45 protein-coding genes (2 of these 45 running past the window's edge) are annotated in these 57,671 nt (G+C 25.5%); 35 read left to right on the top strand and 10 right to left on the bottom strand.

Annotation, left to right across the window (positions count from 1 at the left end; all coding sequences use genetic code 11):
- The 3 genes in view from ABLL_RS08865 to ABLL_RS08855 are tightly spaced (at most 30 nt apart) and all read right to left on the bottom strand, a layout consistent with a single transcriptional unit that may run on beyond the window.
- Positions 1–168, bottom strand: the 5' end (the start) of a protein-coding gene (locus ABLL_RS08865; protein WP_014474456.1) for an ABC transporter ATP-binding protein. The gene continues 1,605 nt to the left of window position 1, outside the view; 168 of the gene's 1,773 nt are visible here — the first part of the coding sequence; its start codon is at positions 166–168; its stop codon lies beyond the left edge, outside the window.
- Between the two features lie 12 nt (positions 169–180).
- On the bottom strand, positions 181–828 hold the full coding sequence (locus ABLL_RS08860; protein ID WP_014474455.1) for a winged helix-turn-helix domain-containing protein: 648 nt from the start codon (positions 826–828) through the stop codon (positions 181–183).
- Positions 829–858: 30 nt separating this feature from the next.
- A complete protein-coding gene (locus ABLL_RS08855; RefSeq protein WP_014474454.1) occupies positions 859–1,149 on the bottom strand; it encodes a hypothetical protein in 291 nt (96 codons plus the stop codon).
- A 158-nt stretch (positions 1,150–1,307) separates the two neighbouring features.
- Here ABLL_RS08855 and ABLL_RS08850 point away from each other — a divergent pair, with 158 nt between their 5' ends.
- The 5 genes from ABLL_RS08850 (at position 1,308) to ABLL_RS08830 (ending at position 4,187) form a co-directional block, all read left to right on the top strand.
- Entirely contained in the window at positions 1,308–1,550 is a 243-nt protein-coding gene (locus ABLL_RS08850; protein ID WP_041654812.1) for a DUF1104 domain-containing protein, read from the top strand.
- Positions 1,540–2,208, top strand: a complete 669-nt coding sequence (locus ABLL_RS08845; protein WP_014474452.1) for a response regulator transcription factor — start codon at positions 1,540–1,542, stop codon at positions 2,206–2,208. The genes ABLL_RS08850 and ABLL_RS08845 overlap by 11 nt, the downstream gene beginning before the upstream one ends.
- A complete protein-coding gene (locus ABLL_RS08840; protein WP_041654811.1) occupies positions 2,165–3,352 on the top strand; it encodes a HAMP domain-containing sensor histidine kinase in 1,188 nt (395 codons plus the stop codon). Before ABLL_RS08845 ends, ABLL_RS08840 begins: the two co-directional genes overlap by 44 nt.
- Positions 3,346–3,693, top strand: a complete 348-nt coding sequence (locus ABLL_RS08835) for a hypothetical protein (protein WP_014474450.1) — start codon at positions 3,346–3,348, stop codon at positions 3,691–3,693. The genes ABLL_RS08840 and ABLL_RS08835 overlap by 7 nt, the downstream gene beginning before the upstream one ends.
- Positions 3,694–3,761: 68 nt before the next feature.
- Complete coding sequence (locus ABLL_RS08830) at positions 3,762–4,187, top strand: glycine zipper 2TM domain-containing protein (protein WP_014474449.1); 426 nt, start codon at positions 3,762–3,764, stop codon at positions 4,185–4,187.
- A 27-nt stretch (positions 4,188–4,214) separates the two neighbouring features.
- On the opposite strand, the gene ABLL_RS08825 is transcribed toward ABLL_RS08830, so the two are convergent.
- On the bottom strand, positions 4,215–5,042 hold the full coding sequence (locus tag ABLL_RS08825; RefSeq protein WP_014474448.1) for a flagellin: 828 nt from the start codon (positions 5,040–5,042) through the stop codon (positions 4,215–4,217).
- 127 nt (positions 5,043–5,169) lie between these two features.
- On the opposite strand from ABLL_RS08825, the gene ABLL_RS08820 reads away from it, so the two are divergent.
- The 10 genes from ABLL_RS08820 to hemH all read left to right on the top strand — a co-directional run bounded on the left by ABLL_RS08820 (position 5,170) and on the right by hemH (position 13,683).
- Positions 5,170–5,496, top strand: coding sequence for a DUF309 domain-containing protein (locus tag ABLL_RS08820; RefSeq protein ID WP_014474447.1), 327 nt, complete (start codon positions 5,170–5,172; stop codon positions 5,494–5,496).
- Positions 5,493–6,008: a 3'-5' exonuclease gene (locus ABLL_RS08815; RefSeq protein ID WP_014474446.1), complete on the top strand. Its 516-nt coding sequence runs from the start codon at positions 5,493–5,495 to the stop codon at positions 6,006–6,008. The genes ABLL_RS08820 and ABLL_RS08815 overlap by 4 nt, the downstream gene beginning before the upstream one ends.
- A gap of 66 nt (positions 6,009–6,074) precedes the next feature.
- A complete protein-coding gene (locus tag ABLL_RS08810; protein WP_014474445.1) occupies positions 6,075–7,031 on the top strand; it encodes a DUF523 and DUF1722 domain-containing protein in 957 nt (318 codons plus the stop codon).
- On the top strand, positions 7,031–8,383 hold the full coding sequence (locus ABLL_RS08805) for a deoxyribodipyrimidine photo-lyase (protein ID WP_014474444.1): 1,353 nt from the start codon (positions 7,031–7,033) through the stop codon (positions 8,381–8,383). Before ABLL_RS08810 ends, ABLL_RS08805 begins: the two co-directional genes overlap by 1 nt.
- A complete protein-coding gene (locus ABLL_RS08800; protein ID WP_014474443.1) occupies positions 8,370–9,779 on the top strand; it encodes an NAD(P)/FAD-dependent oxidoreductase in 1,410 nt (469 codons plus the stop codon). Before ABLL_RS08805 ends, ABLL_RS08800 begins: the two co-directional genes overlap by 14 nt.
- A 27-nt stretch (positions 9,780–9,806) precedes the next feature.
- Complete coding sequence (locus tag ABLL_RS08795; RefSeq protein ID WP_014474442.1) at positions 9,807–10,514, top strand: Sir2 family NAD-dependent protein deacetylase; 708 nt, start codon at positions 9,807–9,809, stop codon at positions 10,512–10,514.
- A complete protein-coding gene (locus ABLL_RS08790; protein ID WP_014474441.1) occupies positions 10,515–11,510 on the top strand; it encodes a sensor histidine kinase in 996 nt (331 codons plus the stop codon).
- A gap of 5 nt (positions 11,511–11,515) precedes the next feature.
- On the top strand, positions 11,516–12,217 hold the full coding sequence (locus ABLL_RS08785; RefSeq protein WP_258239372.1) for a LytTR family DNA-binding domain-containing protein: 702 nt from the start codon (positions 11,516–11,518) through the stop codon (positions 12,215–12,217).
- Between the two features lie 79 nt (positions 12,218–12,296).
- Complete coding sequence (locus ABLL_RS08780) at positions 12,297–12,746, top strand: hypothetical protein (RefSeq protein ID WP_014474439.1); 450 nt, start codon at positions 12,297–12,299, stop codon at positions 12,744–12,746.
- Between the two features lies 1 nt (position 12,747).
- The gene (gene hemH / locus ABLL_RS08775) at positions 12,748–13,683 is read left to right on the top strand and encodes a ferrochelatase (RefSeq protein WP_014474438.1); all 936 of its coding nucleotides are present in this window, start codon (positions 12,748–12,750) and stop codon (positions 13,681–13,683) included.
- On the opposite strand, the gene ABLL_RS08770 is transcribed toward hemH, so the two are convergent.
- A complete protein-coding gene (locus ABLL_RS08770) occupies positions 13,684–14,550 on the bottom strand; it encodes a GGDEF domain-containing protein (protein WP_014474437.1) in 867 nt (288 codons plus the stop codon).
- A gap of 216 nt (positions 14,551–14,766) precedes the next feature.
- Here ABLL_RS08770 and ABLL_RS08765 point away from each other — a divergent pair, with 216 nt between their 5' ends.
- Entirely contained in the window at positions 14,767–15,081 is a 315-nt protein-coding gene (locus tag ABLL_RS08765) for a helix-turn-helix domain-containing protein (protein WP_014474436.1), read from the top strand.
- Between the two features lie 6 nt (positions 15,082–15,087).
- Here the strand turns inward: ABLL_RS08765 and ABLL_RS08760 are convergent, their stop codons facing one another.
- Positions 15,088–16,314 carry a DEAD/DEAH box helicase gene (locus ABLL_RS08760; RefSeq protein ID WP_083840927.1) on the bottom strand — a complete coding sequence of 409 codons (1,227 nt, stop codon included), beginning with the start codon at positions 16,312–16,314 and terminating at the stop codon, positions 15,088–15,090.
- 258 nt (positions 16,315–16,572) lie between these two features.
- On the opposite strand from ABLL_RS08760, the gene ABLL_RS08755 reads away from it, so the two are divergent.
- From ABLL_RS08755 to ABLL_RS08665, 17 genes are all read left to right on the top strand, one after another.
- Positions 16,573–17,211 (top strand): hypothetical protein, encoded by a 639-nt coding sequence (locus ABLL_RS08755; RefSeq protein WP_014474434.1) that lies wholly within the window; start codon positions 16,573–16,575, stop codon positions 17,209–17,211.
- A gap of 24 nt (positions 17,212–17,235) precedes the next feature.
- Entirely contained in the window at positions 17,236–20,193 is a 2,958-nt protein-coding gene (locus tag ABLL_RS14735) for an ABC transporter substrate-binding protein (RefSeq protein WP_014474433.1), read from the top strand.
- Positions 20,193–20,879 (top strand): response regulator transcription factor, encoded by a 687-nt coding sequence (locus ABLL_RS08740; RefSeq protein WP_014474432.1) that lies wholly within the window; start codon positions 20,193–20,195, stop codon positions 20,877–20,879. The genes ABLL_RS14735 and ABLL_RS08740 overlap by 1 nt, the downstream gene beginning before the upstream one ends.
- Positions 20,880–21,746: 867 nt before the next feature.
- A complete protein-coding gene (locus tag ABLL_RS08730) occupies positions 21,747–24,311 on the top strand; it encodes a TolC family outer membrane protein (RefSeq protein WP_014474430.1) in 2,565 nt (854 codons plus the stop codon).
- A gap of 24 nt (positions 24,312–24,335) precedes the next feature.
- Positions 24,336–26,495: a type I secretion system permease/ATPase gene (locus ABLL_RS15205; RefSeq protein ID WP_014474429.1), complete on the top strand. Its 2,160-nt coding sequence runs from the start codon at positions 24,336–24,338 to the stop codon at positions 26,493–26,495.
- A complete protein-coding gene (locus ABLL_RS15200; RefSeq protein ID WP_014474428.1) occupies positions 26,488–27,867 on the top strand; it encodes an HlyD family type I secretion periplasmic adaptor subunit in 1,380 nt (459 codons plus the stop codon). The genes ABLL_RS15205 and ABLL_RS15200 overlap by 8 nt, the downstream gene beginning before the upstream one ends.
- On the top strand, positions 27,867–28,466 hold the full coding sequence (locus ABLL_RS08715; protein ID WP_014474427.1) for a response regulator transcription factor: 600 nt from the start codon (positions 27,867–27,869) through the stop codon (positions 28,464–28,466). Before ABLL_RS15200 ends, ABLL_RS08715 begins: the two co-directional genes overlap by 1 nt.
- Positions 28,467–28,570: 104 nt before the next feature.
- Positions 28,571–39,031 (top strand): Ig-like domain-containing protein, encoded by a 10,461-nt coding sequence (locus ABLL_RS08710; protein WP_014474426.1) that lies wholly within the window; start codon positions 28,571–28,573, stop codon positions 39,029–39,031.
- A gap of 60 nt (positions 39,032–39,091) precedes the next feature.
- On the top strand, positions 39,092–39,694 hold the full coding sequence (locus ABLL_RS08705) for a transglutaminase-like cysteine peptidase (RefSeq protein ID WP_014474425.1): 603 nt from the start codon (positions 39,092–39,094) through the stop codon (positions 39,692–39,694).
- A complete protein-coding gene (locus ABLL_RS08700) occupies positions 39,691–41,589 on the top strand; it encodes a LapD/MoxY N-terminal periplasmic domain-containing protein (protein WP_014474424.1) in 1,899 nt (632 codons plus the stop codon). The genes ABLL_RS08705 and ABLL_RS08700 overlap by 4 nt, the downstream gene beginning before the upstream one ends.
- Positions 41,590–41,669: 80 nt before the next feature.
- Positions 41,670–42,704: a 3-dehydroquinate synthase gene (gene aroB, locus ABLL_RS08695; protein ID WP_014474423.1), complete on the top strand. Its 1,035-nt coding sequence runs from the start codon at positions 41,670–41,672 to the stop codon at positions 42,702–42,704.
- A gap of 1 nt (position 42,705) precedes the next feature.
- On the top strand, positions 42,706–44,451 hold the full coding sequence (locus tag ABLL_RS08690) for a mechanosensitive ion channel family protein (RefSeq protein WP_014474422.1): 1,746 nt from the start codon (positions 42,706–42,708) through the stop codon (positions 44,449–44,451).
- 17 nt (positions 44,452–44,468) lie between these two features.
- The gene (gene mtaB / locus ABLL_RS08685; RefSeq protein WP_014474421.1) at positions 44,469–45,737 is read left to right on the top strand and encodes a tRNA (N(6)-L-threonylcarbamoyladenosine(37)-C(2))-methylthiotransferase MtaB; all 1,269 of its coding nucleotides are present in this window, start codon (positions 44,469–44,471) and stop codon (positions 45,735–45,737) included.
- Positions 45,718–47,187 carry an AAA family ATPase gene (locus tag ABLL_RS08680; protein WP_041655211.1) on the top strand — a complete coding sequence of 490 codons (1,470 nt, stop codon included), beginning with the start codon at positions 45,718–45,720 and terminating at the stop codon, positions 47,185–47,187. The genes mtaB and ABLL_RS08680 overlap by 20 nt, the downstream gene beginning before the upstream one ends.
- A complete protein-coding gene (gene bioV / locus ABLL_RS08675; protein ID WP_014474419.1) occupies positions 47,177–47,692 on the top strand; it encodes a pimelyl-ACP methyl ester esterase BioV in 516 nt (171 codons plus the stop codon). Before ABLL_RS08680 ends, bioV begins: the two co-directional genes overlap by 11 nt.
- Positions 47,689–48,225 (top strand): molybdopterin adenylyltransferase, encoded by a 537-nt coding sequence (gene mog, locus ABLL_RS08670; protein WP_014474418.1) that lies wholly within the window; start codon positions 47,689–47,691, stop codon positions 48,223–48,225. Before bioV ends, mog begins: the two co-directional genes overlap by 4 nt.
- A 9-nt stretch (positions 48,226–48,234) precedes the next feature.
- Entirely contained in the window at positions 48,235–49,569 is a 1,335-nt protein-coding gene (locus ABLL_RS08665; RefSeq protein ID WP_014474417.1) for a DASS family sodium-coupled anion symporter, read from the top strand.
- 35 nt (positions 49,570–49,604) lie between these two features.
- On the opposite strand, the gene ABLL_RS14730 is transcribed toward ABLL_RS08665, so the two are convergent.
- On the bottom strand, positions 49,605–50,075 hold the full coding sequence (locus ABLL_RS14730; protein ID WP_014474416.1) for a hypothetical protein: 471 nt from the start codon (positions 50,073–50,075) through the stop codon (positions 49,605–49,607).
- A 120-nt stretch (positions 50,076–50,195) separates the two neighbouring features.
- Here ABLL_RS14730 and ABLL_RS08655 point away from each other — a divergent pair, with 120 nt between their 5' ends.
- Positions 50,196–52,400 (top strand): endonuclease MutS2, encoded by a 2,205-nt coding sequence (locus ABLL_RS08655; protein WP_014474415.1) that lies wholly within the window; start codon positions 50,196–50,198, stop codon positions 52,398–52,400.
- Between the two features lie 12 nt (positions 52,401–52,412).
- Here ABLL_RS08655 and ABLL_RS08650 read toward each other — a convergent pair whose 3' ends face one another.
- The 3 genes from ABLL_RS08650 to ABLL_RS08640 form a co-directional block, all read right to left on the bottom strand.
- Positions 52,413–52,811 (bottom strand): DUF6858 family protein, encoded by a 399-nt coding sequence (locus tag ABLL_RS08650; protein ID WP_014474414.1) that lies wholly within the window; start codon positions 52,809–52,811, stop codon positions 52,413–52,415.
- Positions 52,812–52,831: 20 nt separating this feature from the next.
- Positions 52,832–53,380 (bottom strand): hypothetical protein, encoded by a 549-nt coding sequence (locus ABLL_RS08645; protein ID WP_050989848.1) that lies wholly within the window; start codon positions 53,378–53,380, stop codon positions 52,832–52,834.
- A gap of 89 nt (positions 53,381–53,469) precedes the next feature.
- Complete coding sequence (locus tag ABLL_RS08640; RefSeq protein WP_014474412.1) at positions 53,470–56,469, bottom strand: DUF748 domain-containing protein; 3,000 nt, start codon at positions 56,467–56,469, stop codon at positions 53,470–53,472.
- 113 nt (positions 56,470–56,582) lie between these two features.
- Here ABLL_RS08640 and dapE point away from each other — a divergent pair, with 113 nt between their 5' ends.
- On the top strand, positions 56,583–57,671 hold the 5' portion of the coding sequence (gene dapE / locus ABLL_RS08635) for a succinyl-diaminopimelate desuccinylase (protein WP_014474411.1). 12 nt of this gene lie beyond the right edge of the window; only the first 1,089 of its 1,101 coding nucleotides appear in the window; the start codon lies at positions 56,583–56,585; the stop codon falls past the right edge of the window.

Below are 57,671 nucleotides of genomic sequence, written 5' to 3'. Positions count from 1 at the left end.
AAAATCAGGTTTGTTAAGTAATACTTCATCTACTAAAAGTGGTAAAAGAAGAGGAATAGGGACACTTATTAGTATTGCAATTATAGTTATTACTTGCCCAAAAATAAGTGATTTTTTATTTTCAAGCAAAAGCTTGAAGATATATTTTAAAGATATTTTTTCATTCATTTAACATAAGCTTTATATATCTATCCTATATCCTACACCTGAGACATTTTTTATTAATTCTTTATAAGTTTTTTTTCTTATTTCTTTAATTAAAGATCTTAATGCATCCTGAGTCATAGAACCATTCCAAATTTCATTATTTATATTATCATAACTTAAAGCTATATTGCTATTTTTAAAAATAAAATCAAAAAATAAAATTTCCTTTTTTGTTAGAGGAATTAAAACATTCTTTTTAAATAAAATTTTATTATATGTATCATACACAAAATCATTTTTTAGTGTTTGTATATTTGAAGTTTTTGAATCTAAATTCTTTATACAAATTTTTAATGTATCAATAAAATCATTTATACAATTTAAATTATGGATAAATTTTATTTGAGTTAATTCAAGACTTTGTAATAAATGAGTATCATTTAATTGGTCTAAAATTGCAATTATTTGTATTTGTTTATCTAAAACTCTGACTTGTTTTAATAATTCAAAATTATATTTTGTAATAACTACATGAATATCCTTTGTATTTATTAAATCTATTAATTCTTCATGATTATCATAATTAAAAGAGTTGTTAGAATAAGAAGATAGATATTCACTAAATTTATTATCAAGAATATTTGAATGGTAACAAATGTTAAAATATTTTAATTCTTTCATTACTATCCTTATTATTTAAAATTAAAATTTTTATTCATTTGACATTTTTTCACAAATATCAAGTTTCATACCATCATGATAAATACAATTTAGTCCACAATTAAATGAAGCAATATTTTCTAAATTTTGATTTTTAATTTCTAAAATAGAGACTTTTTTGCACTCTTCAAGAGAAGTAAAAGTTATAGGACTTTTTATTTTATTTTTTGTATCTTCTTTTTTAGGATATATAAAAGCTGTCCATTTTTCTTCTTTTTTTTCACCAAAACAACCATTTAATAAAAAAATTAAACAACTCATAATTAATATATTTTTAAACATAATCTCTCTTTTTATTTGATTTTAGTGAAAAATTATTTAGAGAATCCTAAAATTTATCAATTGATAATTATTTTTCTTTTTTTTTGAATAAATATATTGTATATTCAACAATTATTATACGTTTGTTATGTTACAATGAAAATAAAAAAGTTGAGAAGATGAAAAAAGTTGTATTAATAATTTTTTTATTATTTAGTTCTTTGCTTGCCAAAGAAGATTATTCTGAAATGAGCACACAAGAATTAATTGAAATAATTGGTTATGTAAAAGATGAGAATAAACTATCTTTTTTAAAGGAATTAAATTCTAGAATTCCAAAAATGAGTGAATATGAAAGAACTCAATATGAAAAAAGATTAAATGAAACATTAGAAGAAAAGCAACTTGAAAATGAAAAGTAAAATATTATTATTAGAAGATGATTTAAATCTGAGTGAAACGGTATCAGATTATTTCGAGGAACAAGGTTTTGATGTAGTTTGTGTTTATGATGGAGATGAAGCAATTTCTTCTATTTATGAACATAATTTTGATTTATTATTACTTGATGTAAATGTTCCAAATAAAAGTGGTTTTGATGTCTTAAAAGAAGTTCGAAATCAAAACAAAAATACTCCAGCTATTTTTATTACTTCTTTAAATTCTATGGATTCTTTAGAAGAAGGATTTTCTTGTGGTTGTGATGATTATATTAGAAAACCATTCGAGTTAAAAGAACTTTTAATTCGTGTTCAGACAATATTAAAAAGAGAATTTTCTAATAAAAATGAATTAATAAATATTACAGAAAAAATCACATTTAATTCTATATCTAATGAATTAAGAGACAATGGAGTTGAAGTAAAATTAAATTTAAAAGAGTTAAAACTTTTAAAACTTTTTTTACAGCATCCAAATGAACTTTTAGTTCATGATAGAATTTATGATTATGTTTGGGATTATGATGAAGAGTATAGTGATAACTCTTTACGAACTTATATTAAAAATCTTAGAAAGATTTTAGGAAAAGATAAAATTGTTAGTCTTAAAAAACTCGGGTATAGATTTAACCAAGAGTGAAACTAGAACTATTCTAGGTTTCTCTTTTTTATACTCTTTTCTTGTATTAGTAATTTTAAGTGTTGTTACATTTTTATATTATCAATTCCAAAAAGATTTGATGTTACAAGAAAAGAGACAACTTTTACAAAATTATTCAAATAATCTAATCTTTAGATTAAAAGATTTACATATTAATATTGATAAAAATAATATTTATCCACGAGATGAAAAGTTTGAATCGGCAATTTTTGATAGTGATAAAAAGAAAATTTTTTCTACTTTAAAATCAGAAGAAGTAAGTTTGGATGATGTCATTTATTTAAGCGGTCATCAAATTCATTTTATAAAAGAACCTGAATCTTACTATCTAGGTTCAAAATATGTAATTATAGAAATTCCTGATGATAATATTTGGTTTGAGAATATAAAATATAAGATGATTATAGCCTTTTTAGGGGCTTTTTTATTTATGATACTTATTGGATACTTTATATCAAAACTTTTTTTAAAACCAATGCGAGATGCTTTACATTTGCTTGATAGATTTATAAAAGATACAACTCATGAGTTAAATACTCCTGTTACTGCAATTATTACAAATATTGAAATGATAAATAAAGATTTGTTAGATGAAAAACTTGCAAAAAAAATAAATAGAATAGAAATTGGAGCAAAAACTATTTCAAATATCTATGAAGATTTAACTTTTGTAACTTTAAATAATCAAATAATATCTAATAATGAAGAGATTAATTTATCAAATATTCTAAAACAAAGAATAGACTTTTTCTCAAGTATCGCAACAATGAAGAAAATAAGATTTGATATATACATAAAAGAAGATGTTATGATTTTTTGTGATATTAAAAAAATTTCAAAATTAATAGATAATTTACTTTCTAATGCAATAAAATATAATAAAATCTCAGGTTTTATAAAAGTAGTATTGAGTAAAAATAGCCTAAGTATTGAAGATAGTGGAAAAGGAATAAGTAAAGAAAATCTTGACAAATTATTTGAAAGATATTCTAGATTTGATAAAAGTGTAGGTGGTTTTGGTATTGGTTTGAATATTGTTTCTTTGATTGCAAAAGAGTATGATTTTAAGATTGAAGTTACGTCAGAAATTGATGTTGGTACAAAGGTAAAGATTAGATGGTAAGAATTTTTATATTTATAAGTTTATTTTCATTAACTCTTTTTGCTGCTAAAAATGATAAAAATAATATATATGAAACAGATTGTGTTAAATGTCATAATAGAATACCTGTAACTATAGATAAATATTTTTATAGATATTTACTAAAGTATAGTAGTGAAACAGAAGTAAAAAAAGCAATGTTTGCTTTTTTGAAAAATCCAACTAAAGAAAAAACTATAATGTCTGAATCTTTTATAACAAGATTTGGAATAAAGAAAAAAACAAAATTATCTGATAAAAAATTAAATGAAGCTTTAGATATTTACTGGGAAAAATATAAGATTTTTGGTAAGTTGAAATAATTTTTTACTTCCACAATATATTCACAATAAAGGCTTATACTAATCCAAACAAGATAAAAGGATATTAAATGAAAAAAATTTTATCAATACTTTTAATTTCAAGTTCTTTAGTATTTGCAGATAATAACTCAATTGGTTTAGATACAGTAGTTGGAGCAACATTAGGTGTTGCTATTGGAAATCAAATAGGAAAAGGTAGTGGCAAAGATGTTGCAAGAGTAGCTGGTGGTTTATTAGGTGCAACAATTGCAAATAATTCACGAGATTCAAGAAATTATTCAAATTATAATAATACGCCTTATAATAATGGCTATGAACGAACTACAACATATATAAGAGATGATTATTACGATGACTATTATGATAGAAGACCACCTACAGAAGTAGTTGTAATTTATGATAGTTTCCCAAGACCATATTACTATCCTGGATTTTATCCTCCTAGACACCATCATAGAAATTTCCATGATTTTCATCATGGATATAGAAGATAAAAGCTCAAGTTTTAACTTGAGCTTTTTTTATGAAAGAAGTCTTAAAACAGTTTGCTGATTTATATTATTTGATTGGGCTTGTCCAAAAGCACCAATTTGAGCTAATATATTTTGTTTTGAAAAATTTGAAGATTCTTTTGCATAATTTGTATCAAAAAGTGAAGCAGCACTCAAAGTGCTTGTTTGTTGAGTTAGAAGATTTCTATTTGAACTTTCTAATTGATTTTGAACAGAACCTATATTTCCTCTAATGTCATTTAAATTACTTATTGCATTATCTACAGTTTCTAAAAAACTTTTTGCTGTATTTGAGTCAAAAGTAGTTGGACTTTGATTTACTAAATTTGTAAGTCCTAATCCTTGTGTGTTCGATTGTACTCCACCTGATTCAATAATATCTTGACCAACTAATCCATTTTGATACTGTAAAGTTTGAGAAGAAGAAGTATCTGTTTGACTATTTTGAAGTAATGTTGTTCCATTATAGTTTGTATTACTTGCAATTTTATCAAATTGTTCTAGTTGTTTTTGTATATCTTTTAATATTGCATCTCTACCTTCTTGGCTTGTTGTATCAGTTGAAGCTTGAAGAAGTTTTTCTTTTACATTATTTAAAATATTTGATTGTTCATTTGTTGCACCTGAAGCTATTTGAGTTGCTGCAATTGCTGAATTTGTATTTTCAATAGCCTGCGCATAACCATTTGATTGTGTTAATAAACTGTTTGCAATTGACAAACTAGAAGCATTATCACTTGATTGATTTAGTTCAACACCAGTTGCTATTCTTGTAAGTGCTTGATTTGCATTTAAATAAACATTTTGATTTAAGACAGAGTTTGAATTTATTTGCATGATAAACTCCTTTAAAATTAATTCATCTTACTAATTAATCATAGTATTTATTGCTTTAAAATATTATTAACAAATTAAAATTATTATTAACTTTTGATACAATATAGAAACTAAAATAGGCTAAAAAATGCAATTAAATGAAGAATTAAATGACATTATTTTTCTATTAGAAATAGAAAATTTTATTGAAGCGCATAATAAATTAGAAGAACTTTGGAAAAAATACAAAAATGATGAAAAAACAAGAGAGGAATCATTTATCTTAAAAGCCTTTGTAAATGCAAGTGTAAGTTTTGAACTTTTAAAAATGCAAAGATTTGAACATGCATCAAATGTTTGGAATACCTATAAAAAATATGAAGATTTAATAGAAAAACTATATACTACGAATTCAAAAAATTATAAAAAAATAAAAGAAATAGTTTATAAAAAAAGAGAAAAATATATAAAATGATAATTTTAGATTTTGAAACAAATAGTTCAAATATTGGTGATGTAATAGAAATAGCAGCTGTTAAGATAGATAAAGATTTTAATATTTTAGATAAATTTCATAGATATTATTTATCACGATTTCCAGTTAATTTTTATTCATATGCAGTTCATAGATTAACTCCTGATTTAATTCTTGATTATAGAAAAGATAAAAGTTATAGTTCATATTTTACTGAAGATGAAGATTTTGAAGAGTTTTGTTTTGGAACTCAAACTTTAATCGCTCATAATATAAAGTTTGAATTAAGACATATAAACAATAGAGTTAAATTTGAAAATCATATTTGTACAATGAATGAAAATAAAAAAATAGTAAATGTTTTTGGAAAAAATGGAAGAGTAAAAAATCCAAAACTTGATGAAACTTGTTTATATTATGGAATAGAATTTGATGGAGAAAAATATCATAGTGCAACTTATGATGTGACAAAGACTTATGAAATTTTAAAAAGAATGAAATTGAATCTATAAACTGAATAAATTTACCTACAAATAGACCTTTTTTTGTTATAAAATAAAATAAAAAAAGGATTTCTCATGAAATTAGGAGTTTCTGCTTGTTTGATTGGAACAAAATGTCGATATGATGGTGTAGGAGCAACTGATAAATTTATAGTTGATGTTTTACAAAAATATTTTGAAACATCATCTTATTGTCCAGAAACTATAATTTGGGGAAGTCCACGAGAAGCTATTCGACAAACTTTAGATGAAAATGGGCAACTAAAAATTGTAACTTCAACAAAAAATCCAAAAGATGTAACAACTGAACTTGAAAATATCTCAACAGAATGTGCAAATAGAATTGAAAATGATGATTTATGTGGTTTTATTTTAAAATCAGCATCTCCTACTTGTGGAATGGAAAGGGTAAAAGTTTACAAACCTTTTAATGCACCAAGTGTGAAAAATGGTGTTGGAGTATTTGCAAAAAAAATAAAAGAAAAATATCCATATTTACCAGTTGAAGAAGAGGGAAGATTGATTGACCCTTGGCTTAGGGAAAATTTTTTGATGCAGATTTTTGCATATCAACATCTATTTGAATTTTTAAAATCAAATCCAACTTTAAATGATTTGGTGATTTTTCATACTTCTTATAAATATTTAATCTATTCAAAATCTCAAAAAGCTTATACAACTTTAGGAAGAATTGTTGCAAATAAAGATAAAAAACAATTAAATGAAATTTTAGCAGAGTACAAAGAAGAGTTTTTAAAAGCGATAAGTTTAAAAGGAAGTGTAAATAAAACTTACAATGTACTTCTTCATATTTTTGGATATTTCAAAAAGCTAATCACAAAAGAGGAAAAAGAAGAGATTTTACAAGCTTTAGCTGAGTATAAAGAAAAAATTATTCCTTTGATTGCAGTTATGAAACTTATAAATTTATATGTAAAAAGATTTGATGTACAGTATTTAAAAATTCAAAAATTTTTAAATCCATATCCAAGTGAATTAGCTTTACGAAGTGATATTAAGGCTTATAAATAATGAAACAAATTTTGTGGTTTAGAAGAGATTTAAGAGTAACTGATAGTGCAATATTAGCTAATGCTAAAGATGAAGTGTTGCCTATTTTTATATTTGATAAAAATATCTTAGATAAACTTTGTAAAGATGATAAAAGAGTTACATTTATCTATAAAAATGTTTTAAAACTAAAAGAGGATTTAAAAAGTATTGGACTTGATTTAGCAATATTTTATGGAACTCCTAAAGAAGTCTTTGAAAAACTAAAAAATAAGGGTTTTGATACTGTTTTATGTTCAGTTGATTTTGATAATTATGCAAAAAAAAGAGATGAAGAGATATCTAAAATCATTGCAATGGAAACTTTTACGGATTCATTTATAATTCATCCAAAAGATGCTTTAAAATCTGATAAAACTCCATATAAAGTTTTCACTCCTTTTTATAAATCACTTAATTTTATTTGGGAAAGTGAGAGTTTAGTTTTATTTGAAAGAAATAAAAATCTAAAGAAAATAGAGTTTGATTATGAATTTGTTCCAACTTTAAATGAACTTGGATTTGAAAAACAAAAATTACCAGAGTTTTTAGAAAAAAGTGCAGATGAACTTATAGATGAATTTTCCTTGAAAATTGTAAATTATCAAGAAGATAGAGATTTTTTTTATAAAAATGCAACTTCAAATTTAGCTGTTCATTTACGATTTGGTCTTATAAGTCCTCGAGAACTTTTTAATAAAATAAAAAAAGTAAGAGCAATTCAAAGTCAAAAAGATTTTTACATACGAGAGCTTTTTTGGAGAGAGTTTTATAACTATATTTTGTTTCATTTTCCAAAAAGCGAGTTTGAAAATCTAAATGAAATAAAAGTAAATTGGTCTTCAAATGAAGAGAATTTTCAAAAATGGTGTAAGGGAAATACAGGTGTTCCACTAATTGATGCTGCTATGAGATATTTCAATTTAACTGGAACTATGCACAATCGTTTAAGAATGATTGTTTCTTCATATCTAACAAAAAATTTATTAATAGATTGGAAAAAAGGTGAAGAGTATTTTGCTTCAAAACTAATTGATTATGAAGCAAGCTCAAATATTGGCTCTTGGCAATGGGCTGCTAGTACTGGTGCTGATGCTGTGCCATATTTTAGGATTTTTAATCCATATTTACAAAGTGCAAAATTTGATAAAGATGCAATTTTTATAAAATCAGTAATCTTAGAATTAAAAGAGGTAAATTCTAAACTAATCCATGTTGAAAATGGTGTTCAATCAAATATGTTTTTAGATTATCCAGCTCAAATAGTAAGTATTGAATTTTCAAGAAATAGAGCAATTGAAGAGTTTAAAAGAGCAAACAATGAAAAAAGTTGAAATTGCAGTAATTGGCAGTGGAATTGGTGGAGCAATGATTGCTTCATTAAATCAAAAAAAAGATTTAATACTTTTTGAAAAAGATAAAAACTTAGGTGGTTGTGCTTCTACATTTAAACGATTTGGAGAGTTTTTTAACACAGGAGCCACAACTTTTGTAGGATATGAACAGAATCATATTATAAAAAAAATATTTGATGAAGTTGGATTAAAGCCTGATCTAATTGAGAGTCATGTGGCAATAAGAACTATTCAAAATAAAAAAATAGTTGATAGAGTTGAAAATTTTGAAGAGTTTTTATCAAATTTAAATAGTGTTTATTATCATGAAAACAATAGAATTTTTTGGAAAACTATAAAAGAGATAGATGAAAAATTTTGGAAATTAAAAAATATTTATTTTTCAAAATATAGTTTTAAAGCATATGCTAAAACAGCACTTTTTATAGTTGCACTTTTCAAAGAATTTGGATTTTTATTGTTTAAAACAGCAGATGGATATATAAATGAAGTTTTACCAAATATTTCAAAAGAGTATAAAGCTTTTATTGATTCACAACTTTTGATAACTTTACAAACAACTTCTAAAGATTTATCACTTCTTGCATTGAGTTTAGGATTATCTTATCCTTTTCACAAAGTTTATTACTCAAATGGTGGAATGGGAAAAATAGTTGAAGATTTATTAAAAGAGGTAAATGTATCAAATAAAGAAGAGATAATTTCTATAGAAAGATTTGAAGATAAGTATAAAATAATTTCAACAAAAGATGAGTATTTAGCTTCAAAAGTTATATTAAATTCTACAATATTTGAGAGTTCAAAACTTTTTTTAGATGAAGATATAAAGAAGTATTACGAAAAGTTTTCATTCAATGACCAAAGTGCTTTTGTTGTTTATTTGAAACTAAACTCAAAAGAGAACTTTTTACATCACTATCAAATAATTTTAAAAGAGAATATTCCAAATTGTATATCAAACTCTTTTTTTGTTTCATTTTCAGATATAAATGATGAAAAACTCTCACATAATGGTTATTCTATAACTATATCAACCCACTCGAAAGCTATTTTTTGGGAAGGTTTGACTAAAGAAGAGTATGAGAATAAAAAAGAAGAGACAAAAGATTTTATTATAAATGAGTTTTTAAAAAATTTTGATTTTGTAAAAAAAGAGGAGATTACTGTATCTTTTGCTGCAACTTCAAAAACATTTAATAGATATATAAATAGAACAAATTGTGGTGGTAAAGCAATTACTCTAAAAAATATTTTAGAACTTCCTAGTTGTAATACTCCTTTTAAAAATTTATATAATGTTGGTGATACTATTTTCGCAGGACAAGGTTGGCCAGGGGTTGCTATTGGGGCTGATATTTTGAATAAAATGTTATAATGAAAAATATATATTTTAGGGATAAATATGGCAAAAGTAATCATTTTAAGTGGTGCAGGAATTAGTGCAGAATCTGGAATCTCTACTTTTAGAGATAGTGGTGGATTATGGGAAAATCACAAAATAGAAGATGTTTGTATGTTAGGTTGTTTAGAAAAAAATAGAGTTGAAACTTTGAATTTTTATGATTTAAGAAGAGTTGAATTAAAAGATAAAGAACCAAATCATGCCCATAAAGTAATAGCTAATTTAAAAGAAAAATATAAAGATAAAATAGCAGTTATCACTCAAAATGTTGATGATATGTTTGAAAAAGCTGGATGTGTTGATGTTTTACATTTGCATGGTTTTTTGAAAGAAGTAAAATGTGAAAGTTGTGAAAATATAGTTAATATTTCTTATGAAAAACAATTAGGTAGTTTTGAAGTTTGTCCAAAATGTGATAATTTTTTACGTCCTAATATTGTATTCTTTGGTGAAATGGCACCTAAATATCAAGATATGTTTATGGAGTTTAATGATTGCGAAGTTTTAGTAATAATTGGAACAAGTGGAGCTGTTATAAATACTGATATGTTTTTAAATCCTGATATTAAACTTTCTATTTTAAATAATATAGAGCCAAGTGATTATTTGATGGAAGAGTTATATACAAAAGTATTACATAAAGAGGCTACAAAAGCAATTGATGAAATAGCTTTTGATATTGAAGAATTTTTAATAAATGGAAAATAAATGAATATAGTTGAATTAAAAATATCACCAAAAGATTGGCTTTATATAATCATAATTGGTGCATTTTTTGGATTTTTTATCTCTTTATGTTTCTATTTTTTAAGTTATGATTTACAAAATATTTCAACTATTATTTTTAGTACAAGTACAGCTATTTTTATCTCTTTATTTGCATTTTTTTTGATAACGATTTCAAATAAATTTATTCTTCCAAAAGTGAAAAAAAAGTTTTGGTATTTGATTAGTTTTATATTCTCTTTTTTATCTGGATTTGTTGGATTTAGTTTTTCATTTTTACTTTTTTCTTTTGGTGATTTAAAGATTTTAAATATTATTTCACCTTTTTGGATTTATATATCAATCACTATTGGATTTTTGACTTTTTTAGTTGGATTGATTTTGCATCAGTTTATTTCAATGAAATACAAAAATGAAGAGATAAAAAATCAAATTTTAGAGACAAAATTAAAAGCTTTAGAAAATGAATTAAATCCTCATTTTTTATTTAATGCTTTAAATTCTGTATCGGAATTAATTTATCAAGACCCAAAAAAAGCTGAAAATGCAGTTATTCAAATCTCGAAATTTTTAAGAAATGCCATAAATAAAGAGAGTTTAATAACTTTAGAAACAGAACTTTCTATGGTAAAAACTTATGTAAATATTGAAAATGTAAGATTTGATGAAAAAATTGTTTTAAAAATTGATGATTTTGAAGAGTTTAAAGATATAAAAGTTCCAAAATTTTCAATTCAACTTTTAGTAGAAAATGCAATAAAACATGGATTTACAGGTGCTATTCTAAATATAAATATAAAGTTTGATAAAAATAGTATTATTGTAATAAATGATGGAAAAATAACTACAAATCCAAAATTTGGTACAGGATTATCAAATCTTCAAAAAAGATTAGAACTTCAAAAAGTAGGAAGTTTGAATTTTGAGATTGCAGATGAAAAAATGAAGTTTATAATAAAAATAAAGGATAAATTTTGAAAGTAATGATTGTTGATGATGAAAAATTAGCTCTTGATAGATTAAAAAGATTATTAAATGAAAATGGAATTGAAGATATTATAGAGTTTAATAATCCAGTTGTTGCACTAAAAGAGATAACTAAAACAAAATTTGATGTCGTTTTTTTAGATATTTCTATGCCAAATATTAGTGGTTTTGAACTTGCTGATTCGATTATGAGTATAGAGCCAAAAACATTTATTGTTTTTCAAACAGCTTATGAAGAGTTTGCTTTAAAAGCTTTTCAAAGTGGAGGAATGGGTTATTTAGTTAAACCAATTGAATCAAATGATATAAAAAATATTTTAGAAAAAATAAGATTATTTAAAAGTTCAAATGTAAATGAATCAAAAAAGATATTAGGAAAAAGAGGAGATAAACTCTATTTGATAGATATCAATGAGATTTATTATATAAAAGCTGACCTTGATGAAGTAATAATAAGAATAAAAGAAGCAGATGCTTATGTAAGAAGAAGAATAGGGGATTTAGAGACACTTTTAAATGAAAAAAATTTCTTTAGGATTCATAGGTCTTACATCGTAAATGTTGATAAAATAAAATCTATGAGAAGTGTAGAACAATCAAAACTTGAAATATCTTTTGATGGAATTGGTGAAATAATAACAAGTTCAAAAGAGGGTGCTAAAGAATTTAGAGAGTATATAGAAAGAAGAAGCTTATAAACCTACAAAAATGACCTACTAAACAAGCTTTTATTTTTGTAAATTATCCTTGTATAAAAGATTTATACAAGGAGTAAAAATGCAAACATTTATAAAAAGTTCATATATTAACTGTGATATTAAATCTTTATTTGATTTTCATATTGATACAAATAATATTAAAAAAATAACTCCAACTGACACAAAAGTAGAATTACTAACAAAAGATTTTAAACCACAAATTTCAAAAATATTAAAAATAAAAAGTACAAAGTATTTTATTCCTATGCTTTGGGAAGTTAAAATAGAAAAAATTGATGAACCAAGTTTGTTGGTTGATGTGGCTTTAAAATCACCTTTTGCTTTTTGGGAACACAAACATATATTTATAAAACATGGAAATATAAGTGAATTAAAAGATGTAATTACATTTAATATGCCATTTGGAATTTTTGGAAAATTATTTGAATGGTTTGTTAGAAATGATTTGCAAAAAATGTTTGATTATAGACACAAAATTACAAAAGAAATTTTAGAAAATAGGAAATAACTTGAAAAAAGCAATAATATTGATGAATATGGGTGGACCAAATAATTTAGATGAAGTAAAAGTTTTTCTAAAAAATATGTTTAATGATAAATATATTATAGGTGCTCCTCAACCAATAAGAGCATTAATTGGTGCGATTATTGTTTCAAAAAGATTAGAAATAGCAAAAGAAAATTATCGAAAACTAGGTGGAATTTCACCAATAGTTGGTCATACAAAAAGATTAGTAAGACGTTTATCAAAAATAGTTGATGCTGATGTTTTTTATGAGATGAGATATACATATCCTTTTGCAAAAGATATTTTAGAAAAAGTAAAAGATTATGAAGAAATTTATGCAATTCCTATGTATCCACACTATTCAAGTACAACAACAAAATCATCTTGGGAAGATTTAATCAAAGTTGCTAAAAATCTAAAAATAGAAAATAAAATAAAAACAATAGATAGTTATTATGACAATGATTTTTATAACAAAGCTATAGTTGAGAGAATAAAAGAGGCTTTAAAAGATGATGATTCAAACGATTTTGAGCTTATTTTTTCAGCTCATGGATTAACACAAAGAACTATAAATAAAGGTGATTTATATCAAAAACATATTTTAGCAAATGTTGAATATGCAAAAAAAGAGCTTGAAAAACAAAATATAAGATTTAAAGAAATTCATATGGCTTATCAATCAAGACTTGGTCCAATGGAGTGGTTACGTCCATATATGGAAGATAAACTTAAAGAAATTAGCTCAAAAGTGATTGTTTATCCTATATCTTTTACTGTTGATAATTCAGAAACTTTAGGAGAATTGGTTCTTGAGTATGGCGAATTAGCACATGAATTAGGAATAAAAGATTATAGGGTAGCAAAGGCACCAAATCATCATCTCTATTTTTTAGAAGCTTTAAAAGAAATTTATGAGGAAATGAAAAAATATTAATTAACACTCAATTTTATCTCTACCTAATCGTTTTGAAGTATATAATAATTCATCAGCTTTATGTATTACTTCATTGATTGATTTTTCTAAAGTTGCTTCTACAATACCAAAAGAACAAGTTATTTTTATTTCAAAAGAGTTTGTTGAAAAAATCTTTTGATTTATTATTTCTTTTATCCTGTTTATAATAAATAGAGCTTCATTTATAGAAGTATTTGGTAATAAGATTAAAAACTCATCACCTCCCCATCGAGAAATAGAATCATATTCTCTCAAATTATCTTTTATTAGTTTTATTAATTCTTTTAATATGAAATCCCCTGAACTATGAGAATAAGTATCATTTATAAATTTAAAAAAATCAATATCAAAATAAACAAGAGAAAAAGCTTTTTCTCCTCTTTTCATTTCAGAATGTTCTTTTTCTAAAAATTCAAGAAATATTTCTCTATTCCATGCTCCAGTTAATTTATCCAATTGATTTCTAGTAAAATCAAATCTTAATATAATTTCATTAAGTGAAGTTGTTAATTTCTGATAGTTAAAATGTAAATTATCAAATAATTCTTCTGTTATTATTTTATTTTCTAAATGATTTAATAATATATTATTGATCAAAAAATGAAATTTTTTATGAGTTCTTAATAGTTCATAATAGTTTTTTTGAGAATCTATTTTTGAGATAAATTGAATAAATTCTTTAAAAGAATGATTAGTATATTTTTTTATAATTTCTTTTTTTATTGTTTTTTTACAAATTATTTCTCTTATTGTATTATTATAAATAAAAGAACATTTACAGATAAATTTATTACTTTTTAAAATGACATTTTCAATTTCTTTTTTTGTATAAATATGTATTGCCAACTATTAGACCTTTTTTATCTTTTACAATAATTATAAAAATTTTGATTGTATGGATACCTTATTTTACTTAAAATAAAAATTTTGGTAGAATAGCCGGTTAATTGGCTATTTAAGTATTAAAATAATTCCCTTAATAATTTTATTACTACTGAAATAGTAGCAAATTATTACACCATTGTCAATAAGAATGGAAAAATTTTACTATAAAGAAATAAAATGTTACATTTGAGATTGAGAGAAGCTAGAGAAAAAGCTGGTCTAACATTAGATGAATTGTCAAAGAAAATCAATATTTCAAAAAGAACTCTTCAGAATTATGAATCTAATAAAAATGAACCAACAGTAAGTATTGTTAATAAAATAGCAGAATTTTGCTATGAAGATGAAATTTATTTACTTACTGGAAATAGTGAAATAAAGATAAACTATGAAAAAGAAATTTTGAAAATGCTAAATAATTCGACTAAAGAAGAAAAGGAATATATATATCATCTAATTAAAGTTGAATATATCAAAAATAAAATATCTTAAGATATTTTATTTTCGGAAACTTCTATTTACATCTCTTTTTGTAGTTTTTTTCTTTTTTGCTACTTTTTTTGGAGTATTTGTTTTTGTATATCCTGTTTTTTGAGCAGTTTTTTTAGCTTCTGCTTTTTTAACGCTAAGTTGTTTAGGTCTTGCTTTAAAAAGTCTTGGTTTTTTTTCTGTTGTTTCAAAACCTTCAATCTCAATTCTTGGAATATTTATGATTAATTCTTTTTCAATTTCAATCATAAACTTATAATCTTTTACACTTAAAAGAGTGATTGCAGTTCCAGCATTTCCAGCTCGTCCAGTTCTTCCAATCCTATGTGTGTAATCAGCTATTGTTTCTGGTAATGCAAAGTTTACAACAACAGGTAAAAGTTCTATATCAATTCCACGTGCTGCAATATCAGTTGCTACTAAAACTCTAATATCACCAGATTTGAATTTTCTTAGAGCTTTTGCTCTTGCTGATTGTCTAACATCTCCATGAATACACTCAGCAGGAAGTCCATCAAGTTCTAAATGTGCTACTAAATCATCTGCTTCTTTTTTCATATTTACAAAAACTAAAACTTGAGAATAGTTTCTTGATCCAATTAAGTATGATAATAGTTCAGCTTTTTTATCTGCATCAACTAAAACTATTTGTTGTTCTATTATTTTTACACTTGAACGTTGACTTGCAACTTCTATTACAACAGGGTCTGTTAAAAATTCTTTTGCAAGTTTTTTTACATTTTGATTCATTGTTGCACTAAACATCATAATTTGTCTATGTGGTCCAACATTTGGAAGAATTTTTTCAATATCTTCTAAAAATCCCATGTCAAGCATAGTATCAACTTCATCAATTACAACTGTTGTAACACTTGATAAATCTACTGTTTTATTTTTTAAGTGTTCCATCAATCTTCCTGATGTTGCAACTAAGATATCAACACCTTTAGCAAGTTTTCTTTCTTGTTCTTTTGAAGAAACTCCACCAAAAACAGCAAGTTTTTCTATTTGTAAATATTTTGCATAATCATCAACAGCTTTTGCTATTTGAGTTGCAAGTTCCCTTGTTGGAACTAATATTAAAGCTCTTAAAATAGGTAAACTATTTGTTTGCTTTTTTTCAATTAATTCTTCTAAAATAGGTAATAAAAAAGCTGCTGTTTTTCCTGTACCACTTTGAGCTGCAGCTAAAATATCTCTTCTTTTTAAAGCTACTGGAATTGCTTTTTTTTGTATTTCAGTTGCTTCTTCATATTCTAAATCTTTTAATGCATTAATAATTTTTTCATCTAAGTTTAGTGATGTAAAAGTTTTAATAATTTTTCCTTTTAATCTTAATTTTTTAGTGATTATATCTAAAAAGATATTAGTTTTAAATTTTACTTAAAATTTTGAATATTAAATGTATAATTTTTTTGTTTATTAAAAATTTATTAAATCTTTTGTATTAATTGAATAAAATAATATTTCAATATTATTATTTAGGAATAATTTTTGTTAGATATAAAAATATTAATTTTAATTTCTTTTTTTAGTTTGATTTTTTTAATGATAACAAGTTTAATTTTTTACTTTAAATTACCTCAAAGAAAATATCCTAAATATTTTGCACTTTTTTCAGTGCTTTTTTTTATAGGTCAAGTATTAACTACTTTAAGAAATGTTATTCCTGATTTATTATCTATAATAATTGGAAATATAGTATTGATTTTAGGATACATATTTTTATATATTGGAATTCGTGATTTATTGAATTTAAATGCAAAATGGCATGATCGTTATTTTATTCCTATTGGAGTTATTTTATTTGGTTTAATTTTGTTTACATATGTTTATTATGATGTTGCGATGAGAATAGTTATATTTTCAATTTTTTGTATTATTTATGGTTTTATTATAACTTTATTATTTTGGAAAAATAGAAGAAAAGAATTTGAAATTTTTGATTTAATATCTTCATTATTATTTTTTATTGGAGTTATTATGTTTACTGTTCGAACTTTTAAAGCTTCAAATATTAAATTTCCCATAAATTATCTTGCTACGACAGATTTAATGATTACTTTAGTATATTTATATCTGTTTTTTATAACAATATGGTTGAGTATTTTGTTGATAAAATCTTCAAAATAGATAATTTTATATAAAGAGGAAGAATTGAGATATATATTACTGTTTTTTTATTTGTTACTTTCTAATCTTTATGCAAATAATAGTGAATTTTCAAATCTAGAAAAAATAAAATTGCAATTACAATGGGAACATCAGTTTGAATTTGCAGGATTCTATGCGGCAAAAGAAAAAGGTTTTTATAAAGATGAGGGACTTGATGTTGAGTTTATAGAGTTTGATCCTAAAAAAAATATAGTTGATGAAGTAATAAATAAAAATGCTGATTATGGATTAACTTATTCAGCATTAATTGCAGATTATATGAATGGAAAACCTCTTATCTTTGTAGCTAACTTTTTTAAACAATCCCCTTTAGTATTGGTAACTCAAAAAGATATATTTACTCCTCTTGATTTAAAAAATAAAAAAATTATGGGATTATTAGATAGTAGCCACAAACAAATTTTTTTAACAATGTTAGATAAGTTTAATGTTACAAAAAATGATTTTAGGAATGTTCCTAGAGAATTTGGAATAGAGAGTTTTATTACTAAAAAAGTTGATGCCTTAAGTGTTTTTACTACAAACGAAATTTATACTTTAGATAAATTAGGTGTAAAATATAATATTTTAGATCCAGCTGCTTTTGGAACGAAGTTTTATGATTTAAATCTTTTTACAACTAAAAGTGAACTAATAAATAACCCAACACGAGTTGAAAAATTTAAAAAAGCTTCTATAAAAGGTTGGGAATATGCTTTAAAACATAAAGAAGAGTTAGCGGATATAATAATAAAAAAATATAATACTCAAAATAAATCTAAAGAAGCTTTACTTTTTGAAGCAAATCAAATTGAATATCTAATGTTAACTAACATTTATCCTATAGGAAGTATTGATTTTGAAAGAGTTCAGTTAATTTCAGATAGTTTTGCTAACTCATTACTTTTGCCTAAAGAATCAAAAGAAAAATTAGAGGAATTTATATATAAAAATGATTTAAATACTCTTGATTTAACACCTAAACAAAAAGAATATTTAGCAAATAAAAAAGAATTGAAAATGTGTGTTGATCCAAACTGGTTACCTTTGGAAAAAATTGAAAATGGAGAACATATAGGTATTGCTGCTGAATTTATACAAGCAATATCCCAAAAAATTGCATTACCAATTCATCTTATTGAAACTCATAGTTGGTCTCAATCTTTAGAAAAAATAAAAAGAAGAGATTGTGATATTTTATCTCTTGCAGAACAAACATTATCAAGAAAAAAATATCTTGATTTTACATCTCCTTATATTAAAGCACCTTTAGTGGTTGCAACAAAAGGAGGTTTGCCATTTATTAGTAATTTAGAAAGTATAAAAGATAAGACATTAGGTGTTGTAAAAAATTATTCAATTGTAGAATTATTAAAAAATAAGTATCCTAATATAAATTTAATAGAAGTTGATTCAATTCAAGAGGGATTAGCCTTTGTTGAACAAGAAAAGATTTTTGGTTTTTTAGATAATTCTATGGTTATAAATCATGAAATACAAAAAAATAATATGTCAAATATAAATATAACGGGACAATTTTCTGAAATATTTTATTTAAGTATAGCTTCAAGGAATGATGAGCATATATTAAATGAGATATTAGAAAAAGCTCTTTTATCTATTGATAGTAATGATAGAACTTATTTTATGCAAAAATGGAATAATATCAAGTATCAAGTAAAAAGTGATTATCAATTATTATCTCAAACACTATTTTTTGGAATAGTGTTAATTTGTATTTTTATATATTGGAATTTAAAATTAACAGAAGAGATAAAAAATAAAGAACTAATTCAAAAGCAGTTAAAACTAAGTGAAGAGAAGTTTAGAACACTTTTTGATATAGCTCCTGTTCTTTTAGATGCTTTTGATAAAGATGGAAAAGTTGTTTTATGGAATAAAGAGTGTGAAAAAGTTTTTGGTTGGAGTTTTAAAGAAATAAAAGAAGAAAAAAATCCTTTAGATTTATTTTATCCTGATCCTTTGATTCAAAAAAGAATTTTTGATGCTTTTAATGATAATAGTGAAAATATTTATCAAGAGTGGATGCCAATGACTAAAAATGGAAGACAAATTATTACAAAATGGGCAAATATTAGACTTCCAAATAATGAATTACTTCATATAGGTTATGATATAACTCAACAAAGAAATAATGAATTATCACTTCAAGAAGCAAAACAACAATTAGAAGAATTAAATAGTTCTTTAGAAAAAAGAATTGAAAATGAAATTCAAAAAAATACAAAACAACAAATAATGCTAATGCATCAAAGTAAATTAGCACAAATGGGAGAAATGATTGAAAATATTGCACATCAATGGAGACAACCTTTGGCTCAAATTAACTCTTCTGTTCTTTTAATAGATGTAGTATTGAATAAAAATAAATTTAAAAATCAAATTGTTGAAAATAAGTTAACAGAAATTGAATCTTTAACTGCATATATGTCTAAAACTATTGATGATTTTAAAAATTTTTTTAGTCCAAATAAACAAACAAGTATTTTTAAGATTGAAACAGCTGTTCAAAAAGCAATTGATATTGTAAAAGGATTAATACATTTACATCATATTCAAGTAATTGTAGATATAGAAGAAGATTTAGAAATTAATAGTCATTTAGAAGAATTACAACAAGTTATTCTTACAATCTTAAATAATTCTATAGATGCTTTACTTATAATGAAAATATCTTCACCTAAAATTAATATAAATGCCTTTAATCAAGATGACAATATAGTAATAGATATAGAAGATAATGCTTTAGGAGTTGATGTTGATCTTTTAGATAAGATTTTTGAACCTTATTTTACTACAAAGCGTAAATTACAAGGAACAGGATTAGGTCTTTATATGGCTAAAATGATTATCGAAAATGGTTTATTGGGGACTTTAAGTGTTGAAAATAAATTAAATGGTGCGTGTTTTACAATAAAAATACCAAAAGGAAAAAAATAATGGAAAATATTTATCCATATAAAATATTATTTGTTGAAGATGAAAAAGCAATTAGAGAAAATTATGTTACATATTTAAAAATGTTTTTTAGTGAAGTTTTTGAAGCAGAAGATGGAGAAAAAGCTTATGAACTTTATAAATCAAAAAAACCAGATATTATGATAGTTGATATAAATATTCCAAAAATGAATGGCTTAGAATTACTTGAAAAAATAAGAGAAAATGATTATTCTACTAAAGCAATTATGTTAACAGCACATTCTGATAAATCATTTTTGTTAAAGGCTGTAACATTAAAACTTACAAAATATTTAGTTAAGCCAATTAGTAGAAAAGAGATAAATGAAGCTTTAGAATTGACAATAAGTGAATTATTAAAATATGATGTTTCTCCTATACAAAAAATTAATTTGTCTTTAGAATATAGTTGGAATGTTCAGTTAAAAGAGTTGAAGCATCATAATAATGTAATTGAGCTTACAAATAAAGAAAGAAATTTTTTAGGATTACTTTTTTCACATAAAAATAGAGTATTCACTTATGAAGAAATTTTTGAACATGTTTGGGGATATGATGAATCAATTACAATAAATGGACTTAAAAATATGGTTAAAAGATTAAGAAAAAAATTACCTGAAAATACAATTCTAAATATTTTTAATGAAGGATATAAAATCAATTTTTGATTCTATATGCTATTAAACTAATAATCCATAAATTTAATGCAAGTATGTATAAATTAGGTAAGATAAGAAAAAAATCTGTATTACTAAAATAGTATGCTGATATATTGATTGAATAAGAGTATAAAGATAAAATAAAAAATATAATAGAACCAATTAAAAATATTATTGATGATATTTTGTCAAAAATTCTGTATTTTATTGAAGAATTTTTCCAAAAGAACAAAAATGAGAAAAAAGTATAAACCATAGCAAAAAGATTAAAAATTATTACTCTCATATGTATATTAAAATCAATATATGTGAAAATATAATGTCCCATAAAGATAATAAAGACAGGTAAGCAATATCTAAACTCCCATTTAGATTTTAAATTGACTATGGCTCTAGTTGCTAAATATAAATTTAATGATCCAGTTGCAAATAATGTATTTGCAATAACTATTGAAAAAAAATCAGAAATTTGATTTCTAAAAATAAATAAGACAAATCCCAAGAAATATGATGAAACAAAATATGTAATAAATTTAATAATTTTATTATGCGGATTTTTCAAAAAATAAATAATAAAAAAAACAGAAAAAATGAATAATAAAAAAGTATTAATTAGAAAAATTATTTTAATATTTAGCAATAAAATATCCTATTTTTATAATGTAAAATCAACTCATTTTCCCCTAGAAAAGCCAATTTGATGAAGGATTTTATCAAAAGAAAATTAATTTTAATTAAATAAGTAAAAAACTGTCTTAAATTATTGTCACTGATACTTTTGTGATACTTCTCATATATATAATTCAACGTAAGTCATCATTTTATAAATTATTTTTTAGTAATTTATAAAATTATATTTTAATCAAAGGGATTTAAATGGAATTAAAAGTTAAGAAGAGACTAATAAGTGTAGTCGCAAGTGTTTGTTTATTTAGTATAAATTTACAAGCTTTAACATTAAAAGAGAGTGTTTTAGAAGCATTGGATACAAATCCAATAGTACAAGAAAGACTTAAAAACTTTAATGAAACACAACAAGATTTAGAAATTACAAAATCAGAATGGCTTCCATCTCTTGATTATAGAGCAACTTTTGGGAGAAATGAAGCTGGTAATTTAAAAGATGAAACAAATGAAAGTAGTTATAATCATAATGTTATAGATGAAGGATACAATCACTACACACAGTCATTAAAACTTACACAAAATATTTTTAATGGATTTAGTACTACTCATAAAATTGATTATCAAAAAGCAAGAATTTTAGGAGCTGCTCATCATTATTTAGAAAATGCAAATGATATTGCATTTCAAATGGTAGGAGCATATTTAGATGTTGTTAGAAGTTATCAATTATTACAAAATGCAAAAGATAATGTAGTTATAAATGAAAAAATTTATAAAGATGTTCAATCTTTATATGATCAAGGATTAACAACTAAATCTGAAATGACAAAAATTTATGCTTCTTTATCACTTGCAAAATCAAATTTAGTTGTTCAAAAAAACAATAGTGTAGATAAAGAATTTAGATTTAAAAGATTGTTAGGTAGAGATGCAGATATTTCTTCTTTTACTCTTCCTGCATTAAACTATGCAATGCCTGAAAGTAAAGAAAGAGCAACAATGTATGCGATTCAAAATAATCCTTCAATATTAGTAAGTAATTTTAATATCAAAGGTGCACAGGCTTTATATAAAGAGAAAAAAAGTAAATTTTATCCAACAGTAGATTTAGAAGTAGAACAAGTATTTAATGATGTTAATAGAAGAAATAATTTTGATATGCCAGATGATAGATTAAAAGCATATGTTGTTCTTAGTTGGAATTTATACAAAGGTGGAGCTCATACAGCTGACGTTCAAAAAAGTAAAAGTACGATAAATAAAGAAGTTGAATTACAAAGAGATTTAAAAAGACAAACAATTGAAGGATTAGAGTTATCTTGGTCAGCTTATGAAATGTTAGGACAACAACTTGAAGAGTTATACAAATATTATGAATATTCACAAGAAACATTAGATAGTTATCAAAGTGAGTATGAAATGGGACGAAGAACTTTACTTGATTTATTATCTGCACAAAATGATTTAGTAAATTCAAAAAGTCAAATTATAAATGCTCAAATGGATAAACTTTTTGCTCAATATAGAATATTAGATGCAATGGGATTATTAGTAAATGCAGTTGTTGAAGATGAACAAGCTTATGACAAAATTGTTTCTCCAACTCTTAAACCTTTTGAAGTAGTAAAAGATGAGTTACCAGTAAAACTTGATGTAGATAATGATGGAATAGTTGATTCTTTAGATATTTGTGATAATTCTAAAAATAATGATGATATTACTCCTTATGGATGTTCTCAAAAAGAAGAAGATTCTGATTTAGACGGTGTTCCAAACTCTAAAGATAAATGTCCAGAAACTGTATTTGGTGCAACAGTAGATGCAAATGGTTGTGAAGTTGAGAATTCAGTAAATAGATTTACTGTAAATAAAGAAGATTATTTAAATAGTGTAATTGCTTATTCTGAACAAAGTCCAAAAAAATCTAATAAATTAGGTTTATATGATTATGAATTTAATGTGGCAGCAAACAAAAATATAAAATCGACACCTTTAGATAATCATTTAATGTATGATAATTTTGCACTAATAAAAAGATTTGATTTTGTAAATATGGATAATTTTGATTCAAATGATAACAATATATCTGAAGTTGCAAAAGTAATTAATAAATACAAAGATGAAGATATTAAAGTTACAGTTATTGGACATACACAAGCTATGGAAGATAAAGAAGAAAGTTACAACAAAGCTGCAAGTTATGCAAAAAATATAAAAGATGAATTAGTAAAAAATGGTGTAAATAAAGATGTACTTATTGAAGAATCAAGAGTTGATTATGACAAAGCATTCTTAGAAACAAATAGAGGAGATAAAACTCTTAATAATGTAGTTGCAATTGCCCTTTATGTACCTAAAAAAGCTGAAAAAGTTATTTTAGATGATGATAAAGATGGTGTAATTAATGAATTAGATAAATGTCCTAATACACCAGCTGGTTATACAGTTGATGAAAATGGTTGTACAAATAAAATAAATTTAGAAGTTTTATTTGAAAATAATTCAGCTGTTGTAAAAGAAGATACTAAAGAGAAAGTATTAGCTTTTGCAAAATATTTAAATGATAATAAAGAGTTTAATACAGTAATTACAGGACATGCAAGTAAAGATAAAAGTTCAGCTTCTTACAATCAAAAATTATCTGAAAAAAGAGCAAATGCAATAAAAGATTTATTAGTTGCAAATGGAGTTGAGTCTTCAAGAATTCAAGCAATTGGAAAAGGATTTGATGAACCAATAGCAAGTAATGATACTGCTGAAGGTCAAGCCTTAAATAGAAGAATTGAAGCTGAACTTATAAAAGTTAAAAAATAATGCAGAATATAAAAAAGGTGAAGAGTGAGTAATAAAATTTTAAAAACTAAAGATACCTTATTGGAATCTTTAGTTTTATATACAAGATTATTTCATAAACCTTTTTCTAGTGAATCTTTACTGTCAGGTTTGCCAATTGGCTCTAACCTGACAGATCAAATGCTTTTTTCTAAAACTAATTCAAAATCCTTATTTTCAAGAGCTGCTTCAAGAGCAGGATTAAAAACTACAATAATTGAAAAACCAATAAAAGATTTTTTAAATTTACAGTTACCTGTAATTTTGCTTTTATCAAATGAAAATAGCTGTATTTTAGATAGTTTTAATGCAGAAAGAACAAAAGCAAAGATAATTTTTGCAGGTATTGATGAACCTTTAGAAGAGTGGATAGAAATAGATAAGTTAGAGAATGAATATTTAGGTTTTGCTTTTATGTTAAAAAAAGCATATGAATACGAACATGAAAATGGTAAGAAAACACTTGATTTATCAAATCAAAAACATTGGTTTTGGAGTACTTTAGGATTTTCTAAAAAAATTTATTTAGATTGTATATTTGCATCAATCTTAATAAATTTATTTGTTCTTGCAACTCCACTTTTTACTATGAATGTTTATGATAGAGTTATTCCAAATAATGCCCAAGAAACACTTCTTGTTTTTACAATAGGAATAGTTATAGTTTTTTTATTGGATGCAATTTTAAAGTTTCTAAGAACATATTTTTTAGAAATTGCTGGTAAAAAAAGTGACATTATTATGTCTTCTATAATTTTTGAAAAAGTTTTAGATTTACAAATGCAGGCTCATCCTAAATCTGTTGGGTCATTTGCAAATAATTTAAAAAGCTTCGATAGTATCAGAAGTTTTTTGACAAATGCAACTTTAAGTGTGTTAATTGATTTTCCTTTTGCCATACTTTTTTTATGTGTAATATTTTATATTTCAGGAATTTTAGTTTTAGTTCCTATATTTATTATTTTAATTATTATTATTTATGCTTTTTTGATTAAAAAACCTTTACAAAGTAGTATTGAAAGTACTTATGAAGCAAGTGCAAAAAAGAATGGAATATTAATTGAAGCTTTACAAAATATTGAGACAATAAAAGCTCAAGGAATGTCAGGAAATATTCAATTTAATTGGGAAGAATCAACAGGTGAAATTGCAAATAAGAGTTTAAAATCAAGAATAATATCTTCTTCAATACCTACAATTACAGGATTATTAGTTGGAATAAATACAGTTTTGATTATTGTTTTTGGTGTTTATCAAATTCAAAATTTTGAACTTACAATGGGTGGTTTAATTGCAACTATGATTTTATCAGGTCGAGCTATTGCTCCTATGGGACAAATAGTTGGATTAATTACAAATTATGAAGATGCAAAAACTTCATTTAAAATGCTTGATGAAATAGTTAATAAACCTCTTGAAAGACCAATTGCAAGAGAATTTGTAAAAAGACCATCTTTAAGAGGAAATATTGAATTTAAAAATGTTTCTTTTAAATATCCAGATAGTGAAGCTTATGCTTTAAAAGATGTTAGTTTTTCTATAAAAGAGGGTGAAAAAGTTGCTTTTATTGGAAGAATTGGTTCTGGAAAATCAACTATTGCAAAATTGATATTGAAACTTTATGAGCCAGAAAGCGGTTCAATTTTAATTGATGGAATTGATATTTCTCAAATAGATCCTGCTGATTTAAGAAAAAAAATAAGTTATGTTCCTCAAGATATACATCTTTTTAGAAATAGTATAAAAAACAATATTCTAGGAAACTATAAATTTGTTGATGATGAATGGATGCTTGAATGTTCAAAAATAAGTGGAACAGATGAGTTTGTTAAACTTCATCCAATGGGGTATGATATGCCAATAGGTGAAAGAGGAGCTGGACTTTCAGGAGGTCAAAGACAAAGTGTTGGAATCGCAAGAGCTTTAATAAATGATTCTAATATTTGGTTATTTGATGAACCTACAAATGCTATGGATCAAACAAGTGAAAATCATATATTAACTAATTTAAAAGAAAACATAGAAAATAGAACACTACTTTTAGTTACTCAAAAAATGAATATGCTAGATTTAGTTACAAGAATAATAGTTATGAATAATGGTGAAAAAATTTTAGATGATGAAAAAATAGAAGTAATAAGAAAATTAGGAGCAAATAATGGCTAATTATAAAGAGATATTTTCTGCTTTTTTTCAAAAAACTCCTAAATTACCTAAAAAAGCATTAAATTTGAATGATTATGAATATATGAATAGTTTAAGTGCAGCTGTAATTCATACAAGACCTAAAAAATTACATTGGATTCTTATATCTTTTTTAATAACTATTACTATATTTTTGATATGGGCATCAGTAGCAAAAATAGATGAGATAGCAAGAGGAACAGGGAAAGTAGTTCCCAATGGTCAAAATCAAATAGTTCAAAATTTAGAAGGTGGAATAGTTTCTGAGATTTTAGTAAAAGAGGGTGATTTTGTAGAAAAAGATCAGATTTTAATAAAAATTAGTAATGAAAAATCAAACTCTACTGCAGCTTCAAATGAACTAAAATCATTGTATTTACAAGCTCAGATAAAAAGATTAGAAGCTGAATTAAAAAGAGAAACTTTTACTTATGAATTAACAGATAATCAACAACTAAATGATTTTTTAAATAATGAAAATGAGTTATATCAAACAAATGTAAAACAACTAGAATCAAAAATATTGATTTTAAAAGAGCAAATTAAACAAAAAGAGAATGAATTAAAAGATGCAAGACAGACTATTGCTCATATGAGATTTTCTGTTGATGCTATTTCAAAAGAAGTTGAAATGACAAAACCTATGGTTGATAGAGGAATTCGTTCTCAAGTTGATTTTCTAAAACTTCAAAGAGAACAAAGTGATGCTCGACAAAAACTTCAAAGTGTGATTTTATCTGTAACAAAAATTGAATCAGAGATTTTAGAAATAAACAAAAAAATTGATGAAACATATCAAATAAATGATTCAGAAACAAGAAAAAAATTAAATGAAACAATTACTTCATTAAAAGATGTAGAAGCAAATTCTGTTGCATCAACGGATCAAGTTTTAAGAACAATTGTAAAATCTCCTTCAAATGGAATCGTACAAAAACTTCATATAAATACTATTGGAGGAGCAATAAAACCTGCACAAGATTTGATAGAAATTGTTCCCACTGATTATAAATTGATTGTTGAAGTAAAAATTTTACCTAAAGATATTGCTTTTATTTATCATGGACAAAAAGCAATAGTTAAATTTTCTGCATATGATTTCTCTATTTATGGTGGTTTAGATGGTCATGTTATAAATATAAGTCCAGATACTATAACAGAAAAAGATGATAAAACTTATTATTTAGTAAGAATTGAAACAGAAAAAAATTATATTGGTGAAAAAAATAAATCTATGAAAATTATCCCTGGAATGGTTGCTGATGTAGATATTATTACTGGTAAAAAAACAATATTGGATTATATTTTAAAACCAATATTAAAAACAAAACAATATACATTTACGGAAAGATAATGAAAATAGCACTTTATAGCAATGATATTGCACTTATTTCTAGATGGGAAAATATTTTGAATAAATATGAAACAAATATTATAGAAGATTATGAAGACTTATCTAATTTAAAAAATTCAATATTGATTTTAAGTGATTGTGTAAATTTAGAAAATAGTGATTTTATCATTTCTCTTTTATTAAGAAACTCTAATAAGATTTTAGTTTTAAAAAGAGTTCCTGAATTTGAAAATGCAAGAAAATGGCTTGAAAAAGGTGTGCAAGGTTATGGAAATTGTTTAATGACTTCTTCATATTTAAATTCAGCCGTTGAAGCTATTTCTAATAATTATATTTGGTTAATGCCACAAATTACAACACAGTTGTTAAAAAGTATGGTCGAAAACAAAGATAATAAAAATGATGATGAAAAACTTTTTGAAATTCTAACAAAAACTGAGAAAAAAATAGCAAAGTTACTAAAAAATGGATATACAAATCTTAATATTAGTCAAGAACTAGATATATCAATAAATACTGTAAAAACACATATAAAACATATTTATGAAAAATTAAATGTAAAAGATAGATTATCTTTTGCAGGATTATTTTCTAAATAAAAATCCAAAAATCTTCTTAAAATCACCCTTTTGGGTGATATACAAATAAAAAAATATAGACTAAAATCCAAATATAATAGAAAAAAATCAAAAAAGGAAAAACTATGGCAACAATTGCAGGAAGTGTAAAAAGCTTATCAAGTGGAATTTTTCATGCAAAAGATGAAAATGGTAATATTAGAGTTTTACAAGAAGGTGATACAATCTATGAGAATGACACGGTTTATGGTGACAATGGAAATTCTTCATCATCAAAAATAGAAATTCTTCTTTCTGGAAATGATGTTATTGTTTTAAGTGAAGGTCAAAAACAATTAATAGATTCTTCTTTAATTGAAACAGCTTTTGGAACAGAAGAGTTGTTTTTTACAAGAGAAGGTTTAGATTTAAAAGCTGATGAACATAATTCAAATGCTGATGTTGTAAGTGATTTACGAGATGCTGAATTTACAAATGAACAAAAAGATGCCAATGATGAAGGTTCTTTTACTGATGCAAATAACAGTGATGTTACAAAAGAAGAAACAGCAGAAGGTCAAGAAGAAGCAGAAGATGAAACAGCTCCAACTGGTGAATTTCAAGCAAGAGATGGAAATGCAACTGATATAGTAAGTGATTTAAGAAATGCTCAATTTAAAGCAAGAACACAAGTATTTGAAGATAAATCTTTTTTTGAAAATGAATCAAAAGATAGATTAACATCTCCTGGAAATATTGATAGACCTGAATATACAAATCCTCCTGTACCGACTCCAACTCCTCCTACTCCGACTCCACAACCAGTTGTGACACCTCCTGTGATAGAAACACCAACAGTAATTATTGGGAATTTAAGTGTGAATGATGTTAGTTCTTATGAAAGTGAAGGATTTTTAGTATTTACAGTTTCTTTAGATAGAAGTGTTGCTTCTCCTGTAACTTTTGATTATGTAACTTCACCAATTACAGCTACAAATAATGGTATTGATTATACTGATGTTAGAGGAACAATAACAATACCAGCAGGAAGTAAAACTGTTACTATAAAAGTTCCAATTACTGATGATTACATATCAGATAATGGTGAAACAATGAAAATTAATATTTCTAATGTTGTTGGAAATGCAAATATTACTAAACCACAAGGTATTGGAACAATTTTAGATAATCCTGTAAATAATCCATCAAACGGAACACCAGGAACGCCATCAGAGCCAGGTGGATATGGTGAAGAAGATAGTGTATATGCAATTATAACAGGTGCAACAACAGTAAATGAAGGTAATACAACAACATATACAGTAGAACTTGTAGATAAAGATGGAAATCCAGTAATAGTTACTAAAGAGACAGAAGTAACAATAAAATATACAAATGTAACAACACAAGATGGTGATACAGAACTTAATAACAATAATACAATAAGTGTAACAATCCCAGCGAATGGATCAACAAATACATTTACAGTAGAAAGTATTGATGATTATTTTGCAGATAATGGTGAAAAATATAATGTTGCTATTACAAAAGTAGATACAAATGAGTTTGAGAATGTAGTAATAGGTGACAAAAATGGAAATAATAAAGATGTTACTACTACTATTTTAGATAATCCATCAACAACAGATAACCCAACAGTACCAACAGACCCAACAAATCCAAATAACCCAGATGATGGAATAAATTATGGTGAAGAAGATAGTGTATATGCAATTATAACAGGAGCAGTAAGTGTAAATGAGGGTAATACAACAACATATACAGTAGAACTTGTAGATAAAGATGGAAATCCAGTAATAGTTACTAAAGAGACAGAAGTAACAATAAAATATACAAATGTAACAACACAAGATGGTGATACAGAATTTAATAACAATAATACATTAATTGTAAAAATACCAGCGAATGGATCAACAAATACATTTACAGTAGAAAGTATTGATGATTATTTTGCAGATAATGGTGAAAAATATAATGTTGCTATTACAAAAGTAGATACAAATGAGTTTGAGAATGTAGTAATAGGGGATATTAATGGAAATAATAAAGATGTTACTACTACTATTTTAGATGATACAGATAATACTCCAAACAATCCAAATGATGGTGTTGAAGCAAATCATGAATCTGTTATAATCAAACTTGTAGCTTGCGATGCTTCAGGAAACCCAATATTTGAAGCAGATGGAAAAACATATAAAATTATTAACGAAGTAAATGAGGGTAATAATGCAAAATATATGGCATTAGCATTTGAACCTAATAGTACAACTTTTACAACAGAAACAAAATTATCATTACAAGGTGGAACAGTAACTGTTGATACAGCAAATGGAACAGCTGTGGGTGTAACAACACAAACAAAAGAAGATGGTACAGAAGATTTTATTTTAGTTAAAGATAAAGTTGTAAATATTGGAGTTGCCTTTGAAGTAGTAACTGTAGATGACTATATTTCTGATAATAATGAAACATATACTGTATCTATAAATAGTGGTTCATATACTCATCCAACAACTCCAATCTATGAAAATGTAAACATAAATACTCAAGCAGTTACCACAACAATAAAAGATAATAGTAATCCAATTAATGATACTACTCCTCATAATCCAAATGATCCTACAAATCATAATCAAGAAAGTGATAAAGAAATAGTACTTATTAAACTTTTTGCAGCAGATGAAAATGGAAATGTTATAAAAGATGGAAATGGAAATTATCTTTTGGCAAATGAAGCAGAAGAAGGAACAAATGCAAATTATATAGCTTATGCATTTGAAAATGGAACTATAACTTTTAATGATACTACAAAACTTTCTGTACAAACAGGTATTGTAGATATTAGTTTTCAAAATGATACTGCAACAGGTTCTCCAACTAAAACTTTAACTGATGGAACACAAGATTTTAATAATACACCAAAAACATCAGTATCTATAGGAGAAAGTTTTAGTACAGAAGTTTTTAAAGATTTAGTATCTGAATCAACAGAAAAATATACAGTTACAATAGATAATAACTCTTATAGTGGTAATTATGAAAGTGTAAATATTGATACAAATCCTGTAACTACTACAATACATGAAGAAAAATTATTTGTGAAAATTGAAGCAATTACGGATACTACAAATGAAGGTGGAAATTTAAAATATAAAGTTTCTATTGTAAATAGAGATGGAGAAGAGATAAAAGTACCAGCTGGTAAAAGTATCACTGTTGATTTAAATTATGAAGGAAATACTTCAAAAGAAGCAGCAGAAAATACAGATTATACACCTGTATTAAGTGTTACTATTACTGGTGGAAATAGTTCTTATGAATTTGAAGTTCCAACTATTGATGATTATTATGCTGAAGGTGATGAAGGATTAAAAATTACTATAAATAATATAGATAATTCTGATAGTGCATTTGAAAATATAGTATCTCATACAACAGCTAATGGTGCATCAAGTGATAAAATAACAACAACTGGAACAATCAAAGATAATCCAGCAAAAATTGATGAACCAAATACATCAACTGGAACAGATGAACCAACAAATGGGAATTATGGAGAAGAAGATACTGTTTATGCAATTATAACTGGACCTGAAAATGTAAATGAAGGTGATACAACTACAAGTTATACTATAAAATTAGTAGATAAAGATGGAAATGAAGTAAAGGTTACAAAAGATACAAAAATAACAGTAACATACAATAATACTACTACACAAGATGGTGATACAGAATATAATAATGGTAATACAATAGAAGTTACAATTCCAGCTAATAATTCTTCAAATACTTTTACTGTTGATACGATTGATGATCCATATAAAGATGATGGAGAAAAATTCAAACTTACAATAACTGATATAGAAAATACAGGTGAGTTTGAAAATGTAAAAATTGGTGATAAAAATGATGATTATAAAGATGTAACTACAACTATTCATGATAATTCAACTAATCAAACTACAGAAACAGATGTGGACTCTGTAAAAATTGTACTTGTAGCAGTAACATCTGCAACAACTACAATAGCAGATATTACAAAAGCTGATGGAACTTTAAATATAGAGAATACAAATCAAACTCCTGAAGGTGGAGATCTTTATTATATTGCTGTTGCAGTAGATAATGATGGAAAACCTCTTGCAACTCAAGATGGAACAGTAACTATAAATTATGGAACAACTACTGATAATACAGATAAAGATGCAACAGCAGGAACAGATTATGATAATACGACAGTTGTATCAACAACATTAGGAACAGCATTTAGTGTGAATGCAAAAGACGATTATTATGCAGAAGGTGATGAAAACTTTACTGTTAAAATTACAAATTTAACAAATTCACCATACGAATCACCATCTATTGATACTTCAAATGATACAGTGATTTCAACAATTACAGACAATCCAGCAAAAGTAGAACAACCAGATACAGGTACAGAAAATGACAATCCAACAGATGGAAATTATGGGAAAGATGATACTGTTTATGTAAAAATTACTCAAGCATCTTCAACAGTAGAGGGTGGAAATTTAGTACATACTATAACTTTAGTAGATAAAGATGGAAATCTAGTAACTGTACCAGCAGGGCAAACTGTAACTGTAAATTTAACTTATTCAGTAAATAGTGGAGATTTTACTGAAAGTGATTTATCTACAATAGTAAAACAAGTAACAATTACAGGTGGAAATAGTTCTGTAAACTTTACAAATGTAACAAAAGATGATTTTACAAGTGAAGGTGATGAAATTTATAATGTAACTATTTCAAGTGTTACTCAATCAGGAGCTTTTGAAAATGTTGCAATTCACACAGATAAAACTACAACAGGAACTATCAAAGATGGTGTAACTATATATAAAGATGGTGAATATATAGATCCTCAAAATGCAATAGTTGATGAAGATAATTTTGATGTAACGGATTCAAGTTCTACAATTAGTAATAAAGATGGAAATGCAAGTGATGGGGTAAATAGTTATCAAGGTGAATATTTAAATATTTTAAAACCAAATATTGATGATAATTACTCTTTAGTATTTGATAATACAATAAATGTTTATAGTGGAGATAAAGATAGTACTACAGATTATGGTTTACCAAATTTAAAATCAGCTGGAGAAGATATACATTATCAAATTATTGGAAATAAAATCATTGGATATATTGGTGCTGATGTTGGAAATGGTACAGTAGATCAAAGTAATAAAGTATTTGAAATTACATTAAATAAAGATAGTTCTATTCTAACTGGTACTACAACTAAAGATAATTATACATATACTCAATACAAAAATATTGACCATCCAATAGGTGGTACAGTAGGAACTACTCCAGGAATAGATGATAATATCACATTAGAATTTGGATTTAAAATAACAGACCAAGGTTCAACAAGTGATGTTGTAAATTTTAAAGTAACAGTAAATGACTCTTTACCAAAAGCTACAGATTGGACAGAAAATGTAAATGAAGATGGAAATGTAAAAATAGTAATTAGTCCTGAAAACTTCCTAGAAGGGAAAATTGATATTAGAGTAAAAGATGGTGATTCTTTTACAACTTTATCTAAAAATGATACTATAAGAGTAGTTGATCCAAATGATTCTACTAAAGAAATAGGGACTCTTACAAATAATGGTGATGGTACAGTAACTTTTGTACCAGATGCTGATTATAGTAATTATGCTGATACACCTTGGTTTGAATATAAAGTAAGTGACTTTGATGGTGATAATTCAGGTGCAAGAGTAAATATAAATGTTAAACCAGTTGCAGATGCTCCAACAATTACAGTAAATGATGTAACTTCTTATGAAGATGCTTCAACTTATAATGATACAAATACTGGTAATCAAGCAGAAGGAGAAAATAAAATACCTTTAGGATTAATTACTCCTACTTTATCAAAAGATCAAACTGATAAAAATAGTGGTACAGGAGATAATCCAGAAAGAAATGGAGAAATAACTCTAACATTTACAAATGCAGACAAGGTTGATGGTGCAAAAATCTTTAGTGGTACAGATGAAATTGCAACAATAGATTCTGCAAATCAAACCTTAAAAATTGTGATTTTAACAGATGATAAATCAGGCGTAGATTATAGTTACCATCATAAAGATGTACAATTAGGAGCATCTAATACTTTATATCTTACAAAAGCAGAGTATGAAGCATTACAAATTCAACATGCTGAAGACAATGATACAGATATAAAAATCAAAATTGATGTAACTTCTTATGAAGTAGATGATAGTGGTATACCACTTGACACAACTACTTATGGAAGTCAAGTAGAAAATGAAACAACAGCGAATATGACTGTAAAAATAAATCCAGTAACAGATGCTTTTACTTTAAATTGGGATGGTACTATAAATTCTCAAGTTCAATCAGTAGATACAGGAACAAAAACTATTATATTCAATAATATTCAAGAGTACAATCCAAATCCACAAAGTGGTTCTATAATTGATACTTCAATAGATTTAAAAGCACTTCTAACTAATACAAGTGGAAGTTCATCTGTAGGTGGTACTGATACAAGTTTAGATTTAGATGGTTCAGAAAAACGAAGTTATACTATAAAACTTACAGCAGGTCTAAATACTGAATTACCTGAATATATCTATATTACAATAGGTGATAAAACAGATGTTAAAGTTTATAAAGATGGAAATGATGAATATACAATAGACTTTGATGATAATGCAAATAAAACAGCAGATCCAGATTTTAGTATGAAGTTCCCTGATTATTGGAGTGGGAAAGTAACTGGAACTATTACTTTAACATCACAAGATAAAGGTGTTGATAGTACTGATACAGCAGGAACAAAAGAGAGTGATAGCGTTAATTTCGAAGTTACTGTTGAACCTGTAGCTCAATTAGCAACTATTCAAGTAGCACAATCAGTTGGATATGAAGATGCAGGAAGAACTGATGGTAATAGTTCAAATCCTAATGATATTATTGACAATCCATCAGCTGGAATACCTTTAAATATTAAAATAAGTTCAGATGATAAAGATGGTTCAGAAACATTTAATGTAAAAATAGAAGATCTTCCAAATGGTTCAGCATTATATGTATTTGATAAAAGTTTGAACAGTGGAACAGGTGATTGGGTATTAGTAGATAAAGATTTTGTATCTTCAGGAAATATAACAGTAACTCAAAATAGTGGGAAATATACAATTGAAATAAATGATTATCAAAATGATAAATTATCAAAATTTATTCCAGTACATAATGATGATACAGATTATACTTTAAAAGTATCTTCACAAACAGTTGATACTAATGGAACAACAACAAATACAAGTGCTTGGACAGCTCCAAAAAATATAGATGTTATTGTAAAAAATGTTGCTGATGCACCAGTTGGAATGGATTTAGATACAAATATAAATGTTGATGAAGACAATCAATTAAATTTAAAAGATATTTATGCAAATTCAAATTTACTTGCTTCTTCTGATAGTAGTGAAGAATTAACAATTAAAATAGCTTTACCAACAGGATTTACAGTAGATTTAGGTAGTCCATATTATATTGAAGATGGAATGTATGTAGTAAAAGCAAGTGATATAAAAGCTGGAAATATTTTAATAAATGTTCCAGAAAATTTCAGTGGAAGTGCAAGTTTTGATTTAACTTATGTAACTACTGAAAAAGCAGGAGAAAATGATAGTAAAACTTGGGATATTCAAACTATAAATATTTTTGTTAATCCAATATCAGATGATGTGTCAGTTACAACTTCTTCTACTATTTATGAAGATAATCAGGGTGGAAATGGAAATAAAATAAACTTAGTTCCAACTTTAACTGATACAGATGGAAATGGAATAGAAACAATAGAAGGAGTTAAATTCTTAGCATCAGAAGTACCAACTGGATTTAAATTATACACAGATGCAAATATGATAACTGAACTTACACCAACAAACGTTAGTGGTACAAATTATTATGTATTGAGTCAAACACAATGGGAAAATGGTATTTATGCATTAAATACAACTTCAAATGATGCTGATAAAAATGATAATTTTACTTTAAATATTATCTATACAATAAAAGATACAAATGGAAGTGAATCTGATACAAAAGATTTTACACATGTACATACAGTTAATGTTCAAGCAGTTACTGATGCTCCAAGTTTAAGTGTTGGAACAATTACACAAGAATCAGGAAATGTAACAGTAAATGGTACAACTGTAACTGTAAATCAAGAAGATTCACAGTTTAAAGTTCCAGTTACAACTACAAGTTCTGATACAGATGGAAGTGAAACTGTACAACAAATAGTAATAAGTGGTGTTCCTATGGGAGTTGAAGTTATTGGAGCAACATATTATGGATATTCAGGAAATGAGCATAATGGTATTTGGGTTATAACTGCTCCTGCTGATAGTGCTTTAGATGTAAATGGTGCATTACAAGATATTACATTTAAAGTAAATCAAGGTGCAAATTTTGAAAGTAGGGATATAACAATCACAACTTATACAAAAGATATTGATGCAGAGGTTAAAAGTGCTTCTCAAACTATTCATATTGAAAGAACATATCCAGATGGAGTAAACCCTGGAATACCTGCTGATTTAGATTTAACAGTTCAAGCAGCTAGTATTACAGAAGATACTGAGTTTAATTTAGCAGAGGCATTAGTAGTTGGTGGTACTGATGGAGTTGGTGGAGCAGTTATTACTATCTCAGATATTCCAGATGGTTCAACAATCACGGGCTATGATTATTCTTATGAAGAGGATGGAAAAACTTACTATGTAGTAGTTGGAAGTGGAAATGCTGCTGATATGAACACTAAATTGTCAAATGTACTTATAACAACTCCAAAAGATATGAATTCTGATCAAGTAGGAGCTTTAAAAGGTGACTTTACATTTACAGCTAATATCGCAACATATTACAATGGAGCATTTGATAAAGGAAATACAGTATCATCAACACAAACTATATTACCTTTAACAGATGCAATGACTGTTGCAATAGATGCAAATAATATAAATGAAGATGGTACAAGTAATCTTTCTATAACTTTATCAAATCCAAATGATGGAGTTAAAACAGAACTTGTTGGTAGTTCTTTAACTATTACTGTAACTGAAACTTGGGCAGATACACTATCTGGTGCAACTGATGAAAAAGGAGAATTATGGTACAACGGTTCAAAATTAACTCCAAATGGTGATGGTACATATACTATTCCTTTAGATGCTGGATATGTAATGGGTAGTCAAATAACTGGATTTGAATATAAACCTGCTGAAAATAGAAATGGAAATGTAAGTTTTGAAGTGAGTGTTCAAAATAAAGAAACAGGAAGTAGTGTAACATTAGATTCAAAAGGTAATACAACAATATCTGTAACACCTGTAATTGATGTAGAATTGAATGCTTCTGTTGTAACTGCAACAGGTACAGAAGATGTAGCAGTTACAGTTGGAAGTACAACTTTAGCGAATCCTGTTAAACTTGAAATAACTTCAGGTACATTTACAGATGGTTCTGAAAAACTTGGGAATATTATATTGGATGAAGTACCAAATGGATTTACAGTTTGGTATAAAGATAGTAATGGTGATTTAATAATGGCAACAAATATTGGGCAATCAGGTACTGGAACTTTTGATTTAACGCCAAATATTAGTGGTGATGCAGATGTTCATAGAAACAAGTGGTTAATTCCAGCTTCAGCAGATGGAAGTATGCCAGAAGTTTATATTAATGCCCCAGAAAATTGGTCAGGTGATTTTGATTTTAAAGCTAAATTTACAGTTAGTGAACAAAATTTATCGATATCAACTCCTATTGAAGTTGATGTAACAGGGCATATTGATGCTGTTGCTGATGGTGTAACTATTGATCCAACTATGACATTTGGTGATGCTTATTCATGGGTGAGTTTAAACTTAAATGCAAATATGAAAGATACAGATGGAAGTGAAACTATGACTTTAGAATTGGGCGGATTAGATGAATCTGCTCAATTTAGATATAGTGATGGTACAGTTTTAAGTGGTGCAAGTTGGGATGGAAGTAAATGGACTATAGAAGGAATAGCTTTTGATCAAATAAATAATATAGAGTTATTACATGATAAATCTGTATCAAATGTATCTGTAACTGCTAAAACAGTTGATACAGATGGAACAACGACTGAAGAAAGTTCAACAGTTAATAGTTCATTTGATTTAAAACTTTCAGATGTTTCGGGTAATTTCACTCTTGATTCAGGAGTTAGCTTAGATTTTAACAAAATTGCTGATTTATCATCAAATAGTACTTTAAAAAATATTAATACTATTGATTTAAGTCAAAGTGGAGAAAATAAACTTGAAAATATAACTTTACAAGATGTACTTAATATGACTGATAGCAGTAATACTTTAAAAATTACAGGTACAAATGAAGATAAAGTTACATTCTCTGATTCAGGATGGTCAAAAACTGCTGGTTCTGGAAGTGATAGTGGATTTGATGTTTATACAAATAGTGCAGATAATACTGTTCAGGTTAAAGTTGAACAAGATATTCAACATATTTAAGAATTTAAAAGAAGAGATAAATTTCTTTTATCTCTTTATATATTTTGATACAATATTTTTATGAAAATTTTTATAATCGTTTTATTTTTAATCTTTACAAGTTATTCAGCAGATTTTGCAAATGATTCTCTTATTCAAAAAGTGGAAAAGAAATATAATAAATTTGCAAAAAATAGATTTGTAGCATTAAATAAGTTATTGAAAAAATTAGAAAATAGTGATACAAAAACAAAACTTGAAAAAGTAAATGATTTTTTTAATGCTGTAAAATATGGTGATGATAAAGATATTTATGGAATTAGTGATTATTGGGCTTCTCCTTATGAATTTTTAGCAAAAGATAAAGGAGATTGTGAAGATTATGTTATTGCAAAATATTTTGCATTAAAACACTTAGGAATTCCTACATCTAAAATGTTTTTAAGTTATGTTAGACTTGAAGGAGCAAAAGATGCTCATATGGTTCTTACATATTTTGAAACACCAACATCAGAACCCTTAATCTTAGATAGTATAAGAAAAATAATTTTTCCTGCATCAAAAAGAAGTGATTTAAAACCAATTTATAATTTTAATCCAAATATTTTGGATAAAGGTGGTAAAACAGCAGCTCATAAAAAATGGGATGTTGTATTAAAAAATTTTAGGGAGAACAAAATATGAGTTTATTTAAACAAGTTTCACTTGTATTGTCATTTATTTTTGCAATATTATTTATACTAATAACAGTAGTTTCATTTAAAATAATAAAAGATTCAACAGAAAAATCTCTATATGAAAATGTTCAAAATAGTGTATCAAGTATAAGTTTATCAATTACAAATGCTGGAACTGATATAAGTTCTATCAAAACAGTTATAAATGCAACTTTTGATAATGGAAATTATGAAAAAATTGTTTTCAAAGATGTAGATGAAAATATCATTTATGAAGTAAAAAAAGAGATAGTTCTAGATGAAAAAGATATTCCATTTTGGTTTATCAAATTGATAAATATTGGAGAAATATCTGCTAAATCTACAATTTCAAATGGTTGGAATGTATTAGGAAATATAGAAATATATAATGATAGAACTATTTTTTATCATCAAATATATTCTATTTTTAATAATCTTATTTTCTCTTTATTATTAAGTTTTACTCTTTTATTAATTATTTTGTTTTATCTATTTAGATATATGTTAGAACCTCTTTCTACTATAAAAAAACAAGCAGATGCTGTAATAAGGAATGAGTTTATCATTCAGAATAATTTACCTTTTACTTTAGAATTTAAATCAGTAACTTTAAGTATAAATAGTATGATAGATAAAATTGAAAAAATGTTTGAAAATACAAATAGTGTTTTAAAATTAAACAAAGAACTTTTATATTTTGATGAAGTGACAAAACTAAATAATAGAAAATATTTTATTTTGAAAGCAAATGAATATTTAGATAAATATAATCCAAATAATAAAGGTTTTGTTGCAATAGTATCACTAAAAGTTGATATTTTAAACAAAATGTTTGGATATGAAAAAACAAATGATATTTTACTAAAACTTTCAAATCTAATGAAAGAAGAGTTTCAAAAAGATTCAAATTTAGTAGTAAGAATAAATGGTTCTGAATTTGTTTTATTACTTCCAAATATAAATGAAGAAAAAGTAAAAGCAGATATTTTAGAGTTCACAAAAAAAGCTTATGCTATTTTAGAAATAATAAAAGAAAAAATGTTTATAGGATTATTTAAATACGAAGCTGAACAAAGTGTTAGTACTCTTTTAACCAAAATGGATTATGTAATTTCACAAGCAAAAGTATATACAGAAAAAGAGTTTTATTTTATAAAAGACATTGATAGATGTATGACAAAAGAAGAATGGATAAAAATAATAAATATTTCACTTGAAGAGGATTATTTTAAATTACTTTATAGAAATGTTGTAGATATTAATTTAAAAGATATTTTACATAAAACTATAAGTTTTGAGTTAAATTATGATGAAGATAGTTTTTCTTATAGAGGATTTATTGCACCTATTTTAGAATTAGGTAGATTAAACGATGTTTATTTGCATATTATAGAAAAGGTTTTAAAAAATAATCATAATAAAAATGAAAATATTTCTATCCAACTACCAACAGTATTTATAGAAGATCTAAATAATTATTCGAAACTTAAAGAGTTGTTTATTTTATATAAAACATTAAATAATCAAAATATTATATTTGAAATAGAAGAAGAAGCATTTAATAAAAATATTAGTAACTCAATTCTTTATATAAATTTATTTAAAGAGTTTGAATTTAAATTTGCAATATTTAATTTTATAGCAAATAGTGATGATTACTCATATTTAAAAGAGTTGAAACCTTCATATATTAAAGCTTCTAAATATTTTTTATTAGAATCAACACAGAGTTTAAATGTATTAAAAATATTGACACAATCTTTAGATATAAAACTAATTGCAACTTCTGTAAATGATATTTCAGAAATAGATATTTTGTCTAAAATAGGAATAAATGCTATTTGTGGTCCTATCATGCAAAATTTAATCGAAGAAAAATAAAAAGAGACTTTTAACCTCTTTTTAGTTTTTTTTTAGCTATTATAAAATCCTTATTAAATAAATAATTTGGATAAATAAAAATGACTGTTAAAATAACTTTACCCCATGATAATTCATATGATATTTTTATAGATGAACTGAAAGATTTATATTTTGATAGAAAAGTTGTGATTGTTACAAATCCAACAGTTAGTGGTTTTCATTTAGAATATTTAAAATCAAAATTAAAGGCTCGAGAGTTAAGTATTTGTACTATTCCAGATGGTGAAGAGTATAAAAATATGGAAACAATAGAGTCTATATTGGCTCACTGTTTTACAAATAGACTTGATAGAAAATCTTTACTTATTGCATTTGGTGGTGGTGTAATTGGAGATATGACTGGATTTGCATCTTCAATTTATCAAAGAGGAATTGATTTTGTTCAAATTCCAACAACATTACTTTCTCAAGTTGATGCAAGTGTTGGTGGAAAAACAGGAATAAACAATAAATTTGGAAAAAATTTAGTTGGAACTTTTCATCAACCAATTGCCGTTTATATTGATCCCTCTATGCTTAAAACTTTACCAAAAAGAGAGTTTGGAGCAGGTGTTGCTGAAATAGTTAAAATGGCAGTAACTTTTAATAAAGATTTTTTTGAGTGGCTTGAATCTCATGATTTAAATGATGAAAAAAATATTCAAATAGCAATTGCAAAATCAGTTGAAACAAAAGCAAATGTAGTTTCACAAGATGAAAAAGAACTTGGAATAAGAGCTGCTTTAAATTATGGACATACTTTTGGTCATGTAATAGAAAATGAAACAAATTATAATACATATTTACATGGTGAAGCAGTTGGTATTGGTATGTGTATGGCAAATGCACTTGCAGTAAAACTTGGATTTATGAGCAAAGATGAAGAATTAAGAGTAAAAAAATTACTTGAAAAATATGATATCCCTACAACTTATAAAATTAAAAATGTTGAAGATTTTTATGAACATTTCTTTTTAGATAAAAAATCTTTAGATAATAAAATCAAGTTTATTTTACCTATTGGTATTGGTGATTGTAAAATTACTAATGAAGTTACAAAAGATGATGTTATTGAGATTTTAAAAGGTTTTTAAATTGATTAAAAAATTAGGAATTTTATTATTATTTATTTGTTTTGCATTTGCAGTTGAAGATACAAACAATACTGTTGGTAAAAAAGACAAAGCAGAAGTTAAAAAAATTGAACAAAATATAATGCAAGAGAAACAGCAAGAAGCTCAAAAATTGGAAGAAGAAAAAAAACTTCAAGAAATAGAAGAGCAAAAAACTAAAGAGCAAAATATGCAAAATATCGCTCAAATAAATATTTTGCTTGAAAAAATTGCAAGAATAGATTTTGAATTAAAAGATAATATTTTATTAAAAAGATATTCTAACTATTTATCTTATAGTAAAATTTCAGCTGAACTTGAAAGTTTAAAAGATAGTTTAAAAAGAAAATCAAATACAACAGATGAACAAGTATATCAATTACATAATAAAATTCGTGTAAAAGAGAATGAATTGGAGTTGATTGATGAATATAAAGGTTCACCAATTGGGGCTTTGATAAATCCTCCTGAAATTGAGAAATATGAAAATATCACAAATCCTTTTGGAATAATAAATGCTTTATCTCATATTAAGAAACTTGAAAATAATAAAAAAATGTTTAAAAACTTAGATTATGAAATAGATAATTTAGTGACAAAATTAGAAGAAGAGTTAGTTATTTATTTAGAATTATTTAATCTTGATTCTAAACCAGAATATAAAGATAAAATTACTTTTTTAGATAAACAAAAAAAAGACTTTTCAATGGTTTTGGATATTGTATCTACTACAGAAGAAGTATATACAAGAAAAATTGAGCAAGTTATTTTAGAAATAAAAAATCAAGTTTCTCAACAAGGACAAAAGTTATTAATCATTTTTATAATAATAGTTGTTTTATCAATATTTGCTTTTTTAGTAAAACTTGCACTTAAAAAATATTTTTCTCAAAATGAAAACTATTATATGATAAACAAGATAATCAATTTTACTTTGGTATTTTTGATTGTGATGGTAATTTTATTTTCATATATAGATAATGTTTCATATCTTGTAACTATCCTTGGATTTGCATCTGCCGGGATTGCTATTGCTTTAAAAGATTGGTTTATGTCTATTTTTGGTTGGATGGTTATTGTAACATCTGGGTCTATTCAAGTTGGAGATAGAATCAAAGTTAGTAAAGGAAATGTTGAAACTGTTGGAGATGTTTTAGATATTTCTTTATTTAAAATCACAATTAGAGAAGATATTACTTTAACTTCATATACAACAAATAGAAGAACAGGAAGAATTTTCTTTATTCCAAATAACTATATTTTCTCTGAATTAATAGCAAACTATACCCATTCAGGTTTAAGAACAGTTTGGGATGGAATTGATATAGCAATTACTTTTGATTCAAATCATAAAAAAGCACAAAAAATAGCAAGAGAGATTTTAAAACATTATTCAAAAGGTTATACAGATATAACAAGAAAACAACTTTCAAAAATGAGAAATAAATATCAATTGCGTGCAACTGGAGTTGAACCAAGAGTATTTACATTTGTTGAACCTCATGGAATAGTAATATCTTCTTGGTATTTAACAAATTCTTATGCAGCACTTGTATTAAGAAGTACGATAAGTCCAGAAATACTTGATGCATTTATGAAAGAAGATGATATTCATATTGCATATCCAACTCAACAAATTAATATTAATAGAACAGATAATGCGTATGGTCCAGCAATGAAAAGTAAAAGAGTTCCAAAAGATTTGGAAGACGAAATAATAAGAAGATAATTAGGAAATAAAGATTTATGAATTTTTCACAAACTAAACCAAAAGTATATTTTAAAACTTTTGGTTGTAGAACAAATGTATTTGATACTCAAGTTATGATGAGTAATTTAAAAGATTTTGAAGTAACACAAGAAGAAAAAGATGCTGATGTAGTTGTAATAAACTCTTGTACAGTTACAAATAGTGCAGATAGCACAGCACGTGGTTATATAAACTCTTTAAAAAAACTTCCAAAAACTCCAAGAGTTGTTTTTACTGGATGTGGAGTTTGGACAAAGGGAGAGACACTTTTTAAAGAAGATAAAGTTGATTCTTTATTTGGTCATTCTGAAAAAGAAAAAATCAATGAATTATTACTTCAAGAAGAGAGATTTTTTCAAGCTGGTGATTTAACTCATATTGATGAAACAATCGTTGAAGAGTTTGTTGGTAAGAGTAGGGCATTTATTAAAATCCAAGAAGGTTGTGATTTTAGATGTTCATATTGTATTATTCCTTATGTAAGGGGAGATGCAAGAAGTTATAGTGAAGATAAAATTTTAGAGCAAGTTACAACACTAGCTTCAAATGGTTTTGGAGAGTTTATTTTAACTGGAACAAATGTTGGAAGTTATGGAAAAAAACAACATACAAGTCTTGCAAAACTTCTTAAAAAAATGGCACTAATTAAAGGTGTTAGACGTATAAGAATGGGAAGCATTGAACCTATTCAAATTGATGATGAATTTAAAGAGTTGATAAATGAGCCATTTATGGCAAAACATCTTCACATTGCACTTCAACATACTTCAAAAGAGATGTTACAAATTATGAATAGAAGAAATAAGGTTTTATCTGATTTAGAACTTTTTGAGTTTTTAAGAGACAATGGTTATGCTTTAGGAACTGATTTTATCGTTGGACATCCAGGAGAGACTGAAAAAATTTGGAAAGAAGCTATGGAAAATTTACATAAATTTCCTTTAACTCATGTTCATGCTTTTACTTATTCAAAAAGAGATGGAACACCAAGCGCAACAATGAAACCAGAGATAAAAGGTGATATTGCAAAAATCAGATATAATGAACTAACTAGCATAATAGAACAAAAAAATTACGATTTCAGAAAAGCCAATACAAAAACTTTAGAAGTTTTAGTTGAGCAAGAAAAAAATGGAAAATATATAGGTTTAGATCAATTCTTTAATCAAATTGAAATCGATTCTCCTGTTGATTTAGTTGGAGATTGGGTCTTTTTAGACGATTATGAAGTGAGGCTTGAAAAAAATGTTGCAAGATTCAAATAACAAAAATATAGATAAAAATTTTAAATTGATGGCTATGTCAGCAGTTGTACTGTTGATTTTATTTTTGTATACAATATATAAAAGTAGTTCTCATATTGAAGGAACATCTTATTATATAGGAATTATTTTTTTATTTTTACTTCTTTTTTTTGCTTTATTCTTAAAATTAAAACAAGATAAAGTAAGAGCTTTTTTAAATAGAAATAAAAAAGAATCAACAACTTTTGAAAATGAGCTTACAAAAAGTAAAGCAAAAATTTCAACTGATGATTTAAATTCAAATATTCAAGCAGTAACTTCAAATATAACTTTTAAAGATATAGCTGGAATTAAAGAGATAAAAGAAGAACTTGAAGAGATAGTTGATTTTTTAAATAACCCAAAAAAATATCTTGAATTTGGTGTTAAACTTCCAAAAGGTGTCCTTTTAGTTGGACCTCCAGGTGTTGGAAAAACTTTGATTGCAAGGGCAGTTGCTGGTGAAGCTGATGTTCCATTTTTTTATCAAAGTGGAGCTAGTTTTGTACATATTTATGTGGGAATGGGTGCTAAAAAAGTGCGTGAACTTTTTGCAAAAGCAAAACAAAGTGCTCCAGCAATTATTTTTATAGATGAGATTGATGCTGTTGGAAAAGCAAGAAGTGGTAAATCAAATGATGAAAGAGAATCAACACTAAATGAACTGTTAACTCAAATGGATGGATTTGATGGAGATAGCGGTGTTATCGTAATTGCAGCAACAAATAAAATAGAAGTTTTAGATGATGCATTATTACGTGCAGGAAGATTTGATAGACGTGTTCATGTAGGCTTACCAAATATTGAAGATAGAAAAAAAATCTTAGAGTTATATTTAAATGGTAAAAATTACGAAATAAATATAGATAAATTAGTAAACGAAACAGCAGGTTTTAGTTCAGCAAGTTTAGCAACACTTATAAATGAAGCTTTATTAAATATGATTAAATCTAATAAAAAAATATTAGATAATGATGATATTGAAGTTGCAAAAAACAAGCTTGAATTTGGTAAAAAACAGTTAAAAATACTTGATGATAAGCAAAAAGAAATTCTTTCAATTTATCAAGCAAGTAAAGCATTTATTTCAAAAACAAAAGTTGCTTTATTTGATGAAAGTGTACAAAAGTTAGCTCCAACTTATCCATCTTATCATGAATTATGTGAAAATATCAGAAGAGATTTATCTGGATTTATAGGTGTTGAAGTTATTAAAAAAGAGAAATATGCAATAAATCATGAGGATTTAGAATCTGCTGAAAAAACAGCAAATGAAATAGTAAAAAAATATAAAATGGCAAATTCAATAGATGAACTTTTAATAAATGTAAAAAACGATTTAAGAACTGAATTATCGCAAAATAGCGATGAGATAATTAGATTAAAAGATATTATGTTGAAAAATGAGGTAATTACTCTTGATGATTTCTAAAAGTTTTTTTTCTGGTTTTTGTTTTTCTAATGAATCAGAACTTTTTAATGAATATATTATAAGAAATGATTTTACAATTTCTGGTTTTTCTTATGGAGCTATAAAGGCTTTTGAAGAAGCTTTAAACACACAAGATAGAGTTGATAAACTTCAACTCTTTTCACCTGCCTTTTTTCAAAACTTTGATGAAAAATTTAAAAGAACACAACTTATGTATTTCAAAAAAGATGAAAATACTTATGTCCAAACTTTTTTAAATAATGTAATTTATCCTTCAAATAAAGATATTTCAAAATATTTTAAATTGGGAACAGCTCAAGAACTAGAAGAACTTTTAACATATGTTTGGAATGAAGAAAAACTTCAAAAATTAGTAGATAAAGGTGTAAAAATTGAAGTTTATTTAGGAGAGGATGATAAAATAATTGATTCTTTAAAAGTAAAAGAGTTTTTTCAAAAATTTGCAACAATATATTATATAAAAGAGAAAGGACATTTATTATGAATAAAGAAATAGCAAAAATTGGAATAATAACTGCAAGTGATAGAGCAAGTGCTGGTATTTATGAAGATTTATCAGGAAAAGCTATAATTGATACATTAAATAGTTATTTAATATCTTCTTGGGAAAGTGTTTATAGATGTATTGCAGATGATCAAAAAACTGTTGAAGATACAATGAAAGATTTAGTAGATAACGAAAAATGTTGCTTAGTTGTAACAACTGGTGGAACAGGACCTGCTAAAAGAGATGTTACACCAGAAGCGACAGAAGCTGTTTGTGATAGAATGATGCCAGGATTTGGAGAATTAATGAGAGCTGAATCTTTAAAATTTGTACCAACTGCAATACTTTCACGTCAAACAGCAGGTTTAAGAGGAAGTTCTTTAATAGTAAATCTTCCAGGAAAACCAAAATCAATAAAAGAGTGTTTAGATGCTGTTTTTCCTGCAATTCCTTATTGTATTGATTTGATGGAAGGTCCATATTTAGAGTGTAATGAAGAAGTTATAAAAGCTTTTAGACCTAAGAAATAAAGGAAAAATTTGAAAAATATATTTATATCAATTCTTGTATCTATAGGATTTTTTCTAGTTGCAAGTTCATTTTTTACAACTCAACACGCTACATTAATTGCTTTAATTGCATTACTTGTAATTTTATGGACAAATGAAGCTTTACCAATAGGTGTAGTATCTTTACTTCCAATTATTTTATTTCCAGCTTTTGGTTTGATTGATGTAAAAACAGCCACAACAAACTATTCTAATCCAACTATATTTTTGTTTATGGGTGGATTTATGATAGCAATTGCAACACAAAAAATAGATTTACATAAATATATTTCAAATAAACTTTTGACAATTTTTCCTAAAACTCCAAGAGGAATGATATTCTCTTTGGCTTTTACATCAGCACTTTTAAGTTCAGTTTTATCAAATTCTACAACAGCACTTTTACTTATACCAATTGCAATATTTTTAACTGAAAATATCAAGTTTAAAGCTAGACTTGCTTTATCAATCGCTTATGGATGTAGTATAGGTGGAATTATTACTCCTATTGGGACACCGCCAAATTTGATTCTTTTAGGATTTATGCAACAACACTCACTTGAACCAATTGCATTTATCCAATGGATTTTATTAACAGCGCCTTTAGCTTTAATTATGTTAATAATAATACCATTTTTACTATCTTTAGGTTTAAATGATGTAAAACTTGATAATACAGTTGAACATACAGAAATTTTACAAAAAGATCAAAAAAGATTGTTATATATCTTATTGGGTTTAATTGTATTATTACTTGTAAATTCAAAAATTGAACCTTATTATTCAGGTTTAGGACTTAATGAAACAGCAATTTTATTAGGTTTTGGTTTATTGATGTTTGTACCAAAAATTGGATTTATTGAGTGGGAAGATGCAAAAAAAATTCCTTATGAAATTATCTTTTTATTTGGTGCAGGATTTACTATTGCTACAGCTTTTTCAAAAACAGGATTAGCAAATGAAGTTGCAAATTATATGTTATCATTGACAAATTTACCTGTGATTATACTTATTTTAATGGTTGCAGCATTAATAACATTTACAACTGAAATTACTTCAAATACTGCACTTATTTCAATAGCTCTTCCTATTATTTATTCTTTAGGAGAAGTTACAAATATAGATATGACTCTTATTTTAATGGTTGCAACAATTTGTGCAAGTTATGCTTTTATGCTTCCAATTGCAACTCCACCAAATGCTATTGCTATGAGTAGTGGAGCTGTAAAAGTAAAAGAGATGGCAAAATTTGGATTTTTTATTAATATTTTAGCTATTTTAATGGTTACTTTTATAGCATTAATTTATTGGCAGTATTTCATCTAGTAGATTTTAAAATCCTAGCTTTATAAAAGCTAGGATTATTTGAAAATTTCCATAATCATATTTGTACCTTGGGCAACTCTGAAAACTTTATCTTCAACTCTATAAATATCACTATTTTTTACAAATGGATAATTTTTAGAATTTATCATTGTTCCACTTCTTAAGATTCTATCATCAGCAATTTGACCTTTTGCAAGTTTTTTTTGCCAACCAGAAGGTAATGTTCCATCTTTTTGAACTTTCTTTTCTAAACCTTTTGGTAAAAATTTTTCTTTTTCAGTAAGTCCTTTATGATATTTTTCTTCTTCATAATCTTTATAATTTTTATATTCTTTTTTACTTTTTTCTTTGATATTATTTTTGTGTTCTTTTACATTTGGTTCTATATAGTCTTTATATTTTCCTTTTAAAGGTTCTTGTAAAATATTTTCATCTTTTTTTGCATATAATGAAGATGATAACAGACTTAGTGTAACAAGTGAAATAACAATTTTTCTACCCGACATATCTACTCCTTTTTTAATATGCTATTATTTTAACATTAAATTGTGAACTAATGTGAAAGGATATTTTTCTTGTAGATATATTCATAAAAATATTATAGCCTTTTAGATATAATTCCCGCCATGGAAAAAATACTAAAAAAACTAGACTTAATCGATTATATTGATAGTTTTTCAAAGCTATTAGCAAGAGAAAAATCTATTATTTTAGAAGGTGATATTAACCTTCATTTTAAACTTATAAATGAATTATCAAAATTTGATTTTAAAGCACCTAATAAAGTAGAAAATCTTGATAGTGCACTGATGCATATACAAAAACAAGGTATTTTAAAAATTTATGAGATTTTTGAATTTATAAAAATAATAAACTATTTTAGATATTTAAAAAGATTTAATTTTGATGGGAAGATGCTTGAATGGCTAGATAAAATTATCATTCCAACAGATGTTATAAAAATATCTGATTATTTTGATGATAAGGCAAATCTAAAAGATGGAATAGATGAAGATTTTGACAATATCAAATATGCAATTTCAAAAAATAAAGAAGCAATAAAACAAAGCCTTTATAAGATTATAAATTCTTCAAAAGTTAGAACTTATTTAGTTGATTCTCAAGTTCATTATATAAATGGTGAAGAGGCTTTACTTGTTCGTGGTGGATTTAATCATGTTCTTAGTGGAAGTGTAATTGATAGATCAAATTCTGGATTTTTTTATGTTGTTCCTCATAGTATTTCTGAGTTAAAACAAAAACAAAGTGATTTAAAAAATAAACAAGAAGAGATTTTATATAAAATTTGTAAAGAGATTTCATCTTTATTTGAAAAAAATCTTCTATTTTTAAAGTTTTTAAATAAAGAGTTTGATAGGTTTGATCATTATCAAGCAAGACTGTTTTTTGCAAAAATGGGAGATAAAAATTTTATTCTTCCTTCAAAAAATGATGTTAATAGACTTGTTGATTTTTGTCATCCAGCCTTACATAATCCAAAACCAATTACAATTGATTTTACAAAATCCGTTGTAATGATTACAGGAGTAAATGCGGGAGGAAAAACAATGATGTTAAAATCAATTTTATCAGCTGTTTTTCTTTCAAAATATTTACTTCCATATAAAGCTCATCATGATACAGTTGTTAGTAATTTTAAATTTATTAATGCAGTTTTAGATGACCCTCAAAGTGTAAAAAATGATATTTCAACATTTGCAGGTCGTATGGTTGAGTTTTCAAAACTTTTTAGTGCAAAAAATGCAATTGTTGGAGTAGATGAGATTGAACTTGGAACTGATTCAGATGAAGCTGCAAGTCTGTTTAAAGTAATAATAGAAGATTTAATTCAAAGAGATATTAAAGTTATTATTACAACTCACCATAAAAGATTAGCAGCACTTATGGCTTCAAATGATAATGTAGAATTAGTTGCTGCACTTTATGATGAAGAGAATCAAAGACCAACTTATGAGTTCTTACAAGGAACAATTGGAAGGTCTTATGCTTTTGAAACTGCTTCTAGATATGGTATTCCACTTAGTGTTGTAAAAAGAGCAAAAGAAGTTTATGGTGAAGATAAAGATAAGTTAAATGAACTAATAGAAAGAAGTAGTTCATTGGAGAGAGAATATAAACAAAAAATTACAAAACTTGATGAAGAAATTGCAAATATGCAAAGAATTACTTCTAATTTAAAAGAGCAAAAAGAAAAACTTGATGAACATATTTATAGTGAAAAATCAAAACTTCACAAAGAATATAGTGATGCAAGAGATGAAGCGAAAAAAGCTATAAAAGCCAAACTTGTAAGTGAATCTCATCAACATCTAAATATTGCTCATCAAAAAGCAAAAGAGATTAAAGTTGAAAAAGTTCAAGAAGTTGTTGAGTTAGCTGTTGGAGATAGAGTTAAATATAGAAATACAAAAGGAACAATTGTTTCAATAAAAGGAAATAAAGCTTACATTGAAAATGACATGGGAATGAAAGTTCAAGTAATGTTAAGTGACTTAAGTAGAAGTGGAAATCCACCACCTCCAAAAATTCCTTCTAAAAAAGCAACTGTAACTATTCAACGACCAGAAACTGGAAGTATAAAACTTGACCTTCATGGACAAAGAGCAGATGAAGCAATTGAAAATTTAGATAAGTTTTTAAGTGATGCTTTACTTGCTGGATTTGAAGAAGTTTTAGTTTATCACGGAATTGGAACTGGAAAATTGGCATTTGCAGTAAAAGAGTTTTTGAAAAAACATCCAAAAGTAAAAGGTTTTGAAGATGCTCATCCAAGCAGTGGAGGATTTGGAGCTAAAGTTATAAAACTTTAGTTTCCAAATTTTTTAATAAATATAAGTTTTTAGAGATTTAACAAACTCTTCCATTGTTTTATTTGCATTTTCATTTGGTGCTTCTAAAAAGTTTAATATAAATGAATCTTCTGTTTCACAAACACCGATGCTTCTAGGTCTAACTGCCATTACTTCAGGAGTTGGTAACTCTTTTCCAAAACAAAAAATTATATTTTTTGCAGCTTTTATTTTTGGATTAATTTCTCCATCTTTCAATGAACTTGTATGTTTGTATTGATCAAAAATTGCTATAAAAGCAATAACAGGGTGAGCATCAATTCTTATTTGTAAAGCAGAGATAATCTCATCTACACTTTTATAAGTTAGTTCACTTTTTTTATATTCTATTTCAAAAATATGATATTTATCTTTAAAAATTTTTTGTTTCATTTTTTTCCTTTAATTAAATTTTAGTCAATCAATAAAAATGAATTTATAGCACAATTCATTCTATCTTCCAAATCTTTTGCATCTAAATCCATATAATCTATTTGGATTTTATAAACTAATTTTTTGTCATATTTAAAATCAAACATCAAATAACCTGCATATTTTTTTGCTTCACTATTTTTTTTCCCACTATCTGCTTTATCATTTTCATAAATATAGTAGTTTATAGAAAGTTTTTTATCCTGTATTTGTTGTTCATTTTGAATTAAATATTTATTTATAATATTTTGTAAAATTTTGTCACTTTGTTCTTTAGTTAGAATATCAATTAAATGGCTTTTCATATATTTTGAGTATTCAATTGAAGAATTTATTTCATAATTTCCTGCTTTGAAGGCTTGAATTGCTTCTTTTATAGGTTCTTCTACAAATATTTTTTCAAAAGTTGTAGTTTTTATTTGACATTCTACTCTTTTACTTTTTGCACTATGAGAAGCTTTTGTGAAAACAGCATAAAAAATCAAACTAAATAAACATATCACAATTATGGGTATTATTTTATTAAACATTTTATCCCTTTTATTAATTTGGAGGATAATAACAAATAAAGAATAATAAGTCAATATTATTCTTTATTTATAAGTAAATTTAATAATTCTTATTTAAGTTGTTCGATTTTTAAATCTATTGAAGAATTTGAAGTTAATATTTCATCTATTAAAATAATTTGTTTTTTATTGATAGATTTCTCTTTTACTAAATACTCTTTGATATTTAAAATTCTATCTTTTGCAACTTTTTCAAGTTCAGAAATTTTGATAGTTTCTTTTGAGATTAAAGCATCAATTTGTTCTTTTTTTAGATTTCTATCATCATCTTTTCTTGCAAGATATTTTTTCTCTTTTAAGGCTTGTGTTTCTTTATCTTTATCATAAGAAGCTTGAAGTTTTATAGCAATATCTTGTTTTGCAGTTAAAATTTGAGCTATTTTGTCTAAAGTTTCTTTTTGAATAGGAGTAATTTCACTCTCTAAAGAGTCGAATTTTACACTTTTTATTTCATCTTCATTAAAATTAAATATAGCTCCAAGTAATGAAAAAGGAGCTGTAACAGCTTTTGTAATTAGATTTACAAAAGCTTTCCATAAAATTGCTCCAATAGAAAATTGTGGATCATCTACATTACCAGAAATAGGAAGATTTATATCTATAACACCATCTGAATCTTCAAGTAAAGATATTGCAATTCCTAATGGTAAAGATACTGCATCAGGACTTTGTACTTCATTTCCTAACTCTAATTTTGTAATAACAATATTATTTTTTGCATCAAGATTAGATTTATCAATATTATATTTTAAATCTAAATCAAGTTTCCCACTTTTTAGTTCACGACCAATAAATTTCCCCGTATAAGGTGTGAAGTTTTCCATGGCTATATTTTGGAATTTCATATTTATATCTGTTAAAAACTTTATATTATTTGGATTTACGATTCCTGTGATTTTTGCAACTCCATATTTATCAACAACACCATTTAACTCAAGGTTTGTTTTACTTGATTTTGTATTTTTTATTTCAGAAATTTTTCCATTTAGTTTAGAAACAGTTGTTTTAAATGAAATTGGTAAATTTTTATCTTCAAAATCAAAGATTGCATTATTGATATTAACAGGTCCAATGTTTAGTTTAGTTTTACTTGTTGATGCTTTATTATTATCTACTTTTGTATTTTTTGTTGTTTGTATAACACTTTCTTCTGTAGTAGTTGATATGTTTTTTGGCAGAATTATTGAAATATGTGGATTATTTAAATCAGTTTTTTCTATTTTAAATAGATTTTTTTGATTTGATAATTTTTTAATTCTTAAGTCCAGATTTTTTGCTGCAATTTTAGTATTATTTTCTAAATTTATAAAATCAAGATTTGGATTTAATAATCTTATATAATCTATTGATATGTCACTACCTTTATTTGATAGTTTATTTATGCTTAACTCTAGGTTTTTTGCTTTAACATCTAATTTGTTTATCGAATCTTTGAAATTTATATTTGGTTTAGAAAGTTTGATCTCATTAACTGTAATTTTTTCATTATTAAATAAAAAATCATTTAAATTTAGATTGATATTTGTACTTTCTACTTTCATTTTTGAGTTTTTATCTTCAAAATTTAAGTTAGGTGTTTTTAAAGAAGAGTTTTTTAAAGATATTTTATTTCCATCTATTTTTAGATTAGTTACAGCTAAATTAAGATTTTTTGAGTTTATATTTAGATTTGATTTTTTTTCATCAAAATTTAAATTCTCTTTTGAAAGATTAATAGAATCAATATCTATAATCGAGTTATTCAAAGATAAAGTATTTAGGTTGATTTTCGTATTTTTTGATTTTATATTTAATTTATTTGTATTATCAATAAAACTTAGATTTGAATTATTTATGTCAAGAAAATTTAAATCAATTTTTGAATCAACTATTTTTAAATTTTTAAGATTTAAAGTTGTAGCTTTTGCATTTATTAAACTATTATTTGTTTTATCATCAAAATCAAAATTTGTTGTAGCTTGAATATTTGAAAGATTTAAAATCCAAGGTTTAGATATATTATTTTGTGTATTTTCATCTTTTTGTTCAGTTTTAATTTCTTCTTTTGAAGGTTCACTTTTTATTAAATTAGCAAAATTTATTCCATTTTTATCTGAAATCATATTTGCATTTAAAGTATCTATATTTATTCCATCAAGTTTAATATTTTGATTGATTAAATCAAAATCAAATCTTTTTATATCAAGTTTTTTTAATGAGGCTATTGATTTATTATTTTGTTTTAAATCAATATTATTAATTTCTAGTTTTTCACTATTTAATTTTAAATCAAAATCTTTTGTAGTATCTATATTATAGTTTAAAACAAGATTTATATTTGCATCTTCATTTAAATTAAAATTAAAAAAATCTTTTTTAAAGTCTAATAACTCTTTTATTTTTAGATTTGATATATCAATTTTTCCATACATTTTAAATGGTTCAAGTTTAAATGCTCCTCCAATTGCTACATTTGTATCTTCATTTATTCTAAATGTTAAATTATTTGAAGATAAAGCATCTTTATATGTACCTAAATCATATATAGTATAATCAATATCTTTTAAAGTAAGAGTAAAAGGTTTTTCATCTATATTGCTTGTAAAATTAATATCTGCATTATTTAAATCAATTTTTGAAATAAGAAATTTAATATCAAATGAACTAGAACTCTCTTCTGTTTTTTCAGGTGTAGGTTTTACAAGTTTTGTAAGATTTAGTGTTCCATCTTTATTTTCTAATATATTTAAATAAAGTTCATCTAAAAAAATATTTTGAAAACTGATATGTCTTTTTTCAATAGAACGCATTAGCGCAAAATCAACATCTAATTCTTTAAAAGAAATATCTGAATTATTGTTTTCATCTGAAAGTTTAAAATTATGAATTTTTAAAGCAATTGTAAATGGATTAAATTCTATTTTCTCAATAGAAGTTTTTGTAGTTAGATTTTCATCTAAATTTTTGATTAATTGGTCTTTTAAAATAATTGGAATAAGTTTAAATCCTATAGTTATATATACTAAAAGTATAAAGCATAACCAATAAAATGATTTTTCTAATTTTCCCACCTGAAGTTCCTTTTTTGTAATTAAATAACAAAATTAAAAATTTTTTTAACTTTTTTATTATAACAAAATAAAGTTAAGTTAGCTAAAATTCCCCGTAATTAAAAGGATATTAAATGACTATTATAGAATTATTTCAAAAATTATTAAGATTTAAATCATTAACTCCAAATGATGATGGAGCATTTGATTTTATAGAAGAGTATTTGGGAGCTGATTGGACTTGTATTAAAGTTGATATGGAAGGTGTAAAAAATAGATTTTATTATAAAAAATTCAATAAAAACCCACAACATCTTTGTTTTGCAGGTCATATAGATGTAGTTCCAACAGGAGAAGGTTGGAGTGTTGATCCTTTTGCTGCTGATGTTATAGATGGAGTTATAACTGCTAGGGGTTCTCAAGATATGAAAAGTGGAGATGCTGCTTTTTTATATGCTTGTAAAAATGCAAAAAATTTTGATGGAACTTTATCTATTTTACTAACTAGCGATGAAGAAGGGGAGGGAACTTATGGAACTATTAAAATGCTTGAGCATTTAAAAGAGATAGATATGATTCCAAACTATGCAGTTGTAGCAGAGCCAACTTGTGAAGTAGTTTTTGGTGATGCAATAAAAGTTGGAAGAAGAGGAAGTATAAATGGATATTTAACAATCCAAGGAAAACAAGGACATGCGGCATATCCAGAAAAAGGAATAAATCCAGTTCATCAAATTGCACCTCTTTTAGAAAAAATTGCTGGATATGATTTGGATAATGGAGATGAATATTTTGCTCCAAGTAAACTGGTAATCACAGATATAAGAGCAGGAATGCAAGTAACAAATGTAACACCAAATAAACTTGATTTGATGTTTAATGTTAGAAATTCTACAAATACAAAAAAAGAAGATGTAGAAGCTTATATAGAAAAAGTTTTTGGACATTTAAATTATAGTTTACGAACAACGCAAGGCTCATTTCCATTTGTTACAAATAAAGAATCAAAAGTTGTGAAGGCTATGGAAAACTCAATTGAAGAAATTTTAGGAGTTAAAACAAAACATAGTACTGCTGGTGGAACAAGTGATGCTAGATATTTTGGAGCATTTGGTATAGAAGCTATTGAATTTGGTGTTATAAATGATACTATTCATAGTGTAGGGGAGAGAACAACTGTAAAAGAGGTTGAAGGTCTTACAAAAGTTTTTGAAAATCTTATA

It is taken from the genome of Arcobacter sp. L, assembly GCF_000284235.1.
GTDB classification, from domain to species: Bacteria; Campylobacterota; Campylobacteria; order Campylobacterales; family Arcobacteraceae; genus Aliarcobacter; species Aliarcobacter defluvii.
This window is presented reverse-complemented; position numbering and strand designations above follow the sequence as displayed.

Excerpts from the sequence above, each read along its gene's own strand:
- ABLL_RS08810 (WP_014474445.1), top strand. The coding sequence starts at position 6,075 with ATGAAATTAGGAGTTTCTGCTTGTTTGATTGGAACAAAATGTCGATAT.
- ABLL_RS08780 (WP_014474439.1), top strand. The coding sequence starts at position 12,297 with ATGCAAACATTTATAAAAAGTTCATATATTAACTGTGATATTAAATCT.
- mtaB (WP_014474421.1), top strand. The coding sequence starts at position 44,469 with ATGAATTTTTCACAAACTAAACCAAAAGTATATTTTAAAACTTTTGGT.
- ABLL_RS08785 (WP_258239372.1), top strand. The coding sequence starts at position 11,516 with ATGATTGTTGATGATGAAAAATTAGCTCTTGATAGATTAAAAAGATTA.
- mog (WP_014474418.1), top strand. The coding sequence starts at position 47,689 with ATGAATAAAGAAATAGCAAAAATTGGAATAATAACTGCAAGTGATAGA.
- ABLL_RS08800 (WP_014474443.1), top strand. The coding sequence starts at position 8,370 with ATGAAAAAAGTTGAAATTGCAGTAATTGGCAGTGGAATTGGTGGAGCA.
- ABLL_RS08715 (WP_014474427.1), top strand. The coding sequence starts at position 27,867 with ATGAAAATAGCACTTTATAGCAATGATATTGCACTTATTTCTAGATGG.
- ABLL_RS08805 (WP_014474444.1), top strand. The coding sequence starts at position 7,031 with ATGAAACAAATTTTGTGGTTTAGAAGAGATTTAAGAGTAACTGATAGT.
- ABLL_RS08795 (WP_014474442.1), top strand. The coding sequence starts at position 9,807 with ATGGCAAAAGTAATCATTTTAAGTGGTGCAGGAATTAGTGCAGAATCT.
- aroB (WP_014474423.1), top strand. The coding sequence starts at position 41,670 with ATGACTGTTAAAATAACTTTACCCCATGATAATTCATATGATATTTTT.
- ABLL_RS08790 (WP_014474441.1), top strand. The coding sequence starts at position 10,515 with ATGAATATAGTTGAATTAAAAATATCACCAAAAGATTGGCTTTATATA.
- ABLL_RS08830 (WP_014474449.1), top strand. The coding sequence starts at position 3,762 with ATGAAAAAAATTTTATCAATACTTTTAATTTCAAGTTCTTTAGTATTT.
- ABLL_RS15200 (WP_014474428.1), top strand. The coding sequence starts at position 26,488 with ATGGCTAATTATAAAGAGATATTTTCTGCTTTTTTTCAAAAAACTCCT.
- ABLL_RS08825 (WP_014474448.1), bottom strand. The coding sequence starts at position 5,042 with ATGCAAATAAATTCAAACTCTGTCTTAAATCAAAATGTTTATTTAAAT.
- ABLL_RS08645 (WP_050989848.1), bottom strand. The coding sequence starts at position 53,380 with ATGTTTAATAAAATAATACCCATAATTGTGATATGTTTATTTAGTTTG.
- ABLL_RS08740 (WP_014474432.1), top strand. The coding sequence starts at position 20,193 with ATGGAAAATATTTATCCATATAAAATATTATTTGTTGAAGATGAAAAA.
- ABLL_RS08815 (WP_014474446.1), top strand. The coding sequence starts at position 5,493 with ATGATAATTTTAGATTTTGAAACAAATAGTTCAAATATTGGTGATGTA.
- ABLL_RS08730 (WP_014474430.1), top strand. The coding sequence starts at position 21,747 with ATGGAATTAAAAGTTAAGAAGAGACTAATAAGTGTAGTCGCAAGTGTT.
- ABLL_RS08835 (WP_014474450.1), top strand. The coding sequence starts at position 3,346 with ATGGTAAGAATTTTTATATTTATAAGTTTATTTTCATTAACTCTTTTT.
- ABLL_RS08855 (WP_014474454.1), bottom strand. The coding sequence starts at position 1,149 with ATGTTTAAAAATATATTAATTATGAGTTGTTTAATTTTTTTATTAAAT.
- ABLL_RS08680 (WP_041655211.1), top strand. The coding sequence starts at position 45,718 with ATGTTGCAAGATTCAAATAACAAAAATATAGATAAAAATTTTAAATTG.
- ABLL_RS08710 (WP_014474426.1), top strand. The coding sequence starts at position 28,571 with ATGGCAACAATTGCAGGAAGTGTAAAAAGCTTATCAAGTGGAATTTTT.
- bioV (WP_014474419.1), top strand. The coding sequence starts at position 47,177 with ATGATTTCTAAAAGTTTTTTTTCTGGTTTTTGTTTTTCTAATGAATCA.
- ABLL_RS08705 (WP_014474425.1), top strand. The coding sequence starts at position 39,092 with ATGAAAATTTTTATAATCGTTTTATTTTTAATCTTTACAAGTTATTCA.
- ABLL_RS08655 (WP_014474415.1), top strand. The coding sequence starts at position 50,196 with ATGGAAAAAATACTAAAAAAACTAGACTTAATCGATTATATTGATAGT.
- ABLL_RS08850 (WP_041654812.1), top strand. The coding sequence starts at position 1,308 with ATGAAAAAAGTTGTATTAATAATTTTTTTATTATTTAGTTCTTTGCTT.
- ABLL_RS08700 (WP_014474424.1), top strand. The coding sequence starts at position 39,691 with ATGAGTTTATTTAAACAAGTTTCACTTGTATTGTCATTTATTTTTGCA.
- ABLL_RS08820 (WP_014474447.1), top strand. The coding sequence starts at position 5,170 with ATGCAATTAAATGAAGAATTAAATGACATTATTTTTCTATTAGAAATA.
- ABLL_RS08650 (WP_014474414.1), bottom strand. The coding sequence starts at position 52,811 with ATGAAACAAAAAATTTTTAAAGATAAATATCATATTTTTGAAATAGAA.
- ABLL_RS08765 (WP_014474436.1), top strand. The coding sequence starts at position 14,767 with ATGTTACATTTGAGATTGAGAGAAGCTAGAGAAAAAGCTGGTCTAACA.
- ABLL_RS08845 (WP_014474452.1), top strand. The coding sequence starts at position 1,540 with ATGAAAAGTAAAATATTATTATTAGAAGATGATTTAAATCTGAGTGAA.
- ABLL_RS14730 (WP_014474416.1), bottom strand. The coding sequence starts at position 50,075 with ATGTCGGGTAGAAAAATTGTTATTTCACTTGTTACACTAAGTCTGTTA.
- ABLL_RS08860 (WP_014474455.1), bottom strand. The coding sequence starts at position 828 with ATGAAAGAATTAAAATATTTTAACATTTGTTACCATTCAAATATTCTT.